The sequence below is a fragment of the Paenibacillus sp. JT22N12 genome (assembly GCF_056269365.1).
The window spans coordinates 461,372-516,863 of record NZ_JBWDNU010000001.1; the positions used below are offsets into that span (position 1 = coordinate 461,372).

Consider the following 55,492-nt stretch of genomic DNA (forward strand, 5'->3'; position numbering starts at 1 on the left):
GTTCTGGTTAAATTGGCCTCCGAAGAAAATCGGCGGGTAGTTGCCGCTGGCCAGCAGCACATTTTGCTTCTCGAGCACCGCATCGGCCGGCGCAAGGGTCCATTTGATATCCACATTGAATTTTTCCGCAATCAGCTTCGTCAAGTCATTATCATCATAATCCTGAATGGCGGAGGACTGCAATGTAAATGCGGGAAGCGAAATCCTGCCCTCTGCAGAAGCCGGAGTATTGCCTCCTGTGTCCTCGCCGGTGCCGGCTCCTGAATTTGAGCATGCGCTTAAGACCAGCATGGCAGCCAGTAACAATCCGAATATTTTGGTCATGAACTGTAACCCTCCCTCTCGAATTAACCTTTCAAAGAGCCGATCATCATGCCTTTGACGAAATATTTCTGAATAAACGGATAGAAGATCAGGACAGGCAGGCTTGCCACTACAATCAGCGCATATTTAAGCAGTGCCGCGATCTCCTGCAAAGCCATCATGCGTTCGGGATCAGCCATTATCTTCCCGGGCTGCGTGTTCAGAATCAGAATATTCCGCAGAATCAGCTGGAGCGGAAACAAATGATCCGAGTTCAGATAGATCATCGCATCGAAATAGGCGTTCCAGTTATTTACCCCGTAAATCAGGACGAGCACAGCAAGAATGGGCTTCGCAAGAGGCAGCACAATGCGCCAGAATATCCCGATTTCACTGCATCCATCCAGTTCAGCGGCTTCATATAGTTCATCCGGAACGCTCGTCTGGAAGAAAGTCCGGGCGACGATAACCTGGAACACCGCAAGCGCTCCCGGAAGAATGAGCGCCCATCTCGTATCGAGTATGCCAAGTGACTTGACAACCAAGTACGTCGGGATAAGGCCGCCGCCGAAAAACATGGTGAATACCAGCAAGCCCGTGATCAGCCCCCTTCCATAAAGCTGCTTGCGGGCGAGCGGATAAGCGACCATAACTGTCAGGGAAACCTGAAACAGCAAACCGGCTATGGTGTAAAAAATAGAATTCAGATAACCCGTCAGCAGCTGTGAGCTTGCAAAGATCGCTTTGTACGCGGCAAGTGTGGGCTCAACCGGGAAAATGGAGACCCTTCCGGCAACAACCGCATTGGAATCGCTGAACGATGAGCTGAGAACATTGAGCAGCGGATAAGCAATAATAATCAGAATCAGAATCAACACGGCATAGATCAATCCCAGAAAGATCCGGTCAGACGGGCTTTCCTTGATTTTAATGCCAGACATCGATGCGCCTCCCTTCACCATCTACCATAAACTGTGCTCCGAGAACCGCCGGGCGATCCAGTTAACCAGAATAAGAAGAATGAATGTAATGACCGAGTTGAATACGCCGATTGCCGTGGAATAGCTGTAATTGGCATTCATTAATCCTACTTTGTAGACGTAGGTTGCGATCACTTCCGAGCCTGGAAGATTAAGCGAGTTTTGCAGCAGATATGTCTTTTCGAAACCCACATTCAGCACATCCCCCGTACTGAGAATCAGGAGGACGATGATCGCCGGCATGATCCCCGGAATATCCACATGAAGCATTTTTTTGAAACGCGACGCCCCATCCACTCTCGCCGCCTCATACAGATCGGGATTGATGCCCGATAGTGCCGCCAGGTAGATAATGGAGGCATAGCCCATATGCTGCCACATATCCGTGAGGGCATAGACATATTTGAAATCCTGGGCCAGCCCCAAATAATTGACCGCCTTCATGCCAAGCAGCTTGAACAGCTTGCCGATCTCTCCCGTTGGCGCAAGGAAGAGCAGAATCATGCCGGACATGACGACCGTTGAGATAAAATGAGGGGCGTATGTGACCATTTGAACGGTTTTCTTGAAAAAACCGGTCCGGATTTCATTCAGAAATAACGCCAGGATAATCGGTGCCGGAAAATTGAACAGCAGTGTGACCAGGCTGATCTGCAGGGTGTTCCTGAGAATCGGCCAGAAGTTGGGGGAACCAAAGAACTGCTGAAAGTGCTGCAGCCCTACCCAATCGCTCCCCCACATCCCCTTGGCGATATTGTAGTTTTTGAAAGCGATCTGTACACCCAGCATGGGAATATATTTGAAGATGATAATATAAGCCAGCGGCAAAAGCACAAGCAGATATAGCTGCCAGTACCTCGCAAGCCTTTTCTGGATCAGATTTGTCTTCCCGGTACCAGGGTTAACGGCGGTGATGCCGGCATGGTCCGCATTTGCTGCCATCGCTGCTCCTCCTCTCGAAGAATTTCTTGTGCGGCCTGCCTAGCTAAGCCCCTCTTCCATATATCTTCCATTCTGGACAGCAGCCCTGTCCGGATCTGCTTCCGCCTGTTCGGATTCTTCTTCAACCATAATCCAGCCGTCATACCCGCTCTCTCTCAGGAAAGCCGTGATTCCGGGATGGTCAATAACGCCCTCTCCCATAGCCCGCCACTGCCTGCCCCGGGAAATATCCTTGAAATGCACATGGCGGATTAGAGAAGCATGTGCGCGGAATACGTCCAATACCTCCATTCCGCCATTGGCAATATGACCGGAATCCGGACAATATCCCACATAGCGGGTATCCAGGCCGGCAAACATGACAGCATAATCCGCTTCCGTGAGAAAGACCGAACCGGGCGGAGAATTGGGATGGAACGCGCAGATAATTCCTCTGCCGCTGGCCCGTCTGGCTACAGCGTTGATGCACTGGAGCGCATTATGGCGCCGTTCGTCGAGGTTGGAGCGGTCAGAGCCGGGAAGCTGAACGAGAATGAGCTTGGCCTGCGGAAAATGGTCCAAATAATCAAGCAGCCGCTCCGCCTCCGCTGCTTCCTCCTCCGTCTCTTCGGGGTGAAGCCAGGGAAGCGCCAGCGTGAGAGCCGCGAGCTTAAGCTCTCTATTCCCCAATGCCTCTTGAAGCAGCCTTGGATCCTCATAGAAGGAACCGAGCATACAGACCTCCGCTTCGACTCCGCTGAAGCCGGATTTCTGGATGGTATCCAAAATCTCGGCGAATGAATTCTTGTATCTGTCATACGACATCTGCCAGGTATAGGTCTGGCATCCGAACTGAACCGGCATCTTATCCCGCCTCCCTGATACGTTCCCGGATGAAGGCTATTGCCTGCCTTCCCCACTCTTCCACTTCCGCATTAAAGCAAAAGTCCACGCACCACCATTCCATAGTCTCAATGGCAGGCTTCAGCTCAGCGAGGATTTCGGGGAAGTCGATCAGGCCCGCGCCGAAGGCGGCATGCGTACTGGTCTCATCGTCATGCAGAGTGCCGTCCGAGTCGATCAGGTGAAAATGTCCGATATGACCTTTCAATAACCGGGCATATTCGGCTATCCCGCCGGGAAGAAGCTCCTTCGCTCCAGCGTGCCTGGCTCCGACTGTGCCGCTCATATAAGCATGACTCGTGTCAAACAGGACCTTGAAGGCCGGGTGATCCACCGTCTCCACCAGCCGCCTGACTTCGCTTGGCTTGTTCAACCAGAAGCCGGGCTCGAATTCCCAGACGATCCGCATGCCCGCTTCCTCTGCCAGTGCCCCAGAATCACGCCATGTCACGGCAAGCCGGTGAAACCGTTCCTCATATTCCCGCTCGTCAAGACGACCGGGAGGGCTGACCGTATCGACTCGAATGGTCGAAATCCCCAAATCTCTGGAGAAATCAATATAGCTCTTCAAACGCTCAAGGTACGACTCTTTCGAGACAAGCGCCGGGGGAACCTTGGTGAAATCAGGCGCATAGCCGGAGATACCCAATCCGCGAGCTTCGATTTCATCGAGCAGTTCAAGCCGGCTCCCGCGGGTGGGGTGACTCTCAGGTGTCGGATGGGGAGCGAAGCCGTTGATTTCCACGCCGTCGAAGCCGGCTTCTCGGGCATATTGCAGAATTCTGCTGAACGGCCAGGGCGACGACGCGAACGGTCCGAACGCGAATGCCCACGAGCCGATTGATAATTTAGGATGCAAGAGCTTAACCTCCTTTGCTGCTATTCTTTATGCTTGAAGAAGAAATGCCAGCGTGGTCCGGTTGAATTCGTCCAGCTTCTCCCAGTGGTGGGTGTGGCCGGCGCCTGCGAATACGGCAAGCTCGGCGCCGGGAATGCCCGATGCAATCGCTGCGGAATAATGAAGCGGTGTGAACAGGTCGATATCGCCTGAAGTGACCAGCACGGGAGCCTCAATCGCATGCAGGCGGTCCCGGGTGTCGTGGGCAATACAAGCATCACATTGGGCCTGAAACGAGTGAAGCGGCATGGGATTGGGATCGGACAAGCCTGCTTTCTCTCTTTGCAGCAGGTCGTCAAGCCTGTTATTATGCCACTCAGGCGTAAAGATCCAAAGCTGCAGCAGACGATTGAAAGCGACCGGATCGCAAGCGGCACGAAGCGAGCGGAATGCTTGGAAGATCCGTTTGGTGTAGATGTCGCACCGGTCCCAGGATGCGATAAGCGTAAGCGAGCGAATTCTGCCAGGCTCGAGCAGAGCCAGCTCCTGGGCAATTCCGCTGCCCATCGAGATGCCGGATACATGCGCCTTCCCGATCTGCAGCGCCTTCATCAGACCGGCGGTATCCTCCGCCATCATCCGGGTACTGTATGCACCTTCCGGTTTGCCGGACCGGCCTGCCCCGCGGTTATCCACGAGGATGCAGCGGAAATGGCGTTCGTAAGCCTTCACATGATCCTCCCAGGCCGATCCGTCCGCACCCAGGCCCATCAGTAGAATCAGCGGCTCGCCGCTTCCCCGCTCCTCGTAATGCATATCAATGCCATTCGTTCTCACGCTTGGCATAACCGTTCACCTCGCTTTCAAATGATTGCGGATAAAGTCAATTCCGAGTCTTGCCGCGTCATCGTTATGCTCGGAGAAGGAGCGCCACAGATGCAGTCTGGAGATCAATCCGGGCACGGTCATCCCGAATGCTTCAATCGTCAGCCAATCATCGTATCCAATCTGATCAAGCGCCTGGAATATCCCTGGACTAATGGCATGACCGCTCCCGGGTACACCGCGGTTGTTCTCCGATATATGGACATGTTTGATCGACGGCCCCGTGTTTCGCCAGGCTTCTGCTACGTCATTCTCTTCGATATTGCCGTGATGGGTATCCGCCAGCAAGCCTACATTCGGAAGAGCCACCTCACGGACGAACCGGGCTCCCTCCGCCATTGTATTGACCAGATACATTTCAAAACGGTTAAGCGGCTCCAGGGCGAGCGTAACCCCAAGAGAATCGGCATACTTGCCGGCTTCCCGCAGCGTCTCCACTGCGAAGCCCCATTCGTCCTTCTCCGGAGCGCGTCCGGTAAAGCGTCCGAGCCCCTGAAACAGAGGGCCGCACATCAAATCCGCACCGGCGGCTTTCGTATGATCGATGCTTCGTTTCAAGGCGTCCACAGCAGCCTGCCTGAGCGGCGCAGCCCGGCTTGCCGGATCGGCCTCAGCCGCATCCAGAGCGGAGATCGTGGTCCGCTTCAAGTCCAGCTCATCCAGCGCTGCACCTAATGCGATGGCGGTCTCATCAGTCAATCCGTCGACCGGGATTTCGACGCCGTCGAAGCCCCACTCCTTGATTTGGCGAAATAATGCGGCATGCCGGACCGCATCGGGTGAATCTGTCCACAGCAGCAAATTGACGCCGATTTTCATCGAATCACTCCCAGGGCTTCAGGATGATTTTGCCGTTAAGCTGGGAAGCCGACATTTCGAAGGCTTCCTGGATATTGCTCATCGGAATGACGTGGGTAATGAACGTATCCAGCAATGGCGAGTTTTGAATCACCTGCATGATTTTCGGGAAATGATTGATGTTGTAGTGCCAGGAGCCCGTTAGGGAAATGCCTTTGCGAATCAGGTCGGGGCTGATCCGGATCGGGGTCTCTGCCCCGCACTCCCCGACGAAGCAGACCTGGCCCATTCTCTTGACGGCGTCGATCTGCAGACGGTGCGCCGCGACAACGCCGGAGCATTCAATTCCACAGTCAGGCCCTCTGCCGCCGGTTAACGCTTTAATCTTCTGCACAGCTTCAGGATCGCGCGGATCGATAATGTGATCGACGCCCAGTTCTCTGGCCAGATTGATCCGGTATTCCTGCATTTCAACGGCAATGGCGGTCGCCCCGCGGTACTTGGCGTTCAGGACAGAACCCAGGCCTACCGGACCAAGCCCGGTTATCAATACCGTTGTGAAGGCATCGACACCCATGCGCTCGAACGCGCCGTGAGACGGCCCCAGCCCGCAGCAGGCGAGACTTGCCTTTTCATAAGAAACGCCGTCCGGGATTTTGGGCAGCAGCGCGGAAGGCTTGGCGATATACTGGCTCATGGTTGCCGCATGGACATCCAGATTATGCTCGCAATGAATGTAGTCCCCCTGCACGCAAAGCCCGCATTCTCCGCATGGATACTGCGGCATGACGACGACACGGTCGCCCGGCTTCACCGTACTCCCCGGAGCGGTCTGAACAACCTCGCCCGCTGCTTCGTGGCCTAGACAATCGCTCTCATGCCCATGCACGAAGCCCTTATATTCGGCGCACATCGGCGCGGCGTGAATTTTAACCAGCGCCCACCCCTCACGGAGCTCAGGCATTTCCTTATCCACCAGTACCGCTTGCCTTTCACTTATGATTGCCGCTTGTTTCATCTTTTCTCACTCCCCCTAATGTCGGACAGGTTCATATCGTGTTATGCGTTTGGCCGAAGAGCTCCCGCTTCTCCCCATGCTTGAATGTGAGTCCGAGCTGCTCTGCGTTGCCGAAAATATAATCCAGTGCGGCAGGGAGCTCATCTTCGCTTAAATGCTCGATCATGAGCGGCGGCTCCTGAGGCAGCCTGCTCAGCTGCGTTAAATACTCATCATAATCCAATGTCCCATTTCCCAAATACGTTTCCGTGATCTGAGTTGTGGCATGATGGACCAGGTTGGTGTCTTTAGCATGACAGCTGACAATGTAAGGGCCAAGCTTTTCGAAGCATTCGCGGATAAAATCTCCATTGTAATAAACTCTTCTCGGATCGGAGGTCATATTAACCGGATCCAGATGAACGGCAAATGCGTCGCGGTTAATTTCTTTCATCATCCGCAAATACAGATCCGGATTATCCGGCAGAACGTAGGACTCCGTCTCCAGAACCAGCTTGGTCCGGCGCGGCTGCACTTCATCGATGATGCGCTGGATCACCCGAATGTTATGCTCAATGTTCGCCTCCGCAAAATTGTCCTTGTGGCTCATTACGCATCCCATATTGTTGTAGCTGCCCCCGTGCATGACACAGCAGACCGTTTCCATTTCCTCCGCCTGACGGAGGCGGGTCATGATTTCGGCAATGTTCTTCTCCTGCCTGGCAATATCGGGATCGGAAATATTAATGCAATACGCACCTAACTCCGCCAGCACGATATCCGCCTCTCTGAACGCCTGTTTGTACTCTTCCCGTTCGTTACCGTCTGCAATATAGCTGCAGTATGCGGCGGAATAGCCCAGCCGCTGGTGAATCTTCACAAGCCTGGCCGGATCTCTTTCTCCATGCTTGAAGATTGGACCGCCTAATCGCATTCGCTCATCCCCAGTCCTATATATATCGTTGTAACCGCTTGCAGATTGAGTATAGTGGGAAGCTCCGCATAAAAACAATTATCAATTTTCTGTTTCGAATCTATTAGTCAAAACCTTGCCGCGCATGGCTTTTTCAGGCAAACAAACCGATTTCCGCCGCTTAACAATTTGGCAAAAATATCCGTGGAGCTCCATCCGGTTCCGGCAGCTGCAGATCATGTAACGGATATGGAGGGCCCGATTTCTTTATAACGGTCAACGTATTACGTCTGTCGAGGTCTGAAACCAAGAGCAAGTGGAAATGTTGTATGTATGGTAGAGGTATCTGCGTCTACATTTTCGGTATCCGCAGCCTCTAAGAAGATTGTCAAGGAGTGAGCGGGAATTGCCGGCAAGCATTGAAGTTATTTTAAGAACCATCCTCACCGTTGTTATCGTCATCGTGATAGCCCGGGTCGTGGGAAAACAGGCCATATCCCAGATGGGCTCTTATGATTTTGCCTTTGTCATCATATTGGGATCGATTGCGGGCAACCTGGCCTTCAACCTCAAAATAGGCACATGGTATTTCGTTGTTTCCTTGGTCACATTTGGCGCAGCGTCCTTTCTGCTGTCATTATGGATCATTAAATCAAGAACTGTGAGAAAATGGATTTCCGGACAACCGACCGTTGTCATTGAGCGAGGTAAGATTCTCGAACAAAATCTGAAAAAAATCTATTATTCATTGGACACATTGAACCAGGAATTAAGACTGAAGGACATCTTCAATATTGAGGAGGTGGAGTATGCGGTGCTTGAGTTGAACGGGGAGCTGTCCGTCCTGAAGAAACCGGAATTCCGCCAGGTTGTCCAAAAGGATTTATCCCTTGCTCCACAGCCGACTGCAAACTTCCCCATTGAATTGATTATGGACGGGGAACTGATCGGGCAGAATCTGAAGGAGAATGACTTAAAGGCATGGCTGGATCAGGAGCTGAAGAAGCGTAAGCTGAAAATCCCCGATATTTTCTATGCCGTGAAGAGCTCAAGCGGAAATTTCTATTGGGATGTCTATCGGGACGGGATTAAGAATCCTGTTGATACAGAGTAGCCTAAGCATCCGGCTGCGGTTCCTGTAAGACTTGGCCCGAACAAGCCCAATTTTGAAGATATTGTCACGAATCGCTTCCAGGATAATATCTTATATAGTCAAATGACTATTTTTTGGAGGTTATCTTAATGGATCGTGGATTTTTTCCTGGTGGTGGTTTTGGTGGAGGTTTTGGCCGTCGTCCTTTCTTTCGTCCCTTTGCTCACCCTTTTTTCCCTGGTCGTTCCTTGTTTCCGTTCTTCTTCCTGTCTCCGTTCGTTTTTCCTTTCTTCAGGGACGGAAACCCGGATGACATGTTGTTCGCGCAGCATCAGGCTCAGCCTGGAGACACATTAGCCGCTGTCGGCCACAAATACAACATGCCTCACTCCATTATGGAGGAAGCCAACCCGCATATTACCAATCCTAACCAATTGAGGGCCGGCGAAATGGTGAATATCCCCCGTATCTCCCATATGGTTTGTCAGAAGACCTACAATGAGATGCCGACTCCCATGAATCAAGGCTAGTATTCGGACCCGCTGAAAATGTCAAACAAGACCTTGCCGCCAAGTCTTGTTTGACATGATTCAGGGATCAGATGCTCCAAGGCTCCGTTTCTAGCAATGCTCGCGGGGAACGAAACCGGTATAGACGGATTTGCCGTCCTTGGCTATAAGCGGACCGTTATTAAACACATGGCCTGTTTTCGGATTCTTCGCGCCGTCAACCGAGTATTGGATGACATAGGCTTTGCGGGTTGCACTGCTGAGATTGGGCCTGCTGCGGTGGAACAACAGGGAATGGAACACCACCATGCTCCCCTTCTTCAACTCGACCGGTTCGCCCTCAATATCGCCATAGTAGCAAATCCAGCCGAGATCTGTTTTGATATGGGGCACAAACCCTTTCTTATGCGTACCCGGCTGTATCCAGATGCAGCCGTTCTCAATCGTCGCGTCATCGAGCGCAAGCCAGCAGGTTACATAATGAACGGGATCGGTCGGGACGTACCCGTTGTCCTGATGCCAGGGAAAATCTTTGTCGGCTTCCGGCCTTTTGTATACGGATTGATCCCAGTACAGCTTCGTGTCAGGCCCGAGAATCGCTGTTGTAATATCGACGAACCGTTGATCGACTGTGAAGCGCTGCAGCTCAGGGCGGAGAAAATTGATATTCCCATTAAAGTTGATCTTGCCTGCCACATTAATAAAGTCCTGCCCCTTCTCGAGCAGCGCCTTCTCCGATTCCGCATCGAGCTCATCGATAATGCCGCGGATCTCATCCATTTCATAACCGGAGAATAATTGGTCGAAAATGATAAAGCCTTTCTCCTCGTACTGCTTCATCTGCTTATCCGTAATGCTGACGGTCCTGCCTGGATCGACTGATGCCATTGCGCGCTCGCTCCCTTGTCATGGATAGAATTTGTTTCATGTCCTCATTATCCCCCCCTGCCTCTTTGTTCTCAATGAAGCGGTTCCGCCTCTTATTGTATTTTTTCCTCCTTTTATATGCCTCGCCCGCCCGTATTCCCGTATGGATTCTCCGCCTGCAAAATGCGGACGGATTCACGGTACTCGCCGGGCTGGACCCCATATGCGCGCTTGAACTGCCTGGACAAATATGATGCGTCTGTCATTCCGCATTGCGATGCGATGGATTCAAGCGTGGCTTCGGTCCGTTCCAGCAGCTGCCTGGACCGTTTCAACCTCATGTCGCGGAGCATCTGCATCGGCGTCAAGCCGTACCGCTGCCCGAAAGCCTTATCCAGATAATTGGGACTGAGACGTACCGCCGCGCCCAGCTCCTCGCGCCCGAGCTTCTCATGCAGCCGGTGCGTCATCAGCCCGATGAGCCGGCCGAACCGGTCCTTCACGGAATCGTAAGCCTCGGGACGCTCCGGACAGCCGGCCCGCTCCCAGCCGGCCAGAATCATCTCTGTCAGCTGCAGCATGCAGGAAGACAGCTTCAGCTCCCAGAACGCCTCATCTTTCTTCTCCCAGATCTGCTGCAGCCGGTGGAACAGCGCTTCGAACCGCCCGGGATCGGACGGGGTGATGACCGGCGCAATCCGGCATAACTGCAGCAGATCCAAATGATGCGAGCAGAAAACAGCAGCCTGCATCCACAAATGAGTCCCTTTTGTCTCCGCTTTCTCCGTAAACGGCAGATCGGGCGGATGGAGCATCACATCTCCCGCGCGCGCCGGATATGATACGCCTCCTGTTCCCGTGATGACGCCGCCTTCCTTGATATAACTGATGATCCAATTGGGAAATTGGCGGTCAATCAAATCGAGATTCGAATAAGAGGCGGTATTGACGGAATAAAGCTTCACAGACCAGGGACCCTGCAGCCATTCCATCCGCTTCATAGACATTGCAAATCAGCTCCATTCTAAACCGCCTGCTGAAAAAGGCGGGTTATCCCGTCCATAAATGGTTTCTATCTGTTCAATGAATGATAAATATGTTCAGTATACCTGGTGATGGCTTCATCATAATCCGGATACTTATATCCGAGACTTTCCCCCACGGCTTTTGAGTATTTTCTGAACAACCCGTAACAAGTGAATAAAGACTGCCACATGTTTTGGCAGCCGTTCCCGGAATAAGTGGACAGCAAAGCTTCCCAATCCTCTTGGGGAAGATAACGGTCAATAAATTTATAGTTTTTCCCCACGCTGAAGGAGTAACCTTGCTCCGAACCGATCTGCCAGGACATCATTCTTAACAAATTAGGCCGGGCAATCCCGTTTAAATGGTCAATGGCAAATAGGATTTCTTTTCGCGCCAATCCTTTTACGACGTAAGTCGAAACCATCCAGAATTCATTACAGCAATCATCAAATTCTCTTGCGGTGGGCTTCTTGATCCAATATTGACGGTCACTTACCATCACCTCCATTTTGACAAGACCATCCTTATCAAGCAGGACCTCTGCTAAACCGTCGCCATTGGTAAAATAATCTTCCGTTTCGTTTATTGGAATCAGGGTCAGATCTACTTTGTTGCCGTCTTCAAAGAGAATGATATACGAAAACCAATTGCCTAGTTCTGCGGGAAAAAGCTCCATATCCTCGGGTTTTTGCATCATTGCGCGTTTTCCGAAAATATTCAGCCATTGATCACTTTCTTTGAAAGTATCCATGTCCGTCACAAAATATGAAATATCATAATCCTGGAAGGTATCGTGTGGAATGTTTTTGTTCGTACGCGATCCTTCCAGCGTCACCAGTCGGATTCTGTTATCATTCGCAGCATAATCAACAAGCATATTCATCATTTCTTGTTCACTTCTCACTGAATTCACCCTCCATCGATGACCGGGACTTCAATAAAGGCCATCCTTGTTCTTCCCGGTAAATTCATCCTTCGTCAGTCCGAACAAAATGACATCCAGGTATTGGCCGTTTGAATAGATGGCCTGCCTCCGTATGCCTTCCTGCGAGCAGCCCAGCTTCGTCAACATTTTGATTGAAGCTTCGTTTCCCTGGAGCACATAATCGTTGAATTTATTCAGCCTCCGTTCGAGAAAGGCATACCGCAGAAGAATGATCAACGCCCTTGTGCCGTAGCCTTTGCCGCGGTGATCCCGGTCAATCTGGATGCCGATACTGAATGTCCCGTTTCGCTCGTCGATGCTGTTCAGGTTGATGCCCCCAACATTTTCATTGTTCAAGTTTTCGATCGTAAACATGATACGTTGATTGTCCGGGGAGAAATCGGCGTTGGAATCCGCGAATTTCCTCGCCTCGGCAATCGTCGGCGGCAGCTCGACGGCACACTCAAGCAGACGCCTGGCCGGAGTGTCAAACCGGTTGATGTAATGCCCCTCCCAGTCTTCAGGCTCTATGCCGCGCAATCTGATTTCTTCATCCTGCCAGAAGTAACTTTCATATTGTATTTCCCGCATGGCTTCCTCCGATCATGGATCGTAAATGTAATTTTGTGATTTATACAAAATTCAATATCGAAGCTGCAAACCCTCTTCCCTTTTATGGATAGGTGGATGGATTAAGGGCAATAAAAGAGTATAGGAAAGTAAAATATCGACAATAAAGGAGCTTGTTTACGCCATGTCTAAGGATCCTGCACCGTCAACCCGATCAAAGGATAAAGCATATGCGGCACGTTCTGCCCGTAACTTATGGTCAGGTGTTTTATTCGGTTTTGGCATTGTCGCTTTTATGGATGAGACTGTATTTCATCAACTCCTCCATTGGCATCATTTTTACGATAAATCGACGACGGGGGCCGGTCTGGTTTCAGATGGTCTCTTTCATGCATTCAGCTGGTTCGCTACGATAGCCTCTTTGTTTATGTTGGCCGATCTCAGGCGGCATCAAGTCTTGCGGATCAAACGCTGGTGGGGCGGCGTGTTCCTGGGTGCGGGGATTTTTCAACTCTATGATGGACTGATTCAGCACAAACTTATGAGACTGCATCAGATTCGGTATAACGTTGATATTATTCCTTACGATTTGACATGGAACATCATTGCCGCGCTGTTGATAGTAACCGGCATTCTGCTTATTGTCCGAACAAGAAACACCTCCCTTCCGGAGGGATGATGCTAATATGTACAATATGATCGAACATCATGAGCAAAGCGGAGATTTTCCGTATAAACCGATGCTCGTAGCCTTGATTTTTTTCGTCATTACGATCCTGTATATCGGAGCTGTTGTTGTTTCCAATCGCCATTATCGCAAATGGCCGAGGTACCGTATTTATTGCTGGTGTGCGGGTGTATGGTGTGCAGCCTTGGCTATTATCGGACCTTTGGCTGATCGCGGGCATACGGATTTTACGGCACATATGACGGGTCATCTGCTGCTGGGCATGCTGGCTCCCCTGCTTATGGTACTGGCCGCTCCCGCAGCATTGGTATTGCGTTCATTAAAAATATCGTCAGCCCGGCGGTTCTCTCGTATATTAAAAAGCCGGTTTATGCATTTTTTTATGCATCCTTTTACTGCTTCCCTCCTCGACATTGGAGGACTATGGGTGCTTTATACAACCGGCTTGTACGAGGCCATGCATAAAAACATGCTTATTAATACAGCCGTACATATCCATGTTTTTCTGGCCGGTTATCTGTTTACCGCGTCGATTATTTATATGAATCCCGTTTCTCATCGTTTCAGCTTTAAATACCGGGCATCCATGCTGATTATGGCGTTTGCCGGACATAGTATACTATCGAAAATCATATATGCTTCCCCTCAGGAGGGAGTACCGATTGAGCAGGTCAAAAATGGTGCGCAATTCATGTATTTCGGCGGCGACGCCATCGAATTGCTGATGATCACGATATTTTGCTATCAGTGGTATAAAGGAGCCGTTCTCCGAAATCAATGAAATGGCTGCCCTGTCCGCCGGCAGCAATGGCTGCCGGCAAGAAACCTCCGGCAGCCGTCAGTAGACTCTATTAAGCTTGTGTTCTCACTTGGGGCTTCCCTTTACTCGTCCATTTTCACAACCGATTTGATAAAGCCTTCCGGCTTCGTTCTTATCGCTTCGAAGGCTTGATCGACCTCGTCCAACCCGTAAACATGGGTAACCAGATCCCTCATGTTCAGCTTGCCGCCAGCAATAAGCTTGAGTCCCGCTTCCATCTGCCTGATCAGGACCTGGTCCCTGCGTTCATGCGCATTAATAACGGTAATTGCCTTCCAATTCCATAATTCCATATTCACATTGCGCATTCCGCCATGCCCCTGATGATAGCCAACAACGTTGTAGTCGCGAAAGGCCATCTGCATGCCCACAATGGGGAGATATTTAAAAATAATAATGTACAGCACGGGCGGAAAGACCAGGACATAAAAGTGCCAGTGCTTTCTCATCAATCGTAAGTTATTCAAGGACCCATTCCCCCCTTATTCCCGGAACGTTTCAAAACAGGATGGTGCATTTGATAAAACATGGCGCAATTCAAAATGAGAGCCGGCAATCGTTGCGATCCATGTTGAAGACGCTTTCAATAACGGCAGGCTTGTCATTCTCTACGGGCATCCTCCCTTTCGAACTCTCATTTGATAAATGACGGATTGCTTTCATTCTATAATCTTTCTAATTAAAATTCTTCTATAACTTTGATGTAACTTATGGTATTTTGATATCTCTCTTCAGGTACGCAAGGGCCAATAAATGAATAAAGAAAGTTAGGGTCTGTTAGGTGGATGTACATCCCTTTATTCCGCAAATGACATAGTATAAAAATATGTGGGAGTTTTAGCAAGTTCTGGATTCGAATCAAGGACATGAATGGAATTTTAATTCGAGGAGTCATCAAGATCCTTTAAGGAGTTGCCCTGAAATTGAAGTCCAAAATCTTCACTCCGAAAAGAACAGGAAAAAATAAGGTTTTCATCATGACGCCAATCACAGGCAGGACAACTTCACAGCAAAAGGTTCTTCCCATTTCTCACAAATGGATGGATGATCATAGCTCCGTTACCGCTCATCTCATAAAGAAAAAAAAAGAACGCAAAAAAGCTGTTGCAAAAAGGAAGAGAAGAAATTCTGCAAGTACATCATGCCCAAGGCTGTCAGGAAAATCGCGATCACCCAAAGCCTCCAGAGCTACAAAAGTCAGCTGGACTTCCGGGTCAGTCAAGCATCAGGGGCTTCCTGGACTTCAAGGATCTCCCGGGCTTCAGGGCCTTCAAGGACCCCAGGGACTTCAAGGACTTCAAGGACCTCAGGGACTTCAGGGACTTCAAGGACCTTCGGGGCTTCAGGGGTCGCCTGGGCTTCAAGGATCTCCTGGACTTCAGGGGCCTCCTGGACTTCAGGGTTCGCCTGGACTTCAAGGGCCGCCCGGACTTCAAGGAACGCCAGGAATTCAGGGGCCGCCTGGACCTCAAGGGGCAACCGGGCCTCAGGGACTTCCCGGGTCGGGAACTATTCCAACTGTCACGATAACTCCGCTCGTTGAGCGATATCTTTATATTGTGCAGTCGGATACTGATCTTCCAGCCATTTTTCCAGCTGCTCTGTTCACAAACGACAATCAGGAGCCCGTGACGGCACTTGTTGAAGCGGGTCAAAATGGATACGCTAACCTCTACATCAACGGCCTCACCCAGGAAAGCAGTATGTATAATGCAAACAATATAGGTTTGCGTATAGAAGGGGATAATCAGACGATTTTTGCAGGTACGCCCATCCTTCTTGAAATCATTCGCTTCTTTGCCCAGGTAATCTCTTAAAATCAAGCAGATCCCCCTTATCATTAGCACTTCCTTTTATTCTACCTCCAGCATTTACTGATAGCGGTGATGATGGAGGTGATAGAGATGCCAATTACAAAACCATTTATGGCGGCAAGAAGATTCAGTGCCACAATAGGAGATGGAACCGGAGTAGGCGCGGCCTACAATATTCTGGCAACGGCCACTATTGATGACGCCGGTGTTGCTGCAACAGCTTTCCCAACCGCACCAGCCTATTACAATCTTTATATCAACGCGCAGATTCAAACAGCTGACACTTCAAGCGTTACCATTACTGCGATCACCATTCCGGACGGAGACACCCTTGATCCTGCGACACCTCTAGTAATCGAATTTGTTGTAAACTAATCTTTTGTGATGACGTGATGCCGACAATTCTTGCTTCCCGGGATTGTCGGCATTGTCATTTCAAACGCAGAAAGGAAATGAATCTAATTGCCGATCATATCCCCTATCTTCTCAATCATTTCCGGATTTATCTTTAATGTAAGTGCGCAAACAGTTCCTATAGAAAGCGATGTTATTTTTGACACTAATGGAATTCTTAATCCTGTCATTGCCCATACCCCCGGAACCTCTCAGATTACAGTTACAAGTCCCGGCAGCTACGAGATTACTTTTTCCGTATCCGGCGTGGAACCCAACCAATTCGGACTCTTCCTGAATGGCGCTCCGGTTGCGGGAACCGTGTATGGTTCAGGTGCCGGTACTCAGCTGAACTTCGGGCAAGCTCTGATCGCACTCATTGCCGGCGATGTTCTTACTCTGCGGAATCATAGTTCATCTGCTGCGGTAACCCTTCAGACATTGGCCGGCGGCACGCAAACAAACGTGAACGCTTCTGTCGTGATCAAAAGATTAAGTTAACCGTCCAATATGAATAGTCATACAGGCATGACAGCCCAGTTCGTTGCTGATATATACTTACGCATTCTTCGTCCAGGAGCGCAGCGTCTGCGTCACGTCGGATCAAGAGGAAATAACAAAAAAGTATGAAGCTCTGAAAAAGATTGTTGACTCTATCGCTGGGGGGGGGAAAGAATATTATCTCGAAGGATGCATTCCTGGGGAACACAAAAATCACGGGTATGATATTGCCTCAACCCACCGCGAAAATCAACAAACAGGAAGGCATGATTGCTCCCTCCTGTTTGAACGTATCGTATGCGACTTTCTAGCGAACCTTATTCAGCTGCACTTGTCCGCGCAGCGCCGCCATACATTCCGGACCCGCGTCGATGCTGCCAAGCGGCCATCCCGAATCGCCGTAGCCGCCATGAAAATCCGCTCCGCCGGTGACAATCAAGCCATGCTCGGCAGCAGCATGAAGCGCCCTGCCCCGGTCCTCCACGTTGTGCGAAGGATGATAGACCTCGATGCCCTGCAGGCCGCAGTCAACCCAGCCGGGGATCGCCTCGAAATTGCCCAGCTGGCCCGGATGAGCGAGCACCGGCACCCCGCCCGCCTCCAGCACGGCGCGGATCGCGTCCCGCGCATCGACGTAGCGCATCGGCATGTAGGCAATGCCGGGCTCACCCCGCTCGCCGCGGGAGAACAGCTTGCGGTACAGGTCGCCGAACAGCTCATCCGCATAGCCCAGATCCACCAGCGCATTCATAATATGCTGCTTGTAGACGGACGATCCGTCCGCCGCATAACGGCGGACGCCCTCCCACGTGATGCGGTAGCCCGCAGCGGCCAGTCTTTGCGTCATCTCCTGGGACAACCGGCTGCGCAGCTCCACGGTCGGAGCGCACAGCTGAGCGAGCGAAGAATGCTCAGGCTGGACGAACAGGCCGAGAATATGAGCCCGCCGCTTGCGGTCGAAGTCGTAGGCGGATATTTCAATGCCCGGCACGATCTCCACGCCAAGCTCCGCGCCAAGACGAAGCGCGGCCGGAACGGCGGCCGTCGTATCATGGTCGGTGATCGCAAGTGTCGCGACCCCCGCTTCCGCAGCCTGCCGGACCACTTCCTCCACGGAAAATGTATTATCCGAGGCGTTGGTGTGGCAGTGCAGGTCGGTTATACCCGTCGTTGCCTTCATCATAAGCGATTCACAGTCTCCTTTCAGCCGATTGCCGTATTGCGGTCCGGCATTTGCTCCGTCTGGGGCAGCATCCGCTCCATCCGTCCGATCAGCTGCGGCCATTCCTGTTCATACACTTCGCGCACCTCATGCATCAGGAAGCCCTTGAAGTACGGAGCCAGATGCGACGCAATTTCACGGAAAGGGACCTCGCCGCTGCCGATCGGCATATGCATATCGCCGCGGCCATGCGGAATCAGATCGTACTGGTTCTTCTCCAGCGAGAAATTCGGCTCTCCGAAGTTGTCGTGGACATGCAGATGGAATACGTAAGGCGCCATCGCCTCAAGCTCCTTCTGCCGGTCAAGCCCATACATCCGTTCTGCCAGCAGCAGATGTCCCGTGTCCAACGTAAGACCGACGCTGGCATGATCGATAAGCTTCATCTGCTCGGCCAGCAGTGCAGGCCGCACCGCATAGCAATAATGCGGGCAATCCAGATACGGCCGCATATTTTCCATCCCGATTCTCACGCCGTTCGAGCGGGCCAGGTCGCCGGCAATCCGCAGCTCCTCCCGCTCCCGCTCCAGCAGCAGCTCCTGCTCCCCCGCTGTATACACCGGCCATTCATGCCGGTATACCAGCTCTTCCTCGCCGACGAAGCGGGCGGGATGATAGGCCATCGCCGAAGCTCCCAGAGCGCCGCTGATCTCAATCGCGGCATGCAGCACCTGCCGCTCCTTGAGCAGCTCGCCCCTGCGGAACAAATTAATTTCGAACGGGGCATGGGTTGTAACCTGCAGGGAGAATTGCCTGAACAGCCGGACATAACGGTCCAATCTGTCTGTATTGAGCCGGCCGTTGATAATAATGTTCATTCCATGAATGGGCACCTCAACGGCCCCGAAGCCGAGCTCCTGAATTTTCGCCAGCTTTGCCTCCAAGCGGTCCGGAGCGTTCACCGTATCATTGGACAGCAGGCTGACGCCCATCGCTTCTATATGCATCTTCATGCACTTCCTTCCCTACAGTGAAGAGACTGCCAGTCCCTGGCGATAAGACATCTGACACACAATATTGCCCTCGACAAACACCTTCTCAATCATCGGACGGTCGCGATGCAGGCCGACAAGCAGAATATCCGCCGACTTGCCCGGCTCAAGCGATCCGGTCCGGTTGTCGATGCCAAGCGCGACGGCCGGGTTGCGCGATACCAGATTGACGGCGTAAGGCAGCTCATAGCCCAGGCTGTGAAGCAGAAAGACCGACTGCAGCAGCGACGGCGGATAATAGTCCGAGCACAGCATATCGACCACGCCTTCACGGATCGCATCAAGTGCCGACAGGTTGTTGCTGTGGGAGCGGCCAAGCAGTACATTAGGCGCTCCCATGACAACATGCAGGCCGCGGCGCTTCGCTTCCACCGCTACTTCCAGCGTGATCGGGAACTCGCTGATCGTCGCGCCCCAGCCTGCAACGCGGTCCAGCTTCTCCAGCGTGTCGTCATCGTGGGAAGCGAGCGGAATACCCTGGCTGCGGGCCAAATCAGCCAGCCGCTGCAAATCCGCAGGATCGGCTTTGGGGAATTTTTTTCTCTCCTCCAGCTGGCGGAGCACTTCCTCCTCGGTCTTGTTCTGCTTGCCCATGATATATTTGACCTGAATGTCAGGCTGGCGGTATTGCCCCTGACCAGGCGTATGATCCATGAAGGACAGCTGCTCGATCTCCCCGTTGTTCAGAAACTCCTCTACGAAGGGAACACCGGCCAGATTCGTCATTTCGTAACGCACATGGATACAGTGCCGGAGCATATGCTTCTCCTCGCGCAGCTCGCGTATATTACGGATATATTGCTGGACGCTGGCATTCTTCCGCGCTTCGTTATTGCGCTCGTCGCCCCATAGGCTGAACGAATGGTAAATCGTCGTCACGCCTTGTCCGGCCAGCTTGCGTTCCAGCTCATAAAAAGAGATGTCTACGGGCAGACAGCTCGTCGGACGGGGAAAGATTTCATGCTCGATGGCATCGCTGTGCGAGTCAATCATGCCGGGAAGCACCCACAGCCCCGTGGCGTCGACATCCCCCGGCAGCGGCAGGCCTCCCGAGCCGGCACGCACCTCGGTGATCGTATCGTCCTCGATTGTGATGGTGCCTCCATGAATGACACCCTGCGGCGTCACGATGTTTCCGCCGTAAATCCGTTGCGTTCGCTTCATTGCCAGTTCTCCTCTCCAGAGTCAGTCGGTTTCACGTACGGCTAGCCGTAACGGCAAGGGCATAAAACTCCACCCTCTCCGCCAAGGCAGCTGGGGTTCTACTCCGCCCCGGCAGCCGCGGTTACCGCATCCGGCACGGCGTCATCGCCAGCGGAGCGGCTAATATCCAGAATGTTATCGGCCACCTGCTCCATAACATCCCAATCGTGAAAAATACCGACCATCGTCGTGCCTTCCTGCTTCATTGCCTGCAGCATCTCTATAACCGCCGAAGTGGTCTCGCGGTCAAGTGAAGCGGTTGGCTCGTCGAGGATCATCAGCCGCGGCCGGACGATAAATGCCCGCGCCAGATTGACCCGCTGCTGCTCGCCGCCGCTGAAGGTGGCGGGAAAAGCCTGCCACAGCTTCTGCGGGATGCGAAGCCGCTCCAGCATCTGCTCCGCTTCCTTGCGGGCGTCGGTCTGCGACCAGCCAAGAGGGAGCAGCTTCTCCGCGACCACGTCAAGCGCGGGAACGCGGGGAATGACCTTGAGAAATTGCGAGACATAGCCAAGCTCCCGCTCGCGCAGCCGGATCATTGTCCGGTCGTCGGCCTGCGCCAGATCGATGCGGCCTTCCTGCAGCGAGTCGTACCAGATTTGGCCGGAGCTTGGAACATATGTGCGGTATATGCATTTGAGAATCGTTGATTTGCCGACGCCGCTCGGACCGGCAATGCCAAGAAAACGGCTCTGGCGGACATTGAACGACAATTCCCGGATCGGATAGACCTTGCCGACTTGCGAGACATGAAGCTCGAAGGACTTGGTCAGGTTGATAACCTCCAGCATCTGTGATGCCCTCCCTTACAGCAAGGAATGAACCAGCAGCTGCGTGTACGGATGCTGCGGGTCCTCCAAAATTTGATCAGTCAAGCCCATTTCGATCATTCTTCCCTGACGCAGCACCATCGTCCGGTCCGCCAGCATGCGGATAACGCCCAGATCATGCGAGACGACAATCATGGCGACCTTCAGCTCGCGGCGCAGGCTGCGGATCAGATCGAGCACGCGCGCCTGAACGGACAGGTCGAGTCCCGTTGTTACTTCATCAAGCAGCAGCAATGGCGGGTTATTCGCCAGCGCCTTGGAAATCTGCACGCGCTGCTGCATCCCGCCGCTGAAATGCTTCGGCGGCTCGTCCATCCGGCCAAGCGGAATTTCCACCCGTCCAAGCAGCTCGGCAGCCCGCTCGCGAATTTTGCCGACGTGGAAATAGTCGGCGGCAAACAGCTTCTCAGCGATATTGCCGGAGCTGGAGTAGTTCATGCGCAGCCCGAGATATGGGTTCTGATAGACCATGCCCATAACATGGTTGCGGATATAACGCTTCTGCTGCGCCGATTCAGTCAGCAGATTGGCTTCCCCGCGCTTATAGGAATCCACGAACATATCCCCGGATGTCGCATCCTCATCGAAGTAGAGGCTGCGCACCATTGTGCTCTTGCCCGAGCCGCTCTCTCCGACAACCCCGAGAATTTCTCCTGGATACAGGTCGAAATTAAGATCGATGCAGGCCATGACCGAGCCGCAATGCTCGCAGCGGTTGCTCTTGTCTTCAGGGCCTGCGTCCCTGCAGCGGTCACAGCCGCTTCCGAACCGTTTATTCATATTCCGCACCCGCAGCATCGGCCGCTCACTGGCGGCGGCGATTGCATCAGTGTCCTGATTCATTTCAAGCGTGGATGGAAGCGGCATGGGATCCCCTTCTTTCTATCGTTTTCCGGCAAAATGCCGTATCCGAGCATTGGTGCAGAATCTGCCCTGTCGCGCCGTCCGTCACCTCGTCGAGGAAGGAATGAACGCTGCCGCAGCGGCAGCATGCTTTGCCCGCGAAGCTCTCGACCTCGAATGGATAGTCCTCGAATTGCAGCGGTACGACATTCGTATAAGGCGGCACGGCATAAATCTTCTTCTCCCGGCCCGCTCCGAGCAAAGTCAGATGCTCGGCCTGGTGCAGCTTCGGATTGTCCCAGCGCGGAATCGGGCTGGGGGCCATAATATAGCGGTCATGCACGAGTACGGGATAATCGGCGCCGAGCGTAATGCTGCCCCACTTGACGACGCTCTCGTACAGCGTCAGCCAGATCGCGCTGTAATCCATCTCCGCATGCAGCCTGCGGGTGAGCTGTTCTTTCCGCTCCACCTTGCGCAGCGGCTCCGGCTGCGGCACCTGCAGCACCAGCACCTGACCGTTCTTCAGCTTTTCCTCGGGTACGCGGTGGCGCGATTGAATGAGCGTCGCCTCCTCCGTATCCTCGGTTGTTGCGATATCGCTCGTATCCTCGATTAATTTGCGTATGCTGACGGCATTGACGCTGTCGTCGTTGCCTTGATCAATAACCTTGACGGTATCGCCCCGGCCGATCAACGACAGCGTCAGCTGCAGCCCGCCGGTGCCCCAGCCCCGGCCGATCGGCAGCTCGCGGGATGCGAACGGCACCTGGTAGCCGGGAATGGCGACTGCCTTCAGCGTCTTGCGGCGGATTTCGCGCTTCGAGCCTTCGTCCAGAAAAGCAAAATTATACTTCGACGGCTGCTTTATGCTCTGTTTTTCCATCTTCGACCTCCGTACTCTTCGTTGACTTTGGATTCTCATTCTGAGCCTTGCGGATCCGGTCCAGCGACGACTGGAAGGTGATGTAATGCGGAAGCTTCAGATGCGATACGAAGCCAGTTGATTCCAGGCTGTCGATATGCGTAAGGACGAATTCCTCGTCCTGAGTCGGCGAGGTGCCTTCCGTCTCCAGACTGCGCTCCAGAATCGACATGGAGATCGCCTTCAGCTCGTTTTGTCCCAGAACCAGTCCGTAGCCCATCACAAAATGAATTTCACCGGTATCCGCGTTTTGCTTGAAGGAATTGATCGACTCGACCTCGGTTACCATCATTTCGCCCAGATACAGGCTGTCATCCGGATCGCCTGCCCCGTATGGATGGGCAATTGTCACCTCGGCGTAACCGACGCGCAGCTCGCCGATCGTCGGATGCACCGCGCCATAACCGCGCATCGAGCTGTAAGCGAGCGCCGTCATCGCCCCCGTCTCGCCGCGGGCCAGCATCTGCAGCCTCGCCGAGCGCGTAGCAGGAAGGATCACCTTCCGCCTCGTAATATCGAATGGCTCGCTGTTGCGACGCTCCTTCATCTCCGGCATCAGCCCCTGCTCGCGGAGCAGATCGGCGACCTTGCGGAAGGTCGGCACCTCGGTCAGACGTTCTCTGGTCTCCGATTGCACGAAATCCTCGAGAAACGCTTGAATATCCTCGGCACTCTCCTGCCGCAGCGTGAAATTAAGCAGCCGGTGCGTATAATCGTAGGTCGGTCCAAGCACCTGTCCGCCGGGCAAATCCCGGAACGACGAGGAAATACGGCGGATAACCCGCATCTCCGACGTGTCCGTCACACGCGACACATGATTGCGCGCAAGAGTGGACCGGTACGCCCTGAGCAGAAATACCGCCTCGGCGGGATCGCCTTCCGCCTGCTTGAGCGCAAGCGCCGCGTATTCCGGCGCATACAGACCGGCTTCGCCCATGATCCGGTCGATCAAGAGGCGCATCTGCTTCTCAATCATGCCGAGAGCCAGCGCGGTCTCCGATTCCTTCAGCCGGTAATAATGATTCAACTCATTTGCTTTCTCGATTGCTTCTCTTCCGCCCGTTACTGCAACATAAGCCATGTGGTCTCAACCTCCCATATCGGAACTTTCCTTATATGACTTTCGTCGTCCGCGGCAGCGCGGCAAGCTTGCCCGATTCCGTGTACAGCACCACGTCGGCTCCAAGCGGGTACTCGTCATTCCACAGCCGGCGCTGCTCCAGCCACTCTGCTGCAAGCCCGGCGGCAAGCATCTTCCGTTCTCCCGGCACGCCAGGTCCGGACAGCGTAAGCACCTGCATATCGGCGGCATGCCCGTTTCCTTCATCCTCCGCCAGTTCATCCACCTGCAGAAACAGTGTGGCTCCATGCTCCGGCTCCAGAAGCGTGCCGAGCATGACATGGGCTGTCCAGTCAGGCAGCGCACCGCGTCCGTCAGCGAATAGGTAATCGGCTTCGGCAGGCAGCACCGCCCTTGCAAAAGTATGCATGCGGATAAAAGCGCTCGATTGCTGCGCGTCGTCATTGTCCACCGCGAAGCGCACCTCGCTGTCCAGCAATGTCAGCGCGAGCGCAGCGAGCATGCGGCTGCCGGGCTTCAGCTCCGCCTCGCCGGCCGTCAGCCGCGCGGCCTTCTTCACCTTGCCGGGTTCGGCAAATGCGTCCAGCAGCTCGCGGTACAGCTGCTGCGTATCATGAACGGGATCGAACAGCGTCTCATTTTGCGCGATCATACGATTCCTCCATCGTCTCAAATTGCACCTTCGTGGCCATGGCCAGCTCCTGCTCGCGCAGCCGGCGGTCCAATAGCGCCCGCTCCTCTTCCAGCAGCAGCGCCTCCCAGCCTTCCGTTTCCGGCAGCTGCTTGTTGAACGCCGCATCCACGATCGCCAGATAATAAGCCAGCTCAGGGCGGTCGCCCATCAGAATACCGTAGCCGAACGTACCCTCGATCGACACCGTGCATTCCGTCACCAGCACCTCTGTCAGGTAAAACGGCTCCTGCGAGACCGAATCGCGCGCTTTGGCCAGCACCAGGCTGTTCTCCGGCGTCTTCACGACGGCAACCGCGTAGCGCTCCTCCACGGACTTAGCCAGCTTCTCCGGCAGCTGCGCCGAGCCCTCGATCAAAATGCAGGTGATTTGTGATTTTTTCATGCCTGCTCCCCACTCTCCTACTTGACGTTCAGTTTCATCCGATTGCTCAGCCATTCCACGCTGAATACCATCACGAAGATGACCAGCGCCGCAAAAAAGGTTTTGTCGAATTCGTACATCCGCATCGCATTGGCGATTTCAAAGCCGATCCCGCCGGCTCCCACCGCTCCAAGAATCGTCGACTCCCCGATATCGATTTCCAGCCGGAACACGCTCCACGCCACGAACGAAGTCGCAACACTCGGCAGAATGCCCTGGGCGATGATTTGCAGCTTCCCCGCTCCTGTCGCCTCAAGCGCCTCGATGACGCCGGGATTGACCTCTTCGATCGACTGCGCGAACATTTTCACCAGCATCCCGACCGCATGGGTCCCGATTGCCAGAATGCCCGGGAGCGGTCCCATGCCAACGGCGACGATGTACAGGAGCGCCCAGACCAGCGTCGGAATCGCCCGGATGAGCGAGGCCGCGCCCTTGACCGCCCACGCTGTGCGCGGCGACACATTGGCCGCTGCGGCAAAAGACAGGAAGAACGCCAGAACGACTGCGAGCGCCGTACCGACCAGCGCAATCTCCAGCGACTCCAACGCCGCTGCGAGTACATAATTCCAGTCTGCCGCGTTGGGCGGGAACATTTGGCCAAGAAGCGAGAACAGCTTGCCCGTCCCATGCATCAGCAGCGAGTAGTCGAAATTCATCTGCACCAGACAGAAGACGAAGAACACTGCGCCGAACACTGCCGCCGCTACCAGCACGGGATCGCGTTTCTTGCGCGTTGGCTTGCTTTCCTGCTGCGAAGCCAGCCGTCCTTCCCGTTCCAGCAGCTTCGGTCCTGTCACATATTCCGTATTCATATGATCCTCTCCCTGATTTTACTGGTCACAAATTCCGTACCGGCCACAAGAAGCAGCACCAGGATGATAGCCAGACTCACTTCCTTGAACTGAAACAGCTTCAGTCCCTTCTGAATGACAAAACCCAGTCCGCCGCCCCCAACCATGCCGATGATCGTCGAGGACCGCACGTTAAGCTCCAGCTTGTACAGCGACCAGGCGATGAAACCGGGGAAAAACTGCGGAAATACCGCCTGCGACAGCACTTGAAAATACGAGGCGCCCGTCGCGCGCACCGCCTCCACCTGGCCCATATCGATCTCTTCCAGGATTTCGGCGTAGGCCCTCGTCAGCGTGCCGATAGCCGTAATAATAAGCGCCATTGTGCCTACGAGCGTACCCAGCCCGTAGGCGGCGACAAGCACGATGGCCCAGATCAAAGTCGGAATATTGCGCATGACCGAGGCGAAAGCCCGCGTCGCCACCTGAATGCCGCGATGCGGCGAAGTCGTCTGCGCAGCCAGAAAAGCGAGCACAAGCGAGATTACCGCACCGATAACCATGCCGATATAGCTCATATATATCGTATCGAGCGCAGGACCGAGCAGTTCATGCAGTGTCGAAAGATCAGGCGGCAAAAAGTCGTTGAAAACGAACTTGAACATTTCGCCGATCCCTTCGAACAGCGTAAACGCTGTAAATTGGGTGCGCACGGCCGAGCCGATCACAAGCACCAAACCAATAGCGAGGGCTATCAGCGTCTGCAGCTTCTTTTGGCGTCTAAGCTCGAGCAAGCGCTTCTCCATCCTGCTCCCTCCGATCCGGCGCAGCGCCGTAAATGCGGTGAATCACATCCTCCGTCAGTGCGGAAGGAGCACCGTCGAACACGACCTCGCCCTTGTGGATGCCGATAATTCTTGTCGCGTAATCGCGGGCGATCTCTACCTGATGGAGGTTTACGATACAGGTGATGCCGTCCTCCCGGCAAATCGCGCTCAGATGCTCCATGATCGTCTTGGACGTCACCGGATCAAGGCTTGCAATCGGCTCGTCGGCCAATATAAGCTGCGGCTTCTGCGACAGCGCCCGGGCGATGCCGACCCGCTGCTGCTGTCCGCCGCTAAGCTCGTCGGCCCGCTTGTAGATCTGCTGCGACAGGCCGAGCCGGTGCAGAATCGCTTTGGCATCCTCCACGTCCTTCCTGGAGAAGAGGCCGAGCGATCCGCTGACCGCGTTCATATAGCCGAGCCGTCCGTGCAGCACATTTCGCAGCACCGTAACCCGCTCGATCAGATTGTAGCCTTGAAAGATCATTCCCGTCTGGCGCCGCAAATTGCGCACCTGCCGGCGGGTTGCCCCGGCGGCGTCGATATCCTGGAACCGGATCGCGCCCCCGCTTGGCTTGACCAGCCGGTTGATGCAGCGCAGCAGCGTGCTTTTGCCGGCGCCGCTTGGACCGATAATGGCCACGAACTCTCCGCTGCTTACGGAGAAGCTGACGCTCTTCAGCGCGGCCGTTCCGTCCGCATACACCTTGCTCAGCTCTTTGATTTCCAGTAAAGAAGACATTCTTTCGCACACCGCCCTTTTTTAAAAGCCCAGATCGATCAAGTCGTCAAATCTGAACCTTTTTAAAGTGAGACTAACTTCGCCGCCAGGCCTAATCCTCATCTTATTTCAGCAGCTCTTCGGGACTCATATTGAGCGCCTTTGCCGTATCCTTGACAACCTGGTAGTCCGAGTCATCCACCGGGAAATAGGCAGTGGTGTTGCTGTCCTTGAAGAAATCCGGATTCTGTTTGTCATAGCCGAACACAAAGTCTTTAATCTTCTGCACCAGATCAGCCGGCAGATCGTCGCGATATGCAAGCGGAGAGCCTGGAATCGGATCTGATGTTCCGATGACGCGGTAGTCCGTCGCCTTGACCAAGCCTGCGTCGACAACGCGTTGAATACAGGTATCGCATACGCCAGCGCCATCGGCTTGTCCTTTGGCAATGGCAATAATCGATTTGTCGTGACCACCGGAGAACGATACGTTGGAGAAATAGGATTCGACCTGATCATTGGTAATGCCAAGCTCTTTAATCATCATCATCCGCGGGAACAGATGGCCGGAGGTCGATGCCGCGTCGGCAAACAGGAACGTCTTGCCTTTCAGATCCGCGATTGACTTTGCCGGAGAATTAGCGGGAACCACGATCTGGCTGTGATAGAACGCTGATTCCTTGCTGAGAGCCTTCACGGCGAATGGAATCGCGCCGCTGCGCTCGGCGGCAATGATGTACGAGAACGGGCCGAATCCGGCGATATCGATTTTTTTCGTGCGCATCGCTTCAATAACCGCCGTGTAATCCTCGCCCACATACAGCTCCGTCTTGATGCCTAGTGCTTTGCCCATATCCTCGGCAAACTGCTTGTTGCCCCGCGACAATTTGCCTTCTTCCTCACCGGGGAGCACGCCCAGACGAAGCACCTCCGGCCAGTCCTTCTTGCTGTCTTCTGCAGCAGGTGCCGCGTTCTGACCGCCACTGTTCGCAGCATCTGCCGTGGAATCGGCCTTGCCGCAGCCGGCAATCATCAATAAAATGGACGTAATTGTCAGAATAGTCAGAAAAATATTCGTATAACGCTTTTTCACTTTATAAGCACCTCCGAATTTTTGGACCAATCCTTACTCTTCAAACTGTATCGATACCTTGCATAAATCGCCGCGATATTTGGCGGAGGTCAATTCGACCCGGCGGCCGTGCTGATCTCTCATGACGCTTTCGATATGAAGGATGCTTGTGTTGGGCGAAATTTGCAGCATGCCGGCTTCAGCCAAGGTCGGGTTCCCCGAACGGAATGAGGAGCAAATGCGGAAAAGCTGCATGCCATACTGCTGCTCCAGCAAGTAATACAAAGAAGTCATATTGGCGAGCGTCTCCAGCAGCTCCGGGAAATAAGCGGCCGGCAGCCATGTTTCATTCCATGAGAGCGGCACATCGTCCGCAAGCCGCAATATTTGCAAGCGGTATACCGGATCTCCCTCCTGCAGATCAAGTCCCTCGGCAACAACCGCCGGTGCTGCCATCAATTCGCGGTTCAGCAGCTGCGCTTCCGGACGGCGGCCAAGCTGGCGGATAACGTCGGAGAAGCGCATCGCCGGAGTAATCGTATATTGAATGTCCAGCGGTTTCTCGCACAGGAAGTAGCCTTTTCCCTGATGCGGACGCAGGACTCCGGTATGAACGAGCAGATCAAGCGACTGGCGGATCGTATAACGGTTGGCGCGGAATCTCTTGCAGAGCACCTGCTCGGAAGGCATCCTGCCCTCTTCGCGGTATTGGCCGGCCTGAATTTCCGCGAACAGCTTGTCGGCAATGATCTGGTATTCGGGAACCTGCTGCTTCACGAATCGTTGCATGATTGGCGTTTCACCTCCTTTTGATACGACTTGTTTCATTGAACCTAACTTGTAAACATCATGTGAATGTTAAATGATTATATCGTTTTTATGAAGATGCATATTTTCCGAGAAATTGTTCGAGGTCATACAAGTCGGCAAAGCGCTCCTCCAGCTGTTCTCTAGTCCAGTCCCACCAGGCGATTCGCTCCAATTTTTCAACAATTTCCTTCGGAAAACGCTCGCGGATAGGCTTGGCGGGAACACCCGCAACAATTGTGAACGCCGGCACATCTTTCGTCACAACCGCCCCCGATCCGACCACTGCGCCATTGCCGATGGTGACGCCGGGCATGATCGTCGCGCCGTGGCCGATCCACACATCATGACCAATATGAACAGGATGCGAGCGGCGCCAGTCGAAGAACTGCTCGTCGTCCGTCTCGGCGAAGCCGTAGGAAACGCGGCGGTAGGTCGCATGGTGCAGCGTAACGCGCCACATCGGATGGTTGCCCGGATTGATGCAGACATGGGAGGCGATATTGCAGAATTTGCCGATCTTCGCGTAATGGATAATCGCCTCATCAACGCAGTAGCTGTAGTCATCCATCGTGCTCTCCATCATGCGGCTTCTGGCGCCGACAGCTGTCCACTCTCCCAGACGGCTGCGCTGGACGACCGCTGTCTCATCGATAACCGGCTCCGGGGACAATGGCTTGCGCTTGCGCGCTTCTTGATTAATGTAAGTAAGTGTCATAGCTGTTTCTCTCCTCTCATTCCGTCCTGTAATCAAGCTTATCTTGTCGATATGTAGCGCGTGTTAAGGTTTGCTTAAGTTCATGTAAGGGTCTATGAAAATGGAAAAGACTTCTTTTTCCCTTTTTCGGGAGAAGGTACTTCATTTCGCAGCTCTGAAAATCACTATTTTTGAAGCAAAAGACGCGGACCACAGGGGATCCGCGTCTTTTGCCAAATGTCATTTCCAATCTGTTAATTCAAGTCTGGTTAACCGGATCAATGGCCGTCAAATTTGATCACCATCAAATCCTCATCCCAATATTGCCCCCTCCATTTTGAGGCGTTCCTTTCCGTTCCGTATGTATCAAATCCTATTGATTCATACATCCTTTTTGCCTGCGTATTGGATGAATTCACGGTTAAATTAATTTGCTCCAGACCGTCGCAATTTTTCGCCTTTCTAAGTAGTTCGTTCACCAAGGCCTTGCCGATTCCTTGCCCGCGATATTCAGGCGAGACATACATCGCGTAAACATTTCCCTTATGGGCTGTTTTTATATGGCTTTCCCGCACAAAGGTGACAACCCCGATCAGATCGTGATTCTTAAATGCGCCCAACGTAAATATGCCATCCGCAACCTGAAGCCTTTGCCGGGTTTGTTCAATGGGCCTTTCTCCCTCGATTTCATATGTGGTTAAAAATGATTCCGGACTTTCCACTAAGGAATTGAGCCGCAGCTCACGGTAGATTTCTGCATCTGCTGGTTCCAGCACCCGAATTTCCATTATCCATAACTCCCTCACCATGTTGTTTGCAACCATTATACAGCATGATTTGGCGCCTCAAAATGAAATTCGGAGCCGTTTAATCTGAATGTAAGGATTCCGGGTAAAAATATACGGAAATGGAAATGCTAAATTTTAGGAAAGGTGGGAACAGCATGATTATTCTGAAAAATATTCACAAGGTATACGACGATGATTTTCAAGCCCTCAAAAATATTAATCTGGAGTTTCAAAAAGGAGAAATTTCGGTTCTGATCGGTCCGAGCGGCTGCGGCAAATCGACGACGATGAAGCTGATCAACCGCCTCATCGCCCCTTCCAGCGGCTCGGTGCTGATCAACGGGCAGGATGTAAAGGGAATTGATCCCGTGCAGCTGCGCCGCAGTATCGGATATGTCATCCAGAGCATCGGGCTGTTCCCGCATATGACGATAGGCAGGAATGTTGCCGTCGTCCCCCGGCTGAATAAATGGGACACCGCTAGAATCAACCGGCGTGTGGATGAGCTTCTTGGGCTTGTCGGGCTGCCGCCGGAAATGTACCGGGAACGCTACCCGTCGGAGCTGAGCGGCGGGCAGCAGCAGCGGATCGGCGTTATCCGCGCGCTCGCTGCCGATCCCGACGTCATTCTGATGGATGAGCCGTTCAGCGCGCTCGACCCGATCAGCCGCGAGCAGCTGCAGGACGAGCTCGTCCGGCTCCAGCAGGAGCTGCACAAGACGATTATTTTTGTCACGCATGATATGGATGAAGCGATTAAAATAGCCGATACCATCGTTCTGATGAAGGATGGCGAAGTGGTTCAGACCGGCAAGCCGGAAGCCATTCTCCGCCATCCGGCAAACGACTTCGTCCGTTCCTTTATCGGCCAAAAGCGGCTCCAAGCCGAGAGTATGAATGAAATCCCGCTCGTCGACGAGGTGATGGTCACAAGACCGGTGACGGCGCTGCCCAAACGCGGGCTGGCCGAAGCCATCACCGTGATGGAACGGCGCAGGGTTGACTCCCTCTTTATCGTGGACAGGGATAACCGGCTGCAGGGCATTGTCTCCATTTACCGCGTGCTCGATCAATACGGCGAGGAGAACAAGACGGTTTCCGATGTCATGCAGCCTGTGCTGTACTCTGTCCGTACGGGAACTCCGCTGCCCGCTGCCGTCGAGCTGCTCAGCCGTCACCAGCTGTCCAACCTCGCGGTTGTCGACGAAAACAACCGTTTGGCGGGCCTGATCACAAGGGGCAGCGTCGTGCGCCATCTGGCTGACGGTTATCTTCAGGAAGCCGCCGAATCACCGGTAGAGGAGGTATAACAGGTGAACGACTTGATCGCTTTTTTCGATGAGAGATGGGCTCAAATTGCCACTGCCTTACAGGAGCATCTAACTATTTCGGCGCTTGCCGTCGCCCTTGGGAGTGTAGTCGCCATACCGCTCGGCATCGTGCTTGTATATAACAGAATCTCGTGGATCAACAGCATCGTTTTCTTTATCGCCAACATTCTGCAGACTGTGCCAAGCCTGGCCCTGCTGGCCATCCTGATCCCGCTGATGGGTATCGGTACGAAGCCGGCGGTCTTTGCCCTGCTGCTTTATGCGATCATGCCGATTCTCCGCAACACCTATGACGGTTTTCATTCCGTCGATCCAAACGTCCTCGAATCGGCCCGGGGGATGGGCTATGGCACGCTTCAGCGCGTTTTGAGCATTCAACTGCCGTTGTCGCTGCCTTACATCATGTCGGGAATCCGGGTAACGACGGTATATATCATCAGCTGGGCAACGCTCGCCACCCTTATCGGCGCCGGAGGTCTTGGCCAGCTGATCGTATCGGGCCTCGGCGTCAACAAACCGGAGTTGATCGTGACCGGTGCGCTTGGGGCAATCCTGCTCGCGCTCGTCGCCGATGTGCTGCTGGGGCTATTGGAGAAATGGCTGACGAAGCGCTACCGGTCAACGGGGCGGATAACGGTGTGAAGGGAGTATGGCAAATGAGAATAGCAAGAACGTCCGCAGCCTTGGCCTGCCTGCTTCTTCTGGGTACGCTGGCAAGCGCGTGCACAAGCCGCAATACGGTCGTTATCGGCGCGCAGACCTACTCGGAAGCCAAGATCCTGGCGGAGATGTATAAGGCCCTAATTGAAGACCGCACTGATCTCAGTGCCGAGGTCATACCCGATTTGGCAGCGAGCCCTGTCGTCATACAGGCGATGAAACGAAACGAGCTGCAGATGGCTACTTTGTACACGGGGGAAATTTTCAATAATCATTTTCCGATCGAGCAGACGAAGGACCGTGCGAAGGTCCTGGAGCAGGCCAAGCAGGGCTTTGACAAATATTTTCATTTCAAGTGGCTCGATCCGCTCGGATTCGAAAACACTTATGCGTTCACGGTCTCCAAAAAGCTGGCCGATGAGAAAGGGTATGAGAAAATATCCGACGTCCGCCCGGATGCCTCCAACCTCCGTCTCGGCGTCGACACCACATGGCTGGAGCGCGACGAAGACGGTTACGGAAGCTTTACCAGAACCTACGGCTTCAAGTTCGGGAGTACTTTTCCAATGGAGCAAAGTCTCGTTTATCAGGCGGCAGCGAATAATCAGGTAGACATCGTTCTGGCGTATTCCACCGATCCGCATCTGAAATATTACAACCTTCAGACGCTTGCGGACGACAAGCAGTTTTTCCCGCCGTACGACGCATCAACCATTATGCGCAATGATTTGGCCGAAAAGCATCCTGATGTGGTAGAAGCCGTGTCTGTTCTGATTGGCACTCTCAACGTGCAGAAGATGATCGATTTGAACTACCAGATGGACATCGAGAAAAAAAGCGAACGCGAAGTCGCGCTGGCATACCTGAAACAGACCGGTCTGCTGAAATAGGGGGAACTGACATGGAAGACAACCACTTGACCATCGTCGATCTGCTTGATTATATGGGACGCAACATCGGCTTGCTGTGGGAATATCTGCTTCAGCATATCAGCATGGTGCTGACAGGGGTAGGGCTCGCTTTCGTCGTCGGCGTTCCGCTCGGCGTGTTATGCGCCAGAAACGAGATTCTGGCGAGAATTGTACTTACGATAACCAAAGTTCTTCAGGTTCTGCCCAGCCTGGCGATGCTTGTGCTCCTGATGCTTTGGCTTGGCCTGGGATCGGATACCGTCATTGTGGGCTTGTTCCTCTATTCGCTCAACCCGATCGTGCGCAATACTTATGTCGGCATGAAGCAGGTCAATCCGAGCTATGTGGAAGCCGGACAGGGCGTCGGCATGAGCGCCTTGCAAATCCTGCTCAAAGTACGGCTGCCGCTCTCGCTCGCTTATATCATGAGCGGACTCAGAATTGCCGCAGTCATCGCCATCGGGGTCGTGACCATCGCGCCGCTGATCGGCGGCGAAGGCTTGGGGCGCGAAATATATGCCGGCCTTAACGGCCAAAATCCGCTGCGGATATTCGCCGGAGCGATACCTGCCGCTCTGCTTGCCATTGTGGCGGACATCATTCTCGGCATACTGCAGAGGAAGCTTCGTCTGGAAAACCGGCTGTCGGGAAAATAACGGAATTGGATTGGCGGGAATTCCCGGAACAAACAAAACGAGCCTGGGACAAACTCCGAAGGGCTCGTTTTGTTTGACATGTTCAGCCTGTACTATATAAAGTTAGTACGACTCGAAGCAGACCCATTTCCTTAAGATATTCCTAAAGAACAGGAAGAATGAATATCAAACGGGGAGGAACAAAATTTGCGGAAATTCCATTTACATTGCCTGCCATACATAGGTATTATGATTTCTTACGGAATTGAAAAACAGTTCCCGTATTTTCCCGGACTTATTTCAGAAATTTGGAGAACAGCTGACTGATTCGCTGCGCGAAATCGTCAAGACTAAGGTTCGCCTGATCCAGTCTGGCGTATCCGTTCTTGATCGCATCAAGCAGCCAGGCCGGAATTTTTTTGCCTTCAAAGCCTGAATAACAGACGCGGTATGCCCACACCAGGTGCTCCCAGCGCTTGTCGTCACCCTCCAGTACGTATTCGGACACGTCCAGCACTTTACCGCGCCCATTCTGCAGGATGACATTTTTCAAATGAATGTCGCGCGGATTCAACCCGCGGCGGCGCACCTCCGCGCGCGCCTCCTCCACATCCTGAATAACTTGCTCCGGCACCGGAATACCCTGCAGCAGACAATCCTGCAGCGTGACGCCCGGTTCATGGCTGATTACCAGGTAGTTCCGGCCCTCCCCGTGATACTGGGGAAAATAGGGGACCCCCTCAAGCCGTTCGTATACATGCCTCTCGGCCGCTTTCTTCTCAAGCGCCAGATCCGAGTACACTTTATATGCAAATCCCGGCGCAGGCTCATACGTGAATACTGCCGCATCCGTCCCTACCCCAATGCAGTGAAGACCTTCCGAATAGCCGGAAATAACAACCATATCATTCCGCTCGCTTCCGGTCACCGTTATACATTGGAGCGGATCATCCGCCTTCATCCAATCCGGACTCATTTTAAGGATTACCCCCTTGAATACATGCAGCGGTTGAAGTTATCGTCCATTTTGGGCGTATACTTTCGAAACCACTCGTCTTTTATTTCGTAAAGTGTAAGAAGAAACGGCTTCGTCGTCCTCTGGCAGCGTAAGTTTCTTCCCCAAAAATATCAGAAAAGGATAAGACACCTTTTATACCTGCTGATATTTCATGAAGAGACGGCTTCGCCGTCCTTTGACGGCCGAAGCAAGTTTCCTCACTTCAAAAAAATATAGCCAAAGTAGACAGAAGCTTATACTTTGGCTATATTTTACAAAAACCAAAGGAGGATTGAGAAATGCTCAGGCGTTTGCTTAGTAAAATCTTTGGTTCCGTTCAACATTCCAGACACAACCATCACTATAACAGCAGCAGCGGAACGAACCGGCATAGCGGCCGCTCCTACTCATCCGGCCACCAATCTGGTTACGGACACAAAAATCAAGGTCAAGGCTATTACAAAAACAGATACAAAAGATCCAGCTCCTGATGCAAAGCCGCGCTAAGCGGCTTTTTTTCTATCCTTATAGAATCTATAAGTTTCACGACGGCGCAGCCGTTTCATCTTGTATCATCAACGAATCATCCAATTCCCGCATAAATGCTTGGGCATCCGCATAGGGCTGATCGATTTGGAGCAGCTTACGGATCATCTGCTTGGTCTTTGCCGATATGCTCAGCTCCCCCTCCCATCCGGCTGCAGAATCCTTGTCCGGTTCGTCAGGTTCATAGGCGGAATACAGCATAAAAAGCAAAAAATGGCCTATGGCGTACAGATCGCTCGTCACATCAGCGGTTCTTCTCAGCCTTGTTTCCTCATCCGCTCCTGGCTCCACACGGGACGGCTCCGACAAGCGCGAGGCCAGACCAAAATCAATGAGGCGGATCTGTTCCCCCTGCAGCATGACATTGGGAATCCGGATGTCCAGATGGACAATTCCTTTCCCGTGAATAAAACACACAATCTCCATCAATCTGCGAATGAAGCCAAGCGCCTCGCTTTCCTGGAAGACCGCTCCCTTCTCAAAAATCAAATCTTCCACAGTCCGTCCCTTCACATATTCGGTCACCATGTACAGCCGCCTGTTATGGACGAATGATGACAGGCAGCCCGGAATGGCCGGATGCCCCAGCTGTCCCATAATCTCAATCTCGCGGCGCAGGAGCTCCCGGCCCAATTGCCCCTTGCTCGGTCTGGCTTGCTTGACTGCAATCTCCTCACCCGACTCCACATCATGACACAAGTAGGTCAGCCCGTAGCTTCCCATCCCGAGAAACCGGCAAATCCGATATTTGCCTCCGTGAAGCAGCTTCCCTTCCCGTTCGGGATGGTCGATCCAAGCTTCATATAAGCCCTTAAAGGTTCCCAACACGTTTGCCGTGCCTCCTTCACACAAAGCAATACGTAGCGGCGGCACGCAGGTTGCGGATGGAAGCACAACAAGCCGAATTTCCCTTGGATCAGGAAAATTCGGCTGGCTGGTTTCATGTATCTCCATAAAACCTGATTCATTCCCCGGATCTTAAATTTGTTACCGGAACAGGGGAATATTCGAGGTAATCAAAGGATGTTCTGCAGCCATTGCCCGCAGGCGACTGCGCCGCTACTCCAACCTTGATTTCCTCCGGAGCATCCATATAGAAATATCTGACCAGAGTCCAGTAGTTTCCATCAGTTGAATAGGAGAAGGCAAAACAGTTTCCGAACCGGGTAGCTCTGAGATATGGCTTCTTCACGCTTACTGTCTCCGAATTGCAGTCATCCGAAGTACCTTTAGTAACCACACTTACCATGGTAGGAATTTTATTGGGATATTCAAAACACAGCTTTGCCCAGTTTTGGTCATCGACCATGAACATGATGCATGCGGAATCGAAATCTTCAATCATGTCCACCTCGACCCGGGTCGATACCGTAAAATCGCCCTTCAGAACGGTGTAAAGGTAAGGAGCCGATTCCCTCGCATTTCCTCCCTTCGGGTCGCGGAAGAAATCTGCCAGAGGCGGTGCGATTATTGTCAGCTTGCCGTCACCGTCAAATCCCCAGGATTCAGGTTTATTAATCCAGTGAAAGCTTGCTGCTGATTGCTCACCCTGTTGATTTTCAAAAAGATTCATTATTAAACCTCCTCATTTTTGCAAAGCTTCCGAAATAGCCTCAACCGAACGCTTGAACATAAGCGCTTTCTCCGGATCATGAAACAGCGGGGCGCCTGCAAACAGCTGAATACCCCATGATGGCACCTCCGAAGCCGCAGCATCCGTCAGGCTCTCTGGATAATCCAAGGCATCCAAAATCAGCTGAACCTTGCACTGCGCCGGGACGAATCCGGCCGACTGCTCGAGCCACCAGCGCCCCCAGCCCGGGCTGCGGCCGCTTTTTGAACAATAAATAAGCGGGGTATACACATCAATAGCTTCTGCCAGCCATTCATAATGCTGGGCGAATATTCTGGTCAAGGCGCCATTGAATTCATCAGGAGTCCATGGACACATATACGCACCCACTACGCAATCCGGATTAACGGCCTTGATCAGTTTTGAATAATGAAGCGCCAGGCCGGCAATCTTACGGCATTTATAATTCTTCCATTCCTCCGGATAGCCGGTCAATATTTCTTCCGGTGTACGGACGTCAACATCTGCAAAATGACAGAAATCGGCAATACAGTCCCGGCAAAAGCAGCTTTCCTGCAGATCGGGCTGGGATGTTTCGAACCAGCCTGCATAGGTCAGGTAATCGAGCCATATACCTCTAGGTTTGAATTGCTTCATGCCGGCCAGCAGCTGCTCTTCGATTTCAGCCAAATAGTCCTTTTGCGATAAACAGATTCCCTGTACCAACCGGCCGTATCGGATGGGTTTTCCGTCTGCCCCGATAGGTATGAGCTTGGGATGCTCTTCAAAATCGGCGCGAAACGTTTTGAATTCTACGCAGGCTTCCAATTTTTGCTCCGCACAGGCTGCGAAGGATTCTTCGTTAAACCCGTGAAACCATCTGGCGTTGACACCATAATCTTTAATGTTGGCAGGCAGCTGCCCGCTTCCATATGGGCCAAACAATAAGGGTACCGACATCTCGCATTCTCCTCCGCCGCACATATTCTCCTATCCCTACTTGTTATACCATGATCAGGCAGGCTTACACCATAATTTCATAGATATCTATCATGGATTACCAGGATGCTTCGCCCACTGCCCCCTTGCTCTCAACCTGGCATCCACAGCACGAACCCTGGCTTCAATACTATCCCATCGGTCCATACAATGATGCACAATCATTTCCAAATCATTCTCATTCTGGGCTTCTTCCGTATTTCGATAGAGGATATTCATTAACCAGTGGGCCAAATTCCGGAGATGATGGCGGTAGGAGTAGAAACGTAATAAGTCAAGGTCTACTGTCACCTGTTGACCGAGATGCTGTTCATAAGCGGCCAGGAAAACATCGAACTCCTCACCAATGTAGCCAATCAGATCCAATTCCGGCGGGGCCAGGATGGCGGATTCCCAATCCAGAATATAAAGCCCGTTATCATGACGGATCAAATTGCCTCCCCAAATGTCACCGTGGCATAACACCATTGCTTTGGTATCCGATACTGCCCTGCCGCGAAGTTCACGAACGAGCTTCAAGAGGGCAAGGATTTGCTCTTTCCTGGGCAATACCTGCGCTCTTGTTTCCCGTTTAATAGAGCTGTCTGCGATTTGAATGCTTTCAAGCGCTGCAAGACACTTCTCAAGTTCAGGCGCGAAGGAAATATCAAAGGTTTCGGTCAACAGCATGGAAGGGTCGATGTAAGGCGTAATCCGGTGAATGGCTGCCAATGACTCCGCGATATCCTCAAGAATATCATTCGAGAATGGATAAGACTCAGCCAATGTCTCCCCCTCGATGAAATTAAACAATACCACCGTAACATTGGACAGCGTTGTTTTAAAATCACCGTTTAATGTTAGGATCGGATAAGTAAGATTGGTGAAAAGCTTCTCTTCATACATGCGCCAAGTCAGCGGCAGATAGTAATCCAGCCGATCTATACCTGCCTTTTGCCGGTCATGATGATGATCAAACAGTTTCATATAATACCGTTGTCCGTCCGCACAGCTGATCCCGTACGAGTATGCCGAATCCCCTGCGGGAATAAAATCGATCCTTTTAATTTCAATGCCGTACTCTTTATTCAGGTGAATCATAAGAACGCTGTCTTCGATCTGATATTTGACCTCCAAATTTTTCACTCCCTCAAGTGATATATTGGATTCCGGTACAACAAAGGCCGCCGGAAACAATCATCGGCAGCCTTCTGGTTGTCTATTAATCTCTTGCAGCTTCGGCTGATGCTGTCACCTATGGGGCAATCACACCATCTCTTATGTATTCCTGCATGAAAGTGCCAAAATTATACTTGGGCGAGTAGCCCAGCTCCTGTTTTTCCTTGGACAAATCGGGAATCCGGATCTCGGATGGCAGCTTGAAATGGTAAGCTTCAATGATCTTTTTGGCACCGGGGTAAAGCCTGTCCCATACCTCCAACGGAGATTCCGGATAGGCTTCCACATCATCCTTGGTAAAACGATCCTCACGGACAATGCGGTATGCGCCGAAAGCCGCCGTACCTTCCACAGCCAAGGAAACAGCCCCGATCACATCCCGGCGATCAACGCCGCCATGCAGTAATCGCTCGCCATAATGCCGGATATCCGGATAAGGCGTGAAGTCTGCAGGACGCAGCATGATAACTTCAATGCCATGGGATTCATGAAAGAAGCGGCATAGCTGTTCGCCGATTTTTTTGGTATAGGCATAGAAATCGTCCCCGTAGAAGGACATGCTCGAAAGCCATACGACGCGCCGGACTTTGTTGCGGACAGCCGATTGGAACATTTGGAACGTGCCCGTAATATTCAGATCATAGAACTCCTGCTCGGAGTGCTTGCCCATATGGATGCCATGAAAGGCAGGGGTATGGATGATGACGTCCATTCCTTCAGAGGCTTGATCCAATGCGCCGATCTGACGGACATCAGCCCGGTGGAAAGGGAGCGGCGTGTCAACGGCAACAACATCGGACAAGGTGATTTCATGCTTCCGCTCCAATTGCCCGGTTACGCCGGAGGCTACACTGCCGGAAGCTCCGGTAATCAAGATTTTCATGCTTTCATCCTCCTGTTTCCTAATCGTTCAACTGACAAGACACGTAATTTAAGTGTACCACAATGCTGATAATACGGCTCGCCAGCCTCCGTATAGCTTCGAAATCTAATTTATAAAGCCGTTCCAGACTACAATTCGCACATGAAGCATCGCGATCGGGAATAAACTTATTCTGAATCAAAAAAGAACTTTAACTTCTATCCGTTAAAGGAGAGTGCATGCTCAAATGGGAAGATTACCAGGTCCCCCGGGTCCTCCTGGCCCTCAAGGTCCACAGGGCCCTCCGGGTCCACAAGGCATATGTCCCCCTTGTCCGACCGGGCCGCCGGGCCCTCAAGGCGCTGCCGGACCGGCAGGCGCAACGGGAGCTACCGGAGCTGCCGGAGGCGTATTGGGGTTTGCCGATTTTTTCGCGTTAATGCCTCCCGATAATGCAGCAACGGTTGCTCCAGGCACAGATGTAAGTTTTCCGCAAAATGGGCCTACAAGCGGGGCTGCAATTGTCCGTACGGGTCCAAGTACATTTAGCCTATCTGCGATTGGTACTTATCAGGTGCTGTTTCAAGTGAGTGTCAGCGAAGCAGGCCAACTTATTCTGACACTCAATGGCGCGGATCTGGCCTACACGGTGGTCGGGCGGGCAACAGGCACTTCTCAAATCGTGGGAATGGCTCTCGTGCAAACAACTGCCATCAATTCGATCCTTACTGTACGAAATCCTGCCGGCAATGCCGCGGCATTGACCATCACGCCTCTGGCAGGAGGAACCAGACCAGTCTCTGCACATCTTGTTATCACGCGGCTTGCATAGAGGAAGGAAAATGATGTCATAACTCAGATCGACATCATCCTGGGACTGCTTCAATTCCCCCAACCGCACATCACTTATTACGAAAAGCACCCTCAACTCCACCATAATAGTGGTTTTGAAGGTGCTTTTCTCTTGCGGAGCATGGTCCCTGCGGCCAATTAAGGCCTAGAAATTACTGCTTCGCCTCTTCCCCGGCTTCCCATCTTGCTATCTGTTCGCGAACCAGCGGCGCGACCTTGGTTCCCAGCAGCTCTATGGCTCTCATGACTTGCTCATGGGGCATGGTACCAACCGGTACATGCAGCAGGAAGCGCGTTACGCCCACCTGCTTGCGCAGATGAATGATTTTACGGGCTACCGTCTCCGGATCGCCTACGTACAGCGCTCCTTCGAAGCTGCGTGCGGAATCGAAGCTTGAGCGGTCGTACGGTCCCCATCCGCGCTCCTTCCCCAGCACGTTCATCGTCTGCCGGGTAGAAGGATAAAATTGGTCTGCCGCAAGCTCGGTGCTCTCCGCAATGAATCCATGCGAATGAGAGGCAACCGGCAGCAGCGATGCGTCGTGGCCTGCGTGCGCAGCCGCCTTCTTATAAAGCTCCACAAGCGGCGCAAATTGTACGGGGCTCCCTCCAATGATAGCCAGAACGAGGGGCAGCCCAAGCAGCCCTGCGCGTATCACCGATTCCGAATTGCCCCCGCTGCCAATCCATACTGGCAATGGATTCTGAACAGGCCGCGGATAGACGCCCAGATTCTGGATGGCCGGCCGATGCCCGCCTTTCCAGGTAACTTTCTCAGATTCCCGTATCTTTAATAGTAACTCCAGCTTCTCATCAAACAGCTCATCGTAATGATCCAAATCATATCCGAACAGCGGGAAGGATTCGATAAAAGAACCTCTGCCTGCCATAATCTCTGCCCGTCCATTCGAGATTCCGTCAAGTGTGGCAAAATCCTGAAACACGCGCACCGGATCTGCCGAAGAAAGCACGGTGACCGCACTGGTCAGCCGTATCCGTTTGGTTTGCGGCGCAGCCGCAGCCAGTACAATGGCAGGAGAAGACGCGGCATAATCCTTGCGGTGATGCTCGCCCACGCCAAATACATCCAGCCCTACCTGATCGGCGAGTACAATTTCCTCGACGACTTCACGCAATCGCTGCGCGTGGCTGATCACCTCTCCGGTCTCCACGTCCGGCGTTGTTTCTACAAAAGTGCTGATCCCAATCTCCACTTACAATACCTCCTAATCAATGTTCCATTCTTACCGGCAGCTTTGTAAGCAGACTTATGTCCAACAACCGCTTTCTATATTTTGATCGGTCCCGATGTTTTTTTCAAGCTCCCAGCTGTGACCGCGGCACTCGTTGAACCGCGATAATGAGTGTATTTATTTTCCTCCCTCTATTTTCCTCCCTCCTTCATACACTCATCCGGTAAAGTATGGATAAAACCATTTCTGTCCATAAACTTACTTAAGTATAGTATTGTATAATTAGTAAGTCAATTACTTAATATAACTAAGTAATGATAAGTACATTTGAATTCAGTTGAGGTCAAAGCCAGCGTTTGGCGCACTCATAGCGGGAGCGGAAGTGACGTCATGCGAACGTTAAAAACCAGTCATTCGCTCCGATAATGCTCCCCCGCTCTGCTTCTTTTTTTGTCTTTTTTGCGTTTGCCCCTCATGATGCGATACCTGATCAACCACAGCGCAACCGCAAGGGCAGCCAATCCGATAAAGATGACCTTTAAATAGTGTTCAACGATACGAAATACATATCCCCACTGATCCCCAAAGAAGTAGCCGATTGAAAAAAAGACAATGACCCAAAGAGCGTCTCCGGTATATCCATATATCCATACTTTGCGATATGGCACCCGTATAATGCCGATAAAATATCCAACAAACTGCCGGACTCCGGGAATGAAGAAACTGACCAGCAGCAATCGGTCCCCATATTTGTCATAGTAGCGTCGCGTCCTCTCGACAAGCTCCGGCTTGAGAAAAAGCCATCTTCCGTAACGCTCGATTAGAGGCATACCTGCCTTGTACCCAATCATGTACGTGATGGTGACCCCTATAATGGATCCAGCCAAAGCCATCGCAATAGCCGGCCCCCCCTGCAGCACTCCTTTATAAGATAAGAAACCGGTATAGGTTAAGGTGCTGTTTCCCGGCGGGATGGGAAGCGCGATAAAATCCAACGGCAGGCCAAGGAGAAGGACCAGATATCCATACTGCGCAAACAACTGCTCAACTACCCCGATCAGGCACATGAGAGTTCTCCTTCTTGTGCTGCGAAGTCCCGCAAGCCGAGACAAGCTTGTTTTGCGGCAAAATCAAATAAAAGAGTGCAAGAATAGCGAGCAAAGCAGCGCTAATGCTGATGGCGGCGGCATTCGTATACTGACTGGCCACCCATCCCCCGATGACCGGGCCGATCATAATGCCGAGCCCTTCAATCCCGGAGAGAACTCCCCACCCTGTACCTTTCTGATCATCCGGGACAAGGTACGACAGCACCGCATTCCAGGCCGGAAGCACCGCTGAATAAGACAAGCCCAACATAAATGCAAGCAGCATCGTTAACGCAGGCGGCGGCATGGATAAGGCAAGTAAAACCAATATGGCCGTAAGCGATACGAAGCCGGAGACCAGCATTTGCTTATGTCCCCATCGATCGGCCAGTTTCCCCAAGGGAACGAGAAACAGTATCGCGCCGGCTCCGCCAAGCATCAGCATGAGAGAATATTGCGGCTGGCTTAAACCGAGATGGTCAGCGGCAAAGCCGGGCATTATCGGAAGCAGCAGTCCCGCAGCGGTCATCTGCAGGATCATGCCAGGCAGCAGCCATTTCAACTGAACGAGCTTCTTCCGCAGTCCTGCTGCCTGATCGGCAAAGCTGACGTTCTGGAGGTGTAACGGGGTTTCTCGGTTAATCGCAAACGATGCGATACAGCCGACGGCGAGAAGCGCAAGCATCAGCCGGAACGCCGGTTCGAAGCCATAATCGAATGTGAGATTGATCGTGACCGGACCCAGTCCCATACAGGCAAGCCAAATCGTGTAGATCGCCCCCATCTGGGCCGCGCGCTCCGTCATTCGGATTTTTTCCATGCAAATAAGCCAGATGGGCGACGCCCCCATCCCAAGCATAACGGACCCGGCAACCAGCCACCAGACATGCGGACTGAAGAACACGGCAGCTAGCCCTGTCAGCATCAGGACAAAAGTAGCGGGCAGCAGCCAACGCAGCGAAAACCTGTCTAGCAAATATCCTGCAATCGCCTTAATCAACGTATCCGCTGCATAATGAAGCGAGACGGCGAGACCGACCAAAGCAACGGTATGCCCCGACTGATTGACTGCAAAATTGGGCAGGAACGAGAACAAGAAAGCGCTTCGAACAAATTCTGTGCAGAAAAGAACCGTGAACAGCGTCAGAGTAGAAAGCTTGAACGCGCTACTCCCACTCATCATATTCCACTCCTTCTTAATGAGCTTGCCTCGGGAAACAAATGCCTGACAATGTGGTCCGCAGCCGCATCCTGTCTTGCCGAGAGCAGCCCATTCCTCATGGACTGTTTCATGGACTCAGAGGAAATCATCGTTTGGATCTGCAAGGTCAAATCGTGAATCGTAAAGGATACGACTGCCGCTCCTCTGCGCTGCAAATAAAGGGCATTTTCCTTCTCCTGCCCCAGAAATGGCTTTAATATAAAGATCGGGACTCCGGCCTGAATCGTCTCGGATAATGTAACGCCACCAGCTTTCGTGACGATGCAGCATGCGCTCTTCATCAGCACATGCAATTGATCGGTAAAACCGAATACATATACTCTTGCATCATCCGCCCAAACTTCCGCAAGCTTCCGCCGCCAACCCTCCTGTCGGCCGCAAATAACTTGAATGCGGACGTTTGACAAGATCAGCAGCTTGCCGATCAGCTTCATGAGCGAACGCAATGTGCCGCAAACATTAGCCATGAGCAGAATGACATTCTCGTCTGTTGCTTTGCCGGAACCGATAACTGCCGCATCGTGAAACGATTCCCGGACCGGAATTCCAGTAACGGCAATATAGCTCTCAGGGACACCCTGCCTGACCAGCCTCTCTTTCACGTCGCTGGCAGCGACAAAATAATGGTCCGGCCTGGAGAACAGCCATCTGAGGTGAACGTCAAAGTCCGTGATGACAACAGCTGTCCGGGGACGGATTGCGGATACATCGTCCCTGATTGGCAAACTGCCGAATGGGAATGTATAGATGATCACATCCGGTTTGTACTGGAGAATGATCTTCATGAGCCTAACGCCGCCAAGACTGTTCATCCAGGCTGCGATCCTTCCTTTGAGGGGAAGCCGGTTGGTCAAATAGTAGGACCATCCATAATACGGAATTCCAAGGCTGGCTGCATACTGGCTTTGCCGGTACAGACAACGGATGAGCTTGTTTAGCACAGGATAAGCTTCCCGGAACAAGTCGATAATCTCCACCTGGTTATAACCATGGTGAACAAAGCTTTGCTTCAGTACCTTGGACACTTGATGGTGGCCTTCGCCGTAATCGGCCGTTAAAATTAAAATATGGTGTTCCTGTCTCATTGCGGTCACCTCTTTCATTCGTCAAGCCCTATCATCCAGACGAACGAATTGCAAGTTGTATAAGCTTAAGCACATTGCTGCAAGAAGGAAAGCGTCTTTCTGAAATTTCAATTATTCATGAACCAGGCAACCAGCAGCGCGGTTATAAACCCGACCAGCCCTCCTGCCACACAATCAATCGGGTAATGATAGCCCCAATAAACCCGGGATATTGCAACTAACAAAGCCAGACCAATCAAGACAAGCATAACCGCAGGCGATGAAGCCAGTATAAAAGGTGTAACAAGAGCGAAAATGGCGGTTGTATGGCCGGATGGAAAGGAATAGTCCTTGAGCGGGAATTTGCCTACCTTCACATGTTCCAGCTTGCGAAAAGGCCGGGCTCTGCGCACCTTTTTCTTAATTAGGACGGCAACTATATGGCTAACGGCCAAGGCAATCAAACTTTGCAGTCCGGCTCCGTTGAACTCACCCGCAGCGAACCATGCCAGGGAAACTGCGCAAATAATTGTAAACAAAGCTCCGCCCAAATGGGTAATCCATCCGAACAACCGATCCAGGGCCCGACTGCTTAGCCGCTGGTTGCACCAGAAGAACATCGTTTGATCAAACCGCCTTATCCACTGCATGCTGTTTCCCGCCTCCGTCCCCTGCTTTATCGATCGGTAGGTTCTCGTCATTCATCTTCCTCCGCTCACGCAGCTTCCGTATCAAGAACCATCCTGCCGCTATGAGTACTCCAACTGCCACCAGTGTGATCGTGAGAACGCGATCAACCATGTGCTCTGCCGCGCGGCCATACATATAGAAAAGAAACCCGACTGCATAAAACTTCACTGACCGTCCAATTGCTGCATAACTGAGCAGCTTCCATAACGGATAATTCATGCATCCCGATAAAATCGTGAATATTTTAAACGGGATCGGAGTAAAAGATCCGATCAATATTGCAGCCTCGCCACGGCGGGAAAATAATTCGGTTGCCGAGTCCAGCCATTTTTTCTTCATCACCCTGCTCAGAACATGCTTTCCCGACACTTTGCCGATCCCATAACCGATTGGCGTCCCAAGCAGGCTTCCGGCAAAACCAAGGGTAGCGAGCCATAAAGCCGATTCCGGCTGCATGGCGCTTAGAGAAAGTTGAAGGAAGAACGCCGGGATTGGAAAAATAATCGCATCCAGCATGGCATGAATGAAAAGTCCCGTCGCTCCGAAATTCTGTAAAAAGTCCATGATTTTATCCATGATGCTTATCCCCGCCCTCGTATCAGAAGCGTGATGAAAATAGGTTGCCTACGGCAATATATTCACCATACTTTTAGTGTCTATCGTTGTAATCCAATTAACAGGAGCTCGCTTCGGGTAAACCTATCTCATCTTGAATGGGCAACCTCTTCACCGCCGTAAATCGGTTCTTGAGCGATGCGCGGGAATGAATCAACATCATCGGTATCAGTTGTTCGGTCTTTCGGCCAATCCGCTTCTTGCCCTCAGGGTGCATAACGGATAACAATAATCGAAGATAGACGGTTGTGATTCTTTGGAACAAATCGGATTTCATGGGTTGTTGTTCAAAACCAAGACCATGTGTCAAACCACGGTGAAGAAGCGTAATTCCGATTAACGCTTTAACTTCATTGAACTCCGGCTGACTTGCAAACGCGTCACTTATTTGCTGCATGGATTTCCGTGCAAGCCGGGCCGTCATGAGTGCTGCGCGGTCCGAGCCTTCGGATTTGATCAGAGTCAGGATCGCTTTATTATTGAGATGGAGTTCCCCAACCCAATTTCCTTTATGGATGATGGTGGAGTCCGCACATACGATACTCTCTCCGTGATGCTTCTTAATCATTACTTTGCAAATTCCAAAGTGTGATGTATGAGAGCTGCGGAATTTTGAAATCCATTCGAACCCTCTTTCCCACATCATCCAGCCAGTCTGCAATGAGGATTTGCGTAAACGCAGCAACATTTATACCAACCTTCCCTCATTCTTATTTTAAAATAGTAAGAAAGTATAAATTTTGGCCTATACTTTGCTTATATTTCACCGGAATGAAACGCGCCCCGCCGCCAAAAGACGGCGACAGCCGTTTCACCTTGATTGACTTATTTATTTGAAATCGTCTAGAAGAGCATACTCTTTCTATTCGAAATCCTTTTTTGTGTTAATTTCATGATAGATGATTTATGAGGAAGCGCAAACAGACTGAGGTACTGAATGGTGCCCCGTCTAGAGACGGAGTCTGGTACGCCGAATGACCGGATTGCGCAGTTGGAGCCGCTATATCTGGTGCAATGGAGAATTTGCGGTCTTGGTCGACGATGCATTGGAACAAGATGATCCCCTGAAGCGACTCCGCCAAGTGGAGTACGCTGTCTATCTTGAGGAACGTACGCATTGGGAGACTCGAATTACGGAGGGAACAAACCGACTTCGCTTCCGCCGGAATCCCAACATGTCCCGCAGTGTCTCGAACAACGTACTTGTCGTTAATTGGGCCAACGTAGAAAAAAAAGCAGCTGCCCCGCGGCACGCTGCTTCCTATCGCGTATTAAATTATGTACGTCTGTCCGTCCTTCGGCCACTCCACTTCTCCAGAAAAAATTCGCTTTGCGGCCTGAACGCAGGGATCCGCGATTTGGGCGGATCCATGAAGCAGCAGCAGCTTGCCGACCTTGGCCTCTTCCGCGATCGTAGCCGCATCGATAGCACCGGAATGCATGTAGTCATTTTTATCCGGGTTTGCGGCAATGGGTCCGAGCGCCGATTCGTGAATAAGCAGGGCGCTTCCTCTTACATGTTCGATAATCGGCGGATGGAACGCCGTATCTCCGGTAAAAGAGAACAGCCGTCCACTCTTCTTATCCAGGAAGCGATAGCATAAACCCTGAACAGGGTGAGCCGTCGAGCATGTATCGAGCCGGAAGTTCTCCTCTTCATAGGCTTCTCCCGGCGTGAGCGGGATCAAGAGCGGAGAGAGATTGGCCCAGCCATAGCGTTCGGCATGCAGAAAATCGATCGCCCGTCTCACGATAAGATGCAAATCTTCCGCCGGTCCGATGATTTTGAGCTCTTCCAGCGGTTTGCCCCGCATCAGATAATAAAACAGCAGGAACGGCAGCGACATATAGTGATCATGATGAAAATGAGTGAAAATCAGATACTCCAGCTGCAGCGGGTCATGGCCTCTGCTTCGCAGGTTGTCGATAACCGACCAGCCGGTATCGACCAGATACTTGTCGTTGATCAGAAAGGTCGGCGAGTCCCCGCCAACCTCGGGAACAGCACCGGAAGTGCCAAAAAAAGTAATCTTGGTCTGCTCATCGTGCGTCATCATTAATTCCCCTCCGTCACAGGATGATTCTCATAAGATCATGGGCCACTTGAACTTCGCCTGGGTGCCCCGCCCCGACGATTCGCTGCAGCTCTTCCGTCTTCAAATCCCACTCATGATGGATATGGGTGATGAGCAGGTTGGAAATTTGCTGTTCTTTCAGAAAATGATTCAGCTTCTCCGGATGAATATGCCCAAACTCATGAATGACCAGATCGGCATCATGCAGGACATGAACCAGGTCCTGGGAGGACAATACATCCCCGCTGACGACTATTTTTTTGTTGTCCATATGAATTACCAGGCCGTATGCGACTGGAGCAATTTCATTGCCATGCTTATCATCTATTTTTCTCCAGGCATCCTGAGCGAGATGCTTCGTTTTGAAAAAATTGATTTTCAGCCCGTCGCGCTCGAATAACGTATCCTCATTATATTCAACCGCCTCAAGCTCATAAGGATAAATATCCTGAGGGATGATGAATATGTTCTGCAGCAATTTCACTTTGCGGATCGTGCCTTCAGGGCCGTAAACCGGCAGATGCTCCGACCGGTGCGTCAGCTGAAGATCCTGAAGCAGCATCGGCAGGCCGCTTGCATGATCGGGGTGCCAGTGCGTCAGAAACACCGCTTCGATATTTTTCGGATCTTCTCCCATTTTCTTCAGCAGCATGCTCACCGGGCAGCCGCAATCGATCATATACAGCCGGCCGTCCTTCTTGATCGCCATACTGAAATGATGGCGGTTGGCAGTCGACACCCCCGCGCTTGTACCCAATATCAATAATTCCGGCATGGCCTCCACCACTTTCTTCGGTATTTTGCTGGACGTTACGAGTCTGAGCTAAAGATTTTCACCCCGCATGATCCTTAGATTAGTTAACATCCAATCAAAAGTCAATGCATTTTATGATATATAAGAGTCAAATATTTTTATTTATTGATCATTAATAATCATTTTTTCAAAAAATTCATTTTTCCCTCGATGATTCGGCACAAATCAGTTGAATTTCATCATGGCAATGGTATATTTAATTAATCTGTTGTAAATTCGGTAACAATCAATCGTTTTGAAATCCATTTATTGAATTAGGAGCAGCCACGAAATGAAAACAAGAACCAGACATACAGAAATCATCGGGATTTTGAAGCATGAGCCGTTCAAAACCATTGAAGAGCTATGCATCGAGCTGAGCGTTTCACCCGCAACCGTGCGCCGCGACTTGACGATACTGGAACAATCCGGTGATATCGTTCGAATTAATGGAGGGGCGATCTATAAGAAAAAGGCGGAAGACGGCCGTCTGGACGAAAAAAAGCCTCCCCTGCCCTTCCTGAACGAAAAAATCCGGATCGCCAAGGCTGCAGCAGAGCTGGTTAAGGATGGGGACACCATCTTTATGGACGCAGGCTCGACCAATCGGCAAATCGCCGAGCATCTCGTAGGCAAGACCAATATAACCGTTATAACGAACAGCCTGGAGATCGCCTACAAGCTGCATTCCGTTAAAGATAAGAAGGACGTTTCCGTCGTGATTTGCGGAGGGACGCTTGGCGAGACGAATATGGACAGCATTGTGGGTCCGGTCGCAGAAAAAATGATCTCGATGTTTCGCGCCAATATTTGTTTCATTGGCACATCCGGCATCGACATCAAACAGGGCGTTACCGATGCCTATCTCTCGACGGCACGGATCAAGGAAAACATGATTGAACACTCCAACAAAGTGCATCTCGTTGCCGATCACAGCAAATTCGGGGTTATTACTGCCGCGTTTGTCTGCAGCATTGATAAAATCGGCCATATTATTACCGACAATTCGGCGCCTGAGGAAGACGTCCGGACTCTCAGGAGCAGGGGCATTTTGGTGACGCTTGTCTGATTGCATGATCACGGTTTTCCTGCGCTATGCGAGCCCGGTCGGGCTCTTTTTATTTGCGGTTTTTCTCGCGCAGCCAACCTGATATAGAGCTTTGACCCGAGCCTGCTTTCGAAAATCGCAGCCCGGGTCAAAGCCTTAATTACGCAATCATATGAATATCAAAATGAGATGATGATCAAGGCGTATTCGGCCAGGACGCTGTATCCTTAATGTTGCTGAATACAGCCGACACCGATTTACCGGCTTCCGCGGCTGAGACGAACACACCTGCATTCAGCTCCGTACCGGCTTCATGCCATGCCCAGAAGTTAGCCGTGGTATCCTGTGTTTCGCCGGACTTGGTCGTGACGTTCAACGTCCAGTTGATTCCGTCTGAAGAAGTATACGTCCGTATCAGATTTAATGCCGATTGACGTTCGACTTTGAGCCAAATCGGCACCGTGACCGCCTTGTTCAGTACCTCCTCCGACCAAGGCCCGCCTTTGCGGTACTGGGCGATCAACTGCCCATTGCGAACGAATAGTGCCGCATACACATCATCGACCCCGGTACCCTGCCGTATCATAACACCTGCCATGCCTTTCACCGGATTGTCAGCATTGACCGATTCAAGCTTGGCCGAGATGGAGAAGGCGCCTGTCAAATCATTCCGATAGACGTAGCGCAAGCCATCCGGTGTTGTTGCGAAGCTTTCCCCGCCTCCGGTTACTGTGTATTCGCCGCTGTTCACGAAAGTCGTTCCGGGCACAGCGGCGGCTGTTCCGATATCTATACTGGACACCGTGCTGCCAATATCCGCTTCCGGTGCAGCCTGTACTGCCGCAGAATGCGCCGATTCGTTGCCGCTTTGATCCACGGTGGTTATGGTCAAGGCATACGTCGTACCGTTAGCAAGCCCAGCAGCTGTATAACCGGTTGCTGTTAACGGGCTGGCATTCTTTTTGACACCATTAACATACACATTGTATCCTTCCAGATCGCTCTCGCTGCTCGCATTCCAGCTCAGCGTGATTTGAGAATCTCCAGCATCTGCCGTAAGTCCGGTCGGTACCGCCGGAGGCGTCGTATCTCCGGGGTCTCCCCCATCAGCAGCGATAAGCGGAATAATGGAAGCCGCATTATGGGCAACATTGGCGATAACAAATTCATTTTGTACATTCCAGGAGTCGGAATAACGGTACAGAGCAGGATAACTTCCAAGTGCCGGAAACCATTTCTCACGGCGTGCGTTGTTCCATGGGTCATTAGCGAAATATGCCGGGAAATTGCCCTGCTGCAGGTCGCTGTTGGGAATACCCGGAATCATCTCGCTCCATCCGCCGTTGCCTAAGGAATATTGTGCATAATTGTACTGGGATATTTCATGCACCAGCCAGCGCGGCCTGTGCTCAGGGTCTCCCATTCCGCTTATGAAAGATTCGCTGAGCGGATTGGAGCCGAGCAGGTAATTCCACGTCGTCGCGATTTGGTTTTTATATTTCTGCAGCCGGCTGACACCATAAGCCACACTCATGGGAAAAGCAACTTGACTGCCTGAAAAATACCATCCTACGCTCGTATACGTGGAATCCACCATCGGCACTCCGTATGGAGCCTGATTGTTCGCACTCATGATCGTATCAGCCCATTCCAGAATGGCATTGTAAGCGTTTTGGCGGACAGCACCGCTCAAATTGGAATCGTTGTACAACCCAAGAAAAGCAACTAACCAAGGTCCTTGATTATCCCAGGACCAACGTTTTTGTTCGGCGCCGAGATTAGCGGGAAGCTCGCTGTTGATCCATGCCAAATATTTGCTCTCTCCGGTTATTTTGTGCAGATTGGAAGCAGCAAACAGCATTTCATCGGACCAGGTGTGAATACCGGCGGTATAGACGTCATAACCCAGATTGCTGTTCCAGAATGCGTTGTCGTTTGCATGATTTTCAAAAGCCCCAAAGGCCTTCAAAGCCGCTTGTTTATAACCTTCCAGCTTGGCGGCAGGATAATATTCATGCAGCAGCGGAGTGTTGTAGGCCATAGCCAGAGCACCTGCAGCGTACAACGTTTCGGCTTTCAAAGGACCTTCGGTTGCGGAGAAGAACACCCGGCCCGTCGCGCCTTCAGGAGCAAAGCCCTGTTCATATCCCCCGCCTGCCGGACGCAGAAAACGCGGGAGTGCGCCTTCTTTGGAGGTGTTCATGACGGCTTTTCTCAAATAATCCAATTCGTACACGAGCTCATCCAGGAAGTCCGGAGCGCCATTGTCCGATTCCGGAATTTCCAGAGATTCGCCAAGCGTTTCGATCTGATCAGGAAATAATTGGGCCGCCGCAAGCAGCGTGCTGGAAGTTGTCGCTACATTGATGGGATATTTGCCGCGGTCTCCTGCGTCCATATGACCGCCTACCAGATCGACACGCTGCCCCGTTGCCTGGTCGATAGCATCATCCAGATGCGCAGCAGGACGGGTCCAATGGGTGACAGCCGTATCGTCCAAGCCATGGTCGCCGTCACGCTGCATGGTCAAACCGCGGATTAGGGTGTAGCCGATGTTGTCCGAATAGATGGTGCTGCTGATCTCAAAAGGAAAAGACACGCCCACACCCGGAATATACAGATGGAAGGTTCCCTCCTGCTGAAAATCAGAGAAATCCATTTCATACACATCGCTTTTGGACCATTTTTCCTGGGCGGCTGTTTTCTTCAATTCAATGTCGCCGCTGTATACAGAACTGCCGTTTTGTTCATTGACGATCTGAAACGGGATCGCGTCATTGAAGGAAATGGAGCCTTGACCGGTCCACCAGGACATATAGGCTACCTTCGGGCTTCCATCTCCATAACCGACCTGGTTGACATGAATAACCGGATTCGGTTCAGACAAGTCAAAATCAGCCGACATTCCCGGGACATTAACCACAGCAGGATTTACCGTTACATTGTAGGAGTGGCCTTCCTTTAAATTCGTTCCGCTTGGCATCTGCAAATAGATCCGATAGATCATGTTCAGACGCGGCGTGTCTGTAGTGGACAGATATGGGGCATCCTCGGGGTAGTAACGATTCTGGACGGCAGCCGGATGTATCGCGGATGAAAAATCAGGGTCGGTGCTGCTGCTGATCGAATAATAAGCGGTATTGGATACATTGGAGCTGTTATACTCTTTCTCACGCAGATAAACCTCAATCCACTGCGAATTCATGATAGTTGCCTGGGAGCTTACCAATTCCGGCTGCGTCATTGCCTGCTCTTGCAAAGCCATGGCATTAAGAGGCACGGTCGTTGCCCCTACTGCAAGCACAACCAGGAAAATAACAGGTCTTCTTAATGAGTTCAAAAACCGGTTAATCAACATTCACGATTCCTCCCGCTATAAATGAATTTTCTCACCAATCGAGTTCTTCCCCATACCTTCTTTCTTTTCCTCAAGGGTGTCACATTCAAACAAATTGATCGATTTCAATCACAACCTTCCATTTTTTATAATAAATGCTGAATTACGAGTAGAATATATCAAATAAAATAATTGATTTCAATGATAATGATTGAATTTACAATATCTAATAATCTTTTATAGCAGTTTTTGATTCTCTTTGATCATTTGGCGCAAAAAAAGCCCGCATTTATGCGGACTTTCATTAATCTCTGTATATAATCAGCTGTTATTGGGGGTCCGGGTGCCCTCCAAAAATAGGATCAATATAAATCTGGAACAGCTTGCTCCTGATTTCCTCCGCCGAATAGTTGCGATACTGCCGGTGAAACAGATAAACATCCGGTCGAAGCGTCGCCATGATGGAGTCCGCCATATAAACGGGATCAAGCTGTTTTTCGCCGCCCGTCTCGATATACTCCTGAAACAAGCCATGGATGACCGAATGAACCAATTCATAATGCAGGGTATGAAAGGTCACGTTCTGCCGTTCCTCGGAAGTCGGCGCTTGTATGGCGGCCAGCACTTGGGAATTTTCCTGAAGGGATATAAGGTGATATCCCAGAATAACCTCCAGACGCACCCGAAGAGATTCATGGTTGTTCTCCTTGAGATAATCTGCCATCTTCTCATGATTGCGAATGCATTGCTCCTCGATCAAATCCAGGCACAACTCGCCTTTATGGGCATAGCTCCGGTACAAGGTGCCTTGTCCTACTCCTGCCTCCCTTGCGATTTGCCGCATGCTGACGTTCTCGACTCCATGTTCGGCAAACAGCTCAGACGCCTTCTGCAAGATCAGCTGCCTGCGTTCCCGGGCATCCCTTCGTTCTGCACGCTCCTTACGTTCCAGCAATCGCGAGCACCTCATTCCCGCACAATAGTATTGGTCCATAACCGGTCTTTCGTCTATTTACAAGATTCATCAGTTTTCCCCCTGCTCATGCTCATATCATATAGATGAAATTCTACTGCATCAAACCCATTAATTTCTCTTGGGTATCCGACTTAAGATCAGGTGTAAAAACAGTCAGCATCAGATCAGGATCCTCTGCTACAAGGAAGCTGTTATACTCCAGTGTC

62 protein-coding genes (2 of these 62 cut by a window edge) are annotated in these 55,492 nt (G+C 52.1%); 14 read left to right on the forward strand and 48 right to left on the reverse strand.

Annotation, left to right across the window (positions count from 1 at the left end):
* The 9 genes in view from AC0YOA_RS01900 to AC0YOA_RS01940 are tightly spaced (at most 39 nt apart) and all read right to left on the reverse strand, a layout consistent with a single transcriptional unit that may run on beyond the window.
* Window positions 1-324 carry the start of a type 2 periplasmic-binding domain-containing protein gene (locus AC0YOA_RS01900; protein ID WP_475785158.1) on the reverse strand. 1,296 nt of this gene lie to the left of the window's left edge, so the window shows 324 of its 1,620 coding nt (coding positions 1-324); the start codon lies at window positions 322-324; the stop codon falls past the left edge of the window.
* A gap of 23 nt (window positions 325-347) precedes the next feature.
* Complete coding sequence (locus tag AC0YOA_RS01905; protein WP_475785159.1) at window positions 348-1,244, reverse strand: carbohydrate ABC transporter permease; 897 nt, start codon at window positions 1,242-1,244, stop codon at window positions 348-350.
* Between the two features lie 21 nt (window positions 1,245-1,265).
* Entirely contained in the window at window positions 1,266-2,225 is a 960-nt protein-coding gene (locus tag AC0YOA_RS01910) for an ABC transporter permease (protein WP_475785160.1), read from the reverse strand.
* A gap of 39 nt (window positions 2,226-2,264) precedes the next feature.
* The gene (locus AC0YOA_RS01915; RefSeq protein WP_475785161.1) at window positions 2,265-3,068 is read right to left on the reverse strand and encodes a sugar phosphate isomerase/epimerase family protein; all 804 of its coding nucleotides are present in this window, start codon (window positions 3,066-3,068) and stop codon (window positions 2,265-2,267) included.
* Window position 3,069: 1 nt separating this feature from the next.
* Window positions 3,070-3,966 carry a sugar phosphate isomerase/epimerase family protein gene (locus AC0YOA_RS01920; RefSeq protein WP_475785162.1) on the reverse strand — a complete coding sequence of 299 codons (897 nt, stop codon included), beginning with the start codon at window positions 3,964-3,966 and terminating at the stop codon, window positions 3,070-3,072.
* A 27-nt stretch (window positions 3,967-3,993) separates the two neighbouring features.
* Window positions 3,994-4,791 carry an alpha/beta fold hydrolase gene (locus AC0YOA_RS01925; RefSeq protein ID WP_475785163.1) on the reverse strand — a complete coding sequence of 266 codons (798 nt, stop codon included), beginning with the start codon at window positions 4,789-4,791 and terminating at the stop codon, window positions 3,994-3,996.
* 6 nt (window positions 4,792-4,797) lie between these two features.
* On the reverse strand, window positions 4,798-5,649 hold the full coding sequence (locus tag AC0YOA_RS01930) for a sugar phosphate isomerase/epimerase family protein (RefSeq protein ID WP_475785164.1): 852 nt from the start codon (window positions 5,647-5,649) through the stop codon (window positions 4,798-4,800).
* Window positions 5,650-5,653: 4 nt separating this feature from the next.
* Complete coding sequence (locus tag AC0YOA_RS01935; protein ID WP_475785165.1) at window positions 5,654-6,646, reverse strand: zinc-dependent alcohol dehydrogenase; 993 nt, start codon at window positions 6,644-6,646, stop codon at window positions 5,654-5,656.
* 31 nt (window positions 6,647-6,677) lie between these two features.
* On the reverse strand, window positions 6,678-7,559 hold the full coding sequence (locus AC0YOA_RS01940; RefSeq protein ID WP_475785166.1) for a sugar phosphate isomerase/epimerase family protein: 882 nt from the start codon (window positions 7,557-7,559) through the stop codon (window positions 6,678-6,680).
* A gap of 385 nt (window positions 7,560-7,944) precedes the next feature.
* On the opposite strand from AC0YOA_RS01940, the gene AC0YOA_RS01945 reads away from it, so the two are divergent.
* Window positions 7,945-8,652: a DUF421 domain-containing protein gene (locus AC0YOA_RS01945; RefSeq protein ID WP_475785167.1), complete on the forward strand. Its 708-nt coding sequence runs from the start codon at window positions 7,945-7,947 to the stop codon at window positions 8,650-8,652.
* 128 nt (window positions 8,653-8,780) lie between these two features.
* Window positions 8,781-9,161: a LysM peptidoglycan-binding domain-containing protein gene (locus AC0YOA_RS01950; RefSeq protein WP_475766415.1), complete on the forward strand. Its 381-nt coding sequence runs from the start codon at window positions 8,781-8,783 to the stop codon at window positions 9,159-9,161.
* A 90-nt stretch (window positions 9,162-9,251) separates the two neighbouring features.
* On the opposite strand, the gene AC0YOA_RS01955 is transcribed toward AC0YOA_RS01950, so the two are convergent.
* From AC0YOA_RS01955 to AC0YOA_RS01970, 4 genes are all read right to left on the reverse strand, one after another.
* Entirely contained in the window at window positions 9,252-10,028 is a 777-nt protein-coding gene (locus tag AC0YOA_RS01955) for a phytanoyl-CoA dioxygenase family protein (RefSeq protein WP_475785168.1), read from the reverse strand.
* Between the two features lie 113 nt (window positions 10,029-10,141).
* The gene (locus tag AC0YOA_RS01960) at window positions 10,142-11,014 is read right to left on the reverse strand and encodes a helix-turn-helix domain-containing protein (protein WP_475785169.1); all 873 of its coding nucleotides are present in this window, start codon (window positions 11,012-11,014) and stop codon (window positions 10,142-10,144) included.
* 65 nt (window positions 11,015-11,079) lie between these two features.
* Entirely contained in the window at window positions 11,080-11,937 is an 858-nt protein-coding gene (ant(6), locus tag AC0YOA_RS01965) for an aminoglycoside 6-adenylyltransferase (RefSeq protein WP_475785170.1), read from the reverse strand.
* 30 nt (window positions 11,938-11,967) lie between these two features.
* On the reverse strand, window positions 11,968-12,549 hold the full coding sequence (locus AC0YOA_RS01970) for a GNAT family N-acetyltransferase (RefSeq protein ID WP_475785171.1): 582 nt from the start codon (window positions 12,547-12,549) through the stop codon (window positions 11,968-11,970).
* A 163-nt stretch (window positions 12,550-12,712) separates the two neighbouring features.
* On the opposite strand from AC0YOA_RS01970, the gene AC0YOA_RS01975 reads away from it, so the two are divergent.
* Together AC0YOA_RS01975 and AC0YOA_RS01980 are read left to right on the forward strand one after the other, a co-directional pair.
* Entirely contained in the window at window positions 12,713-13,207 is a 495-nt protein-coding gene (locus tag AC0YOA_RS01975) for a DUF2243 domain-containing protein (protein WP_475785172.1), read from the forward strand.
* A 7-nt stretch (window positions 13,208-13,214) separates the two neighbouring features.
* Window positions 13,215-13,997 carry a cytochrome c oxidase assembly protein gene (locus AC0YOA_RS01980; RefSeq protein WP_475785173.1) on the forward strand — a complete coding sequence of 261 codons (783 nt, stop codon included), beginning with the start codon at window positions 13,215-13,217 and terminating at the stop codon, window positions 13,995-13,997.
* 101 nt (window positions 13,998-14,098) lie between these two features.
* On the opposite strand, the gene AC0YOA_RS01985 is transcribed toward AC0YOA_RS01980, so the two are convergent.
* Complete coding sequence (locus tag AC0YOA_RS01985; RefSeq protein WP_475785174.1) at window positions 14,099-14,503, reverse strand: hypothetical protein; 405 nt, start codon at window positions 14,501-14,503, stop codon at window positions 14,099-14,101.
* Between the two features lie 456 nt (window positions 14,504-14,959).
* Between AC0YOA_RS01985 and AC0YOA_RS01990 the strand changes: the two genes are divergently transcribed.
* From AC0YOA_RS01990 to AC0YOA_RS02000, 3 genes are all read left to right on the forward strand, one after another.
* Window positions 14,960-15,853 carry a DUF4183 domain-containing protein gene (locus tag AC0YOA_RS01990; protein ID WP_475785175.1) on the forward strand — a complete coding sequence of 298 codons (894 nt, stop codon included), beginning with the start codon at window positions 14,960-14,962 and terminating at the stop codon, window positions 15,851-15,853.
* Window positions 15,854-15,940: 87 nt separating this feature from the next.
* Window positions 15,941-16,225, forward strand: coding sequence for a DUF4183 domain-containing protein (locus AC0YOA_RS01995; protein WP_475785176.1), 285 nt, complete (start codon window positions 15,941-15,943; stop codon window positions 16,223-16,225).
* Between the two features lie 87 nt (window positions 16,226-16,312).
* Window positions 16,313-16,744 carry a hypothetical protein gene (locus tag AC0YOA_RS02000; protein WP_475766401.1) on the forward strand — a complete coding sequence of 144 codons (432 nt, stop codon included), beginning with the start codon at window positions 16,313-16,315 and terminating at the stop codon, window positions 16,742-16,744.
* Window positions 16,745-17,051: 307 nt separating this feature from the next.
* Here AC0YOA_RS02000 and AC0YOA_RS02005 read toward each other — a convergent pair whose 3' ends face one another.
* The 16 genes from AC0YOA_RS02005 to AC0YOA_RS02080 form a co-directional block, all read right to left on the reverse strand.
* Window positions 17,052-17,927, reverse strand: coding sequence for a PHP domain-containing protein (locus tag AC0YOA_RS02005; RefSeq protein WP_475785177.1), 876 nt, complete (start codon window positions 17,925-17,927; stop codon window positions 17,052-17,054).
* Between the two features lie 20 nt (window positions 17,928-17,947).
* A complete protein-coding gene (locus AC0YOA_RS02010; RefSeq protein ID WP_475785178.1) occupies window positions 17,948-18,919 on the reverse strand; it encodes a sugar phosphate isomerase/epimerase family protein in 972 nt (323 codons plus the stop codon).
* Window positions 18,920-18,931: 12 nt separating this feature from the next.
* The gene (locus AC0YOA_RS02015) at window positions 18,932-20,122 is read right to left on the reverse strand and encodes an alpha-D-ribose 1-methylphosphonate 5-triphosphate diphosphatase (protein ID WP_475785179.1); all 1,191 of its coding nucleotides are present in this window, start codon (window positions 20,120-20,122) and stop codon (window positions 18,932-18,934) included.
* A 98-nt stretch (window positions 20,123-20,220) separates the two neighbouring features.
* Window positions 20,221-20,952 (reverse strand): phosphonate C-P lyase system protein PhnL, encoded by a 732-nt coding sequence (gene phnL / locus AC0YOA_RS02020; protein WP_475766394.1) that lies wholly within the window; start codon window positions 20,950-20,952, stop codon window positions 20,221-20,223.
* 15 nt (window positions 20,953-20,967) lie between these two features.
* The gene (locus tag AC0YOA_RS02025) at window positions 20,968-21,858 is read right to left on the reverse strand and encodes an ATP-binding cassette domain-containing protein (protein ID WP_475785180.1); all 891 of its coding nucleotides are present in this window, start codon (window positions 21,856-21,858) and stop codon (window positions 20,968-20,970) included.
* Entirely contained in the window at window positions 21,836-22,720 is an 885-nt protein-coding gene (locus AC0YOA_RS02030) for an alpha-D-ribose 1-methylphosphonate 5-phosphate C-P-lyase PhnJ (protein WP_475766393.1), read from the reverse strand. Before AC0YOA_RS02030 ends, AC0YOA_RS02025 begins: the two co-directional genes overlap by 23 nt.
* Entirely contained in the window at window positions 22,683-23,840 is a 1,158-nt protein-coding gene (locus AC0YOA_RS02035) for a carbon-phosphorus lyase complex subunit PhnI (protein WP_475785181.1), read from the reverse strand. Before AC0YOA_RS02035 ends, AC0YOA_RS02030 begins: the two co-directional genes overlap by 38 nt.
* Before the next feature lie 31 nt (window positions 23,841-23,871).
* Entirely contained in the window at window positions 23,872-24,492 is a 621-nt protein-coding gene (gene phnH / locus AC0YOA_RS02040; RefSeq protein WP_475766390.1) for a phosphonate C-P lyase system protein PhnH, read from the reverse strand.
* The gene (phnG, locus tag AC0YOA_RS02045) at window positions 24,476-24,916 is read right to left on the reverse strand and encodes a phosphonate C-P lyase system protein PhnG (RefSeq protein ID WP_475785182.1); all 441 of its coding nucleotides are present in this window, start codon (window positions 24,914-24,916) and stop codon (window positions 24,476-24,478) included. Before phnG ends, phnH begins: the two co-directional genes overlap by 17 nt.
* A 17-nt stretch (window positions 24,917-24,933) precedes the next feature.
* Window positions 24,934-25,770: a phosphonate ABC transporter, permease protein PhnE gene (gene phnE / locus AC0YOA_RS02050; protein ID WP_475766386.1), complete on the reverse strand. Its 837-nt coding sequence runs from the start codon at window positions 25,768-25,770 to the stop codon at window positions 24,934-24,936.
* On the reverse strand, window positions 25,767-26,555 hold the full coding sequence (gene phnE / locus AC0YOA_RS02055) for a phosphonate ABC transporter, permease protein PhnE (RefSeq protein WP_475766385.1): 789 nt from the start codon (window positions 26,553-26,555) through the stop codon (window positions 25,767-25,769). The genes phnE (AC0YOA_RS02050) and phnE (AC0YOA_RS02055) overlap by 4 nt, the downstream gene beginning before the upstream one ends.
* Window positions 26,530-27,318 carry a phosphonate ABC transporter ATP-binding protein gene (phnC, locus tag AC0YOA_RS02060; RefSeq protein WP_475766383.1) on the reverse strand — a complete coding sequence of 263 codons (789 nt, stop codon included), beginning with the start codon at window positions 27,316-27,318 and terminating at the stop codon, window positions 26,530-26,532. The genes phnE (AC0YOA_RS02055) and phnC overlap by 26 nt, the downstream gene beginning before the upstream one ends.
* A gap of 103 nt (window positions 27,319-27,421) precedes the next feature.
* Window positions 27,422-28,390 (reverse strand): phosphate/phosphite/phosphonate ABC transporter substrate-binding protein, encoded by a 969-nt coding sequence (phnD, locus tag AC0YOA_RS02065; protein WP_475785183.1) that lies wholly within the window; start codon window positions 28,388-28,390, stop codon window positions 27,422-27,424.
* Window positions 28,391-28,423: 33 nt separating this feature from the next.
* On the reverse strand, window positions 28,424-29,158 hold the full coding sequence (gene phnF / locus AC0YOA_RS02070; RefSeq protein WP_475785184.1) for a phosphonate metabolism transcriptional regulator PhnF: 735 nt from the start codon (window positions 29,156-29,158) through the stop codon (window positions 28,424-28,426).
* Window positions 29,159-29,246: 88 nt separating this feature from the next.
* Entirely contained in the window at window positions 29,247-29,894 is a 648-nt protein-coding gene (locus AC0YOA_RS02075) for a DapH/DapD/GlmU-related protein (protein WP_475785185.1), read from the reverse strand.
* A 257-nt stretch (window positions 29,895-30,151) separates the two neighbouring features.
* Entirely contained in the window at window positions 30,152-30,661 is a 510-nt protein-coding gene (locus tag AC0YOA_RS02080; RefSeq protein WP_475785186.1) for an N-acetyltransferase family protein, read from the reverse strand.
* Between the two features lie 155 nt (window positions 30,662-30,816).
* Between AC0YOA_RS02080 and AC0YOA_RS02085 the strand changes: the two genes are divergently transcribed.
* From AC0YOA_RS02085 to AC0YOA_RS02100, 4 genes are read left to right on the forward strand one after another with little or no spacing between them, the layout of a single operon-like run.
* Window positions 30,817-31,971 carry an ABC transporter ATP-binding protein gene (locus tag AC0YOA_RS02085; RefSeq protein WP_475785187.1) on the forward strand — a complete coding sequence of 385 codons (1,155 nt, stop codon included), beginning with the start codon at window positions 30,817-30,819 and terminating at the stop codon, window positions 31,969-31,971.
* Between the two features lie 3 nt (window positions 31,972-31,974).
* On the forward strand, window positions 31,975-32,634 hold the full coding sequence (locus AC0YOA_RS02090) for an ABC transporter permease (protein ID WP_210046434.1): 660 nt from the start codon (window positions 31,975-31,977) through the stop codon (window positions 32,632-32,634).
* 14 nt (window positions 32,635-32,648) lie between these two features.
* Complete coding sequence (locus AC0YOA_RS02095; RefSeq protein WP_475785188.1) at window positions 32,649-33,542, forward strand: glycine betaine ABC transporter substrate-binding protein; 894 nt, start codon at window positions 32,649-32,651, stop codon at window positions 33,540-33,542.
* Window positions 33,543-33,553: 11 nt separating this feature from the next.
* Window positions 33,554-34,219 carry an ABC transporter permease gene (locus AC0YOA_RS02100; RefSeq protein ID WP_210046436.1) on the forward strand — a complete coding sequence of 222 codons (666 nt, stop codon included), beginning with the start codon at window positions 33,554-33,556 and terminating at the stop codon, window positions 34,217-34,219.
* 274 nt (window positions 34,220-34,493) lie between these two features.
* Here the strand turns inward: AC0YOA_RS02100 and AC0YOA_RS02105 are convergent, their stop codons facing one another.
* Window positions 34,494-35,174, reverse strand: a complete 681-nt coding sequence (locus AC0YOA_RS02105) for a serine/threonine protein kinase (protein WP_475785189.1) — start codon at window positions 35,172-35,174, stop codon at window positions 34,494-34,496.
* 282 nt (window positions 35,175-35,456) lie between these two features.
* Here AC0YOA_RS02105 and AC0YOA_RS02110 point away from each other — a divergent pair, with 282 nt between their 5' ends.
* The gene (locus AC0YOA_RS02110) at window positions 35,457-35,702 is read left to right on the forward strand and encodes a hypothetical protein (protein ID WP_475785190.1); all 246 of its coding nucleotides are present in this window, start codon (window positions 35,457-35,459) and stop codon (window positions 35,700-35,702) included.
* Between the two features lie 36 nt (window positions 35,703-35,738).
* Here AC0YOA_RS02110 and AC0YOA_RS02115 read toward each other — a convergent pair whose 3' ends face one another.
* The 5 genes from AC0YOA_RS02115 to AC0YOA_RS02135 all read right to left on the reverse strand — a co-directional run bounded on the left by AC0YOA_RS02115 (window position 35,739) and on the right by AC0YOA_RS02135 (window position 40,354).
* Window positions 35,739-36,569: a serine/threonine protein kinase gene (locus tag AC0YOA_RS02115; protein WP_475785191.1), complete on the reverse strand. Its 831-nt coding sequence runs from the start codon at window positions 36,567-36,569 to the stop codon at window positions 35,739-35,741.
* A gap of 136 nt (window positions 36,570-36,705) precedes the next feature.
* The gene (locus AC0YOA_RS02120; RefSeq protein WP_475785192.1) at window positions 36,706-37,314 is read right to left on the reverse strand and encodes a DUF1349 domain-containing protein; all 609 of its coding nucleotides are present in this window, start codon (window positions 37,312-37,314) and stop codon (window positions 36,706-36,708) included.
* Window positions 37,315-37,326: 12 nt separating this feature from the next.
* On the reverse strand, window positions 37,327-38,274 hold the full coding sequence (locus AC0YOA_RS02125; protein ID WP_475785193.1) for a hypothetical protein: 948 nt from the start codon (window positions 38,272-38,274) through the stop codon (window positions 37,327-37,329).
* Window positions 38,275-38,364: 90 nt separating this feature from the next.
* Complete coding sequence (locus tag AC0YOA_RS02130) at window positions 38,365-39,429, reverse strand: phosphotransferase family protein (protein ID WP_475785194.1); 1,065 nt, start codon at window positions 39,427-39,429, stop codon at window positions 38,365-38,367.
* Window positions 39,430-39,547: 118 nt separating this feature from the next.
* Window positions 39,548-40,354, reverse strand: a complete 807-nt coding sequence (locus AC0YOA_RS02135) for an NAD-dependent epimerase/dehydratase family protein (protein ID WP_475785195.1) — start codon at window positions 40,352-40,354, stop codon at window positions 39,548-39,550.
* Between the two features lie 226 nt (window positions 40,355-40,580).
* Between AC0YOA_RS02135 and AC0YOA_RS02140 the strand changes: the two genes are divergently transcribed.
* Window positions 40,581-41,165, forward strand: coding sequence for a collagen-like protein (locus AC0YOA_RS02140; RefSeq protein ID WP_475785196.1), 585 nt, complete (start codon window positions 40,581-40,583; stop codon window positions 41,163-41,165).
* A gap of 172 nt (window positions 41,166-41,337) precedes the next feature.
* Here the strand turns inward: AC0YOA_RS02140 and AC0YOA_RS02145 are convergent, their stop codons facing one another.
* The 9 genes from AC0YOA_RS02145 to AC0YOA_RS02185 all read right to left on the reverse strand — a co-directional run bounded on the left by AC0YOA_RS02145 (window position 41,338) and on the right by AC0YOA_RS02185 (window position 49,907).
* A complete protein-coding gene (locus AC0YOA_RS02145) occupies window positions 41,338-42,399 on the reverse strand; it encodes an LLM class flavin-dependent oxidoreductase (protein ID WP_475785197.1) in 1,062 nt (353 codons plus the stop codon).
* Window positions 42,400-42,788: 389 nt separating this feature from the next.
* Window positions 42,789-43,445 carry a DedA family protein gene (locus AC0YOA_RS02150; protein ID WP_475785198.1) on the reverse strand — a complete coding sequence of 219 codons (657 nt, stop codon included), beginning with the start codon at window positions 43,443-43,445 and terminating at the stop codon, window positions 42,789-42,791.
* Window positions 43,423-44,649, reverse strand: coding sequence for an MFS transporter (locus AC0YOA_RS02155; protein ID WP_475785199.1), 1,227 nt, complete (start codon window positions 44,647-44,649; stop codon window positions 43,423-43,425). Before AC0YOA_RS02155 ends, AC0YOA_RS02150 begins: the two co-directional genes overlap by 23 nt.
* Window positions 44,646-45,773 (reverse strand): MGDG synthase family glycosyltransferase, encoded by a 1,128-nt coding sequence (locus tag AC0YOA_RS02160; RefSeq protein ID WP_475785200.1) that lies wholly within the window; start codon window positions 45,771-45,773, stop codon window positions 44,646-44,648. Before AC0YOA_RS02160 ends, AC0YOA_RS02155 begins: the two co-directional genes overlap by 4 nt.
* Window positions 45,774-45,880: 107 nt before the next feature.
* The gene (locus AC0YOA_RS02165; RefSeq protein ID WP_475785201.1) at window positions 45,881-46,402 is read right to left on the reverse strand and encodes a phosphatase PAP2 family protein; all 522 of its coding nucleotides are present in this window, start codon (window positions 46,400-46,402) and stop codon (window positions 45,881-45,883) included.
* Window positions 46,380-47,021 (reverse strand): YqaA family protein, encoded by a 642-nt coding sequence (locus AC0YOA_RS02170; protein WP_475785783.1) that lies wholly within the window; start codon window positions 47,019-47,021, stop codon window positions 46,380-46,382. Before AC0YOA_RS02170 ends, AC0YOA_RS02165 begins: the two co-directional genes overlap by 23 nt.
* 94 nt (window positions 47,022-47,115) lie before the next feature.
* Window positions 47,116-47,745, reverse strand: coding sequence for a YkoP family protein (locus AC0YOA_RS02175; protein ID WP_475785202.1), 630 nt, complete (start codon window positions 47,743-47,745; stop codon window positions 47,116-47,118).
* Window positions 47,746-48,328: 583 nt separating this feature from the next.
* Window positions 48,329-49,114, reverse strand: coding sequence for an MBL fold metallo-hydrolase (locus AC0YOA_RS02180; RefSeq protein WP_475785203.1), 786 nt, complete (start codon window positions 49,112-49,114; stop codon window positions 48,329-48,331).
* Window positions 49,115-49,127: 13 nt separating this feature from the next.
* Window positions 49,128-49,907: an MBL fold metallo-hydrolase gene (locus AC0YOA_RS02185; RefSeq protein WP_475785204.1), complete on the reverse strand. Its 780-nt coding sequence runs from the start codon at window positions 49,905-49,907 to the stop codon at window positions 49,128-49,130.
* Between the two features lie 310 nt (window positions 49,908-50,217).
* Here AC0YOA_RS02185 and AC0YOA_RS02190 point away from each other — a divergent pair, with 310 nt between their 5' ends.
* Window positions 50,218-50,994, forward strand: a complete 777-nt coding sequence (locus tag AC0YOA_RS02190; RefSeq protein ID WP_475785205.1) for a DeoR/GlpR family DNA-binding transcription regulator — start codon at window positions 50,218-50,220, stop codon at window positions 50,992-50,994.
* A 175-nt stretch (window positions 50,995-51,169) separates the two neighbouring features.
* Here the strand turns inward: AC0YOA_RS02190 and AC0YOA_RS02195 are convergent, their stop codons facing one another.
* The 3 genes from AC0YOA_RS02195 to AC0YOA_RS02205 all read right to left on the reverse strand — a co-directional run.
* Entirely contained in the window at window positions 51,170-54,331 is a 3,162-nt protein-coding gene (locus AC0YOA_RS02195) for a glycoside hydrolase family 9 protein (protein WP_475785206.1), read from the reverse strand.
* 307 nt (window positions 54,332-54,638) lie between these two features.
* Window positions 54,639-55,265 carry a TetR/AcrR family transcriptional regulator gene (locus AC0YOA_RS02200; RefSeq protein WP_475785207.1) on the reverse strand — a complete coding sequence of 209 codons (627 nt, stop codon included), beginning with the start codon at window positions 55,263-55,265 and terminating at the stop codon, window positions 54,639-54,641.
* Between the two features lie 112 nt (window positions 55,266-55,377).
* Window positions 55,378-55,492 carry the 3' portion of an MmyB family transcriptional regulator gene (locus AC0YOA_RS02205; RefSeq protein ID WP_475785208.1) on the reverse strand. The gene runs 44 nt beyond the window's last position, so the window shows 115 of its 159 coding nt (coding positions 45-159); the start codon falls outside the window, past its right edge; the stop codon is at window positions 55,378-55,380.

What these genes read in the sequence shown, in the direction of transcription:
- AC0YOA_RS01905 (WP_475785159.1), bottom strand. Translation starts at nt 1,244, where the DNA reads ATGTCTGGCATTAAAATCAAGGAAAGCCCGTCTGACCGGATCTTTCTG.
- AC0YOA_RS01910 (WP_475785160.1), bottom strand. Translation starts at nt 2,225, where the DNA reads ATGGCAGCAAATGCGGACCATGCCGGCATCACCGCCGTTAACCCTGGT.
- AC0YOA_RS01915 (WP_475785161.1), bottom strand. Translation starts at nt 3,068, where the DNA reads ATGCCGGTTCAGTTCGGATGCCAGACCTATACCTGGCAGATGTCGTAT.
- AC0YOA_RS01925 (WP_475785163.1), bottom strand. Translation starts at nt 4,791, where the DNA reads ATGCCAAGCGTGAGAACGAATGGCATTGATATGCATTACGAGGAGCGG.
- AC0YOA_RS01930 (WP_475785164.1), bottom strand. Translation starts at nt 5,649, where the DNA reads ATGAAAATCGGCGTCAATTTGCTGCTGTGGACAGATTCACCCGATGCG.
- AC0YOA_RS01935 (WP_475785165.1), bottom strand. Translation starts at nt 6,646, where the DNA reads ATGAAACAAGCGGCAATCATAAGTGAAAGGCAAGCGGTACTGGTGGAT.
- AC0YOA_RS01940 (WP_475785166.1), bottom strand. Translation starts at nt 7,559, where the DNA reads ATGCGATTAGGCGGTCCAATCTTCAAGCATGGAGAAAGAGATCCGGCC.
- AC0YOA_RS01950 (WP_475766415.1), top strand. Translation starts at nt 8,781, where the DNA reads ATGGATCGTGGATTTTTTCCTGGTGGTGGTTTTGGTGGAGGTTTTGGC.
- AC0YOA_RS01955 (WP_475785168.1), bottom strand. Translation starts at nt 10,028, where the DNA reads ATGGCATCAGTCGATCCAGGCAGGACCGTCAGCATTACGGATAAGCAG.
- AC0YOA_RS01960 (WP_475785169.1), bottom strand. Translation starts at nt 11,014, where the DNA reads ATGTCTATGAAGCGGATGGAATGGCTGCAGGGTCCCTGGTCTGTGAAG.
- AC0YOA_RS01970 (WP_475785171.1), bottom strand. Translation starts at nt 12,549, where the DNA reads ATGCGGGAAATACAATATGAAAGTTACTTCTGGCAGGATGAAGAAATC.
- AC0YOA_RS01975 (WP_475785172.1), top strand. Translation starts at nt 12,713, where the DNA reads ATGTCTAAGGATCCTGCACCGTCAACCCGATCAAAGGATAAAGCATAT.
- AC0YOA_RS01980 (WP_475785173.1), top strand. Translation starts at nt 13,215, where the DNA reads ATGTACAATATGATCGAACATCATGAGCAAAGCGGAGATTTTCCGTAT.
- AC0YOA_RS01995 (WP_475785176.1), top strand. Translation starts at nt 15,941, where the DNA reads ATGCCAATTACAAAACCATTTATGGCGGCAAGAAGATTCAGTGCCACA.
- AC0YOA_RS02005 (WP_475785177.1), bottom strand. Translation starts at nt 17,927, where the DNA reads ATGATGAAGGCAACGACGGGTATAACCGACCTGCACTGCCACACCAAC.
- AC0YOA_RS02010 (WP_475785178.1), bottom strand. Translation starts at nt 18,919, where the DNA reads ATGAAGATGCATATAGAAGCGATGGGCGTCAGCCTGCTGTCCAATGAT.
- AC0YOA_RS02015 (WP_475785179.1), bottom strand. Translation starts at nt 20,122, where the DNA reads ATGAAGCGAACGCAACGGATTTACGGCGGAAACATCGTGACGCCGCAG.
- phnL (WP_475766394.1), bottom strand. Translation starts at nt 20,952, where the DNA reads ATGCTGGAGGTTATCAACCTGACCAAGTCCTTCGAGCTTCATGTCTCG.
- AC0YOA_RS02025 (WP_475785180.1), bottom strand. Translation starts at nt 21,858, where the DNA reads ATGCCGCTTCCATCCACGCTTGAAATGAATCAGGACACTGATGCAATC.
- AC0YOA_RS02030 (WP_475766393.1), bottom strand. Translation starts at nt 22,720, where the DNA reads ATGGAAAAACAGAGCATAAAGCAGCCGTCGAAGTATAATTTTGCTTTT.
- AC0YOA_RS02035 (WP_475785181.1), bottom strand. Translation starts at nt 23,840, where the DNA reads ATGGCTTATGTTGCAGTAACGGGCGGAAGAGAAGCAATCGAGAAAGCA.
- phnH (WP_475766390.1), bottom strand. Translation starts at nt 24,492, where the DNA reads ATGATCGCGCAAAATGAGACGCTGTTCGATCCCGTTCATGATACGCAG.
- phnG (WP_475785182.1), bottom strand. Translation starts at nt 24,916, where the DNA reads ATGAAAAAATCACAAATCACCTGCATTTTGATCGAGGGCTCGGCGCAG.
- phnE (WP_475766386.1), bottom strand. Translation starts at nt 25,770, where the DNA reads ATGAATACGGAATATGTGACAGGACCGAAGCTGCTGGAACGGGAAGGA.
- phnE (WP_475766385.1), bottom strand. Translation starts at nt 26,555, where the DNA reads ATGGAGAAGCGCTTGCTCGAGCTTAGACGCCAAAAGAAGCTGCAGACG.
- phnC (WP_475766383.1), bottom strand. Translation starts at nt 27,318, where the DNA reads ATGTCTTCTTTACTGGAAATCAAAGAGCTGAGCAAGGTGTATGCGGAC.
- phnF (WP_475785184.1), bottom strand. Translation starts at nt 29,158, where the DNA reads ATGCAACGATTCGTGAAGCAGCAGGTTCCCGAATACCAGATCATTGCC.
- AC0YOA_RS02075 (WP_475785185.1), bottom strand. Translation starts at nt 29,894, where the DNA reads ATGACACTTACTTACATTAATCAAGAAGCGCGCAAGCGCAAGCCATTG.
- AC0YOA_RS02080 (WP_475785186.1), bottom strand. Translation starts at nt 30,661, where the DNA reads ATGGAAATTCGGGTGCTGGAACCAGCAGATGCAGAAATCTACCGTGAG.
- AC0YOA_RS02085 (WP_475785187.1), top strand. Translation starts at nt 30,817, where the DNA reads ATGATTATTCTGAAAAATATTCACAAGGTATACGACGATGATTTTCAA.
- AC0YOA_RS02095 (WP_475785188.1), top strand. Translation starts at nt 32,649, where the DNA reads ATGAGAATAGCAAGAACGTCCGCAGCCTTGGCCTGCCTGCTTCTTCTG.
- AC0YOA_RS02100 (WP_210046436.1), top strand. Translation starts at nt 33,554, where the DNA reads ATGGAAGACAACCACTTGACCATCGTCGATCTGCTTGATTATATGGGA.
- AC0YOA_RS02105 (WP_475785189.1), bottom strand. Translation starts at nt 35,174, where the DNA reads ATGAGTCCGGATTGGATGAAGGCGGATGATCCGCTCCAATGTATAACG.
- AC0YOA_RS02120 (WP_475785192.1), bottom strand. Translation starts at nt 37,314, where the DNA reads ATGAATCTTTTTGAAAATCAACAGGGTGAGCAATCAGCAGCAAGCTTT.
- AC0YOA_RS02125 (WP_475785193.1), bottom strand. Translation starts at nt 38,274, where the DNA reads ATGTCGGTACCCTTATTGTTTGGCCCATATGGAAGCGGGCAGCTGCCT.
- AC0YOA_RS02135 (WP_475785195.1), bottom strand. Translation starts at nt 40,354, where the DNA reads ATGAAAATCTTGATTACCGGAGCTTCCGGCAGTGTAGCCTCCGGCGTA.
- AC0YOA_RS02140 (WP_475785196.1), top strand. Translation starts at nt 40,581, where the DNA reads ATGGGAAGATTACCAGGTCCCCCGGGTCCTCCTGGCCCTCAAGGTCCA.
- AC0YOA_RS02150 (WP_475785198.1), bottom strand. Translation starts at nt 43,445, where the DNA reads ATGTGCCTGATCGGGGTAGTTGAGCAGTTGTTTGCGCAGTATGGATAT.
- AC0YOA_RS02155 (WP_475785199.1), bottom strand. Translation starts at nt 44,649, where the DNA reads ATGATGAGTGGGAGTAGCGCGTTCAAGCTTTCTACTCTGACGCTGTTC.
- AC0YOA_RS02160 (WP_475785200.1), bottom strand. Translation starts at nt 45,773, where the DNA reads ATGAGACAGGAACACCATATTTTAATTTTAACGGCCGATTACGGCGAA.
- AC0YOA_RS02165 (WP_475785201.1), bottom strand. Translation starts at nt 46,402, where the DNA reads ATGCAGTGGATAAGGCGGTTTGATCAAACGATGTTCTTCTGGTGCAAC.
- AC0YOA_RS02175 (WP_475785202.1), bottom strand. Translation starts at nt 47,745, where the DNA reads ATGTTGCTGCGTTTACGCAAATCCTCATTGCAGACTGGCTGGATGATG.
- AC0YOA_RS02180 (WP_475785203.1), bottom strand. Translation starts at nt 49,114, where the DNA reads ATGATGACGCACGATGAGCAGACCAAGATTACTTTTTTTGGCACTTCC.
- AC0YOA_RS02185 (WP_475785204.1), bottom strand. Translation starts at nt 49,907, where the DNA reads ATGCCGGAATTATTGATATTGGGTACAAGCGCGGGGGTGTCGACTGCC.
- AC0YOA_RS02190 (WP_475785205.1), top strand. Translation starts at nt 50,218, where the DNA reads ATGAAAACAAGAACCAGACATACAGAAATCATCGGGATTTTGAAGCAT.
- AC0YOA_RS02195 (WP_475785206.1), bottom strand. Translation starts at nt 54,331, where the DNA reads ATGTTGATTAACCGGTTTTTGAACTCATTAAGAAGACCTGTTATTTTC.